The 51394-nt window shown below is 55.7% G+C and carries 32 protein-coding genes and 1 pseudogene (1 of these 33 cut by a window edge); 18 read left to right on the plus strand and 15 right to left on the minus strand.

The window, feature by feature from the left end:
• Positions 1 to 752, minus strand: partial view of a S8 family peptidase gene (locus ACO2Q8_RS14525; RefSeq protein ID WP_423345552.1) — the 5' portion only. Its footprint begins 874 nt before the window's first position; 752 of the gene's 1626 nt are visible here — the first part of the coding sequence; the start codon lies at positions 750 to 752; its stop codon lies beyond the left edge, outside the window.
• Positions 753 to 1174: 422 nt separating this feature from the next.
• Between ACO2Q8_RS14525 and ACO2Q8_RS14530 the strand changes: the two genes are divergently transcribed.
• Complete coding sequence (locus ACO2Q8_RS14530) at positions 1175 to 1366, plus strand: cold shock domain-containing protein (protein ID WP_038120070.1); 192 nt, start codon at positions 1175 to 1177, stop codon at positions 1364 to 1366.
• 306 nt (positions 1367 to 1672) lie between these two features.
• A complete protein-coding gene (locus tag ACO2Q8_RS14535; RefSeq protein ID WP_423345553.1) occupies positions 1673 to 3601 on the plus strand; it encodes a histidinol-phosphatase in 1929 nt (642 codons plus the stop codon).
• Between the two features lie 106 nt (positions 3602 to 3707).
• Here the strand turns inward: ACO2Q8_RS14535 and ACO2Q8_RS14540 are convergent, their stop codons facing one another.
• The gene (locus ACO2Q8_RS14540) at positions 3708 to 4835 is read right to left on the minus strand and encodes a hypothetical protein (RefSeq protein WP_423345554.1); all 1128 of its coding nucleotides are present in this window, start codon (positions 4833 to 4835) and stop codon (positions 3708 to 3710) included.
• A 132-nt stretch (positions 4836 to 4967) separates the two neighbouring features.
• On the opposite strand from ACO2Q8_RS14540, the gene ACO2Q8_RS14545 reads away from it, so the two are divergent.
• From ACO2Q8_RS14545 to ACO2Q8_RS14555, 3 genes are read left to right on the plus strand one after another with little or no spacing between them, the layout of a single operon-like run.
• Positions 4968 to 6440 carry an N-6 DNA methylase gene (locus ACO2Q8_RS14545; protein WP_423345555.1) on the plus strand — a complete coding sequence of 491 codons (1473 nt, stop codon included), beginning with the start codon at positions 4968 to 4970 and terminating at the stop codon, positions 6438 to 6440.
• Positions 6437 to 7987 (plus strand): restriction endonuclease subunit S, encoded by a 1551-nt coding sequence (locus tag ACO2Q8_RS14550; protein WP_423345556.1) that lies wholly within the window; start codon positions 6437 to 6439, stop codon positions 7985 to 7987. Before ACO2Q8_RS14545 ends, ACO2Q8_RS14550 begins: the two co-directional genes overlap by 4 nt.
• Positions 7984 to 9468 carry a restriction system-associated AAA family ATPase gene (locus tag ACO2Q8_RS14555; RefSeq protein ID WP_423345557.1) on the plus strand — a complete coding sequence of 495 codons (1485 nt, stop codon included), beginning with the start codon at positions 7984 to 7986 and terminating at the stop codon, positions 9466 to 9468. Before ACO2Q8_RS14550 ends, ACO2Q8_RS14555 begins: the two co-directional genes overlap by 4 nt.
• A gap of 75 nt (positions 9469 to 9543) precedes the next feature.
• Here ACO2Q8_RS14555 and ACO2Q8_RS14560 read toward each other — a convergent pair whose 3' ends face one another.
• The 3 genes from ACO2Q8_RS14560 to ACO2Q8_RS14570 form a co-directional block, all read right to left on the minus strand.
• Positions 9544 to 10650 carry a hypothetical protein gene (locus tag ACO2Q8_RS14560; protein ID WP_423345558.1) on the minus strand — a complete coding sequence of 369 codons (1107 nt, stop codon included), beginning with the start codon at positions 10648 to 10650 and terminating at the stop codon, positions 9544 to 9546.
• A gap of 260 nt (positions 10651 to 10910) precedes the next feature.
• Positions 10911 to 12839 carry a glycoside hydrolase family 2 protein gene (locus tag ACO2Q8_RS14565; protein ID WP_423345559.1) on the minus strand — a complete coding sequence of 643 codons (1929 nt, stop codon included), beginning with the start codon at positions 12837 to 12839 and terminating at the stop codon, positions 10911 to 10913.
• 115 nt (positions 12840 to 12954) lie between these two features.
• Complete coding sequence (locus tag ACO2Q8_RS14570; RefSeq protein ID WP_423345560.1) at positions 12955 to 15144, minus strand: M28 family peptidase; 2190 nt, start codon at positions 15142 to 15144, stop codon at positions 12955 to 12957.
• A gap of 137 nt (positions 15145 to 15281) precedes the next feature.
• Between ACO2Q8_RS14570 and ACO2Q8_RS14575 the strand changes: the two genes are divergently transcribed.
• From ACO2Q8_RS14575 to ACO2Q8_RS14585, 3 genes are all read left to right on the plus strand, one after another.
• Positions 15282 to 17027, plus strand: coding sequence for a DUF885 family protein (locus tag ACO2Q8_RS14575; RefSeq protein ID WP_423345561.1), 1746 nt, complete (start codon positions 15282 to 15284; stop codon positions 17025 to 17027).
• Between the two features lie 42 nt (positions 17028 to 17069).
• Positions 17070 to 17408: a DUF433 domain-containing protein gene (locus tag ACO2Q8_RS14580; protein ID WP_423345562.1), complete on the plus strand. Its 339-nt coding sequence runs from the start codon at positions 17070 to 17072 to the stop codon at positions 17406 to 17408.
• A 390-nt stretch (positions 17409 to 17798) separates the two neighbouring features.
• Positions 17799 to 20195: a M1 family metallopeptidase gene (locus ACO2Q8_RS14585; RefSeq protein WP_423345563.1), complete on the plus strand. Its 2397-nt coding sequence runs from the start codon at positions 17799 to 17801 to the stop codon at positions 20193 to 20195.
• A 91-nt stretch (positions 20196 to 20286) separates the two neighbouring features.
• On the opposite strand, the gene ACO2Q8_RS14590 is transcribed toward ACO2Q8_RS14585, so the two are convergent.
• Complete coding sequence (locus tag ACO2Q8_RS14590; RefSeq protein ID WP_423345564.1) at positions 20287 to 22071, minus strand: ABC transporter ATP-binding protein; 1785 nt, start codon at positions 22069 to 22071, stop codon at positions 20287 to 20289.
• A 280-nt stretch (positions 22072 to 22351) separates the two neighbouring features.
• Here ACO2Q8_RS14590 and ACO2Q8_RS14595 point away from each other — a divergent pair, with 280 nt between their 5' ends.
• The 3 genes from ACO2Q8_RS14595 (at position 22352) to ACO2Q8_RS14605 (ending at position 25140) form a co-directional block, all read left to right on the plus strand.
• The gene (locus ACO2Q8_RS14595) at positions 22352 to 23335 is read left to right on the plus strand and encodes a helix-turn-helix domain-containing protein (RefSeq protein ID WP_423345565.1); all 984 of its coding nucleotides are present in this window, start codon (positions 22352 to 22354) and stop codon (positions 23333 to 23335) included.
• 72 nt (positions 23336 to 23407) lie between these two features.
• Entirely contained in the window at positions 23408 to 24373 is a 966-nt protein-coding gene (locus ACO2Q8_RS14600) for an NAD-dependent epimerase/dehydratase family protein (protein ID WP_423345566.1), read from the plus strand.
• Positions 24374 to 24516: 143 nt separating this feature from the next.
• The gene (locus tag ACO2Q8_RS14605; protein WP_423345567.1) at positions 24517 to 25140 is read left to right on the plus strand and encodes a response regulator; all 624 of its coding nucleotides are present in this window, start codon (positions 24517 to 24519) and stop codon (positions 25138 to 25140) included.
• Here ACO2Q8_RS14605 and ACO2Q8_RS14610 read toward each other — a convergent pair.
• The gene (locus ACO2Q8_RS14610) at positions 25082 to 27235 is read right to left on the minus strand and encodes a tetratricopeptide repeat-containing sensor histidine kinase (RefSeq protein WP_423345568.1); all 2154 of its coding nucleotides are present in this window, start codon (positions 27233 to 27235) and stop codon (positions 25082 to 25084) included. The two genes, ACO2Q8_RS14605 and ACO2Q8_RS14610, sit on opposite strands and share 59 nt — an antisense overlap.
• 178 nt (positions 27236 to 27413) lie before the next feature.
• Between ACO2Q8_RS14610 and ACO2Q8_RS14615 the strand changes: the two genes are divergently transcribed.
• From ACO2Q8_RS14615 to ACO2Q8_RS14625, 3 genes are all read left to right on the plus strand, one after another.
• Positions 27414 to 27587: a hypothetical protein gene (locus ACO2Q8_RS14615; protein ID WP_423345569.1), complete on the plus strand. Its 174-nt coding sequence runs from the start codon at positions 27414 to 27416 to the stop codon at positions 27585 to 27587.
• Between the two features lie 90 nt (positions 27588 to 27677).
• Positions 27678 to 28100, plus strand: coding sequence for a hypothetical protein (locus ACO2Q8_RS14620; RefSeq protein WP_423345570.1), 423 nt, complete (start codon positions 27678 to 27680; stop codon positions 28098 to 28100).
• A gap of 33 nt (positions 28101 to 28133) precedes the next feature.
• Entirely contained in the window at positions 28134 to 28517 is a 384-nt protein-coding gene (locus ACO2Q8_RS14625; protein WP_423345571.1) for a rhodanese-like domain-containing protein, read from the plus strand.
• A 105-nt stretch (positions 28518 to 28622) separates the two neighbouring features.
• Here the strand turns inward: ACO2Q8_RS14625 and ACO2Q8_RS14630 are convergent, their stop codons facing one another.
• The 3 genes from ACO2Q8_RS14630 to ACO2Q8_RS14640 all read right to left on the minus strand — a co-directional run bounded on the left by ACO2Q8_RS14630 (position 28623) and on the right by ACO2Q8_RS14640 (position 34322).
• The gene (locus ACO2Q8_RS14630) at positions 28623 to 32111 is read right to left on the minus strand and encodes a PVC-type heme-binding CxxCH protein (protein ID WP_423345572.1); all 3489 of its coding nucleotides are present in this window, start codon (positions 32109 to 32111) and stop codon (positions 28623 to 28625) included.
• A 1-nt stretch (position 32112) separates the two neighbouring features.
• Complete coding sequence (locus ACO2Q8_RS14635) at positions 32113 to 33366, minus strand: GDSL-type esterase/lipase family protein (protein ID WP_423345573.1); 1254 nt, start codon at positions 33364 to 33366, stop codon at positions 32113 to 32115.
• Positions 33367 to 33482: 116 nt separating this feature from the next.
• Entirely contained in the window at positions 33483 to 34322 is an 840-nt protein-coding gene (locus ACO2Q8_RS14640; protein WP_423345574.1) for a helix-turn-helix domain-containing protein, read from the minus strand.
• Positions 34323 to 34474: 152 nt separating this feature from the next.
• On the opposite strand from ACO2Q8_RS14640, the gene ACO2Q8_RS14645 reads away from it, so the two are divergent.
• Entirely contained in the window at positions 34475 to 35443 is a 969-nt protein-coding gene (locus ACO2Q8_RS14645) for a phytanoyl-CoA dioxygenase family protein (RefSeq protein WP_423345575.1), read from the plus strand.
• Positions 35444 to 35543: 100 nt separating this feature from the next.
• Here ACO2Q8_RS14645 and ACO2Q8_RS14650 read toward each other — a convergent pair whose 3' ends face one another.
• A complete protein-coding gene (locus tag ACO2Q8_RS14650) occupies positions 35544 to 37910 on the minus strand; it encodes an ABC transporter permease (RefSeq protein ID WP_423345576.1) in 2367 nt (788 codons plus the stop codon).
• Positions 37911 to 38392: 482 nt separating this feature from the next.
• On the opposite strand from ACO2Q8_RS14650, the gene ACO2Q8_RS14655 reads away from it, so the two are divergent.
• The 3 genes from ACO2Q8_RS14655 (at position 38393) to ACO2Q8_RS14665 (ending at position 43029) form a co-directional block, all read left to right on the plus strand.
• Positions 38393 to 40741 carry a mechanosensitive ion channel family protein gene (locus ACO2Q8_RS14655; protein WP_423345577.1) on the plus strand — a complete coding sequence of 783 codons (2349 nt, stop codon included), beginning with the start codon at positions 38393 to 38395 and terminating at the stop codon, positions 40739 to 40741.
• Between the two features lie 165 nt (positions 40742 to 40906).
• Entirely contained in the window at positions 40907 to 42529 is a 1623-nt protein-coding gene (locus ACO2Q8_RS14660; protein WP_423345578.1) for a catalase, read from the plus strand.
• An 8-nt stretch (positions 42530 to 42537) separates the two neighbouring features.
• The gene (locus tag ACO2Q8_RS14665; RefSeq protein ID WP_423345579.1) at positions 42538 to 43029 is read left to right on the plus strand and encodes an ankyrin repeat domain-containing protein; all 492 of its coding nucleotides are present in this window, start codon (positions 42538 to 42540) and stop codon (positions 43027 to 43029) included.
• 30 nt (positions 43030 to 43059) lie between these two features.
• Here ACO2Q8_RS14665 and ACO2Q8_RS14670 read toward each other — a convergent pair whose 3' ends face one another.
• From ACO2Q8_RS14670 to ACO2Q8_RS14685, 4 genes and pseudogenes are all read right to left on the minus strand, one after another.
• On the minus strand, positions 43060 to 45663 hold the full coding sequence (locus ACO2Q8_RS14670) for an ABC transporter permease (RefSeq protein WP_423345580.1): 2604 nt from the start codon (positions 45661 to 45663) through the stop codon (positions 43060 to 43062).
• A gap of 72 nt (positions 45664 to 45735) precedes the next feature.
• Positions 45736 to 48363, minus strand: a complete 2628-nt coding sequence (locus ACO2Q8_RS14675) for an ABC transporter permease (RefSeq protein ID WP_423345581.1) — start codon at positions 48361 to 48363, stop codon at positions 45736 to 45738.
• Positions 48364 to 48522: 159 nt separating this feature from the next.
• Complete coding sequence (locus ACO2Q8_RS14680; RefSeq protein ID WP_423345582.1) at positions 48523 to 51141, minus strand: ABC transporter permease; 2619 nt, start codon at positions 51139 to 51141, stop codon at positions 48523 to 48525.
• Between the two features lie 81 nt (positions 51142 to 51222).
• Positions 51223 to 51394: pseudogene (locus tag ACO2Q8_RS14685) on the minus strand (PadR family transcriptional regulator); the annotation flags it as partial.

The raw sequence follows: 51394 nt of genomic DNA on the forward strand, positions 1-51394 counted from the left end.
TTGGCTTTCAGGTCATCCAGCCCGCGGGTCAGTTCGGTCTGCACGTCGTCGGTACTGCCGTAGCCCTGAGCCGCCACCACTTCGTACAGGGCAGCCGCGCCTTTTTTAACGAAATCGTTGTCGGTTTGCGGGTTTTTCAGGACGTTGGTGTCCAGCTTCGACACGTTCAGGGCCTGTTTCAGCGCGCCCGTAATCGCCTGAAAATTGTCGTTAAAACTGCTGATGGACTTGTACTGCTCCTGGTACTCCGAGCGTTTCTGCTCCATCTCGGTTTTGTACTTCACATACAGATCGTATTCTTTCTGCTGAGCCGGTTTCAGCGACGACCGGTTTTTGCCTTCGTAGAGCGGACGCAGCCGGGCGTATTGCCGGGTTACTTCGGCGGTTTCGTAGCGGACGTTGCGGCCGTCTTTACCACCAATGAAGTTCCAGCCGTGTACGTCGTCCACGTAGCCGTTTTTATCGTCGTCGATGCCGTTGCCGGGAATTTCCTTCGGGTTGGTCCACAACACCCGTTTCAGGTCTTCGTGGGTGGAGTCGATACCGCCGTCGATCACGGCCACCACCACCGGGGTCGGTTTTCGGTTGTTGAGCAATTCGCGGTAGGTTCGGTCGGTGCTGATGCCCCAGACGCTGTCGGCTTTCGAATCCAGGTGAAACCATTGGGTGGATTGGGCCTGACTGAAGGCAGAACCGGAGAGGAGGATTGTATACAGACTAACGAGTCGACATACAAACGTTTTGAACGCCATAAGAAATAGTTAGGTTAACAGTCGGTTAACAACCGAAAACGGATCCGTGTTCACGCACCGTTCAGAGTAGTATAACGACCGAAGGCAAATCAACGTATCTTTTACTGTTTATTGAATTTTACCCTTGAAATTTCCCCCAATTCAGGGGAGAAGTTTGCGGCTACCGACGGGGGACTCTGAAGAATGATTCGGTTTCCGGGGTTTAGCGTGGTTACGAGTTCATCAAAGCCGCTCTGATGAACTCCATCAAAAGCCTGCGAACCGAATAAACGAACGAACCCAAACGCCCCGGACGAACCGCCTTGCCCGTTTCCGATTTTTTGTCGTATCATCCCGTTCCGTAAATATAAGTCGGCGTCGATAGTGCAGTTCTGGTTTATTTAGGCTATCTTTGATGAAATTTTAAAGACAATACAATTATAATGCAAACAGGAACTGTTAAATTTTTCAATGAGCTCAAAGGTTTTGGGTTCATTACCCCCTCGGATTCAGACAAAGACATCTTCGTTCACGTATCCGGTTTGATCGATGAAATTCGCGAGAATGACAAAGTTCAATTCGAAGTAGAACAAGGCAAAAAAGGTCTGAACGCCGTTAACGTTGAAGTTATTTAATCGAAAGATATAATAATGCGAAGCGATGAAGAACATGCCCGACGGCATGTTCTTTTTTTGTGTCCCACCGTTTCCCCCTTCCCTTCGACATTCGTTATTCGACATTCAATATTCGTTATTAAAACCGTGCCTCTTTAAATTCAATAACGAATACTGAATAGCGAACACCGAATAACGAAATACATTGCCGGACAGGGTAACCAACCGAAAACCACCCCGACTGTTATTTTTCGGTTAAACTCACCGCCTTCCCATTAGAAACTGCCCGCCGACCGCTTTTTTTGCTGCATCCTTCTGTTTGCTGTCATGCGCCCCATCGTTCTTTTCGCACTTCTTCTTTTGTCCATTTCGTCGGCAAACGCCCAGAACTGGTACAAAGGCAACCTGCATACGCACTCGCTCTGGAGCGATGGCGACGATTATCCCGAAATGATTATGGACTGGTACAAAGCCAACGGCTACCACTTTGTTGGGTTGTCAGACCACAACACGTTTCAGGAGGGCGAACGCTGGATTAAAGTGCCCCGCGCGCCCGAACGCCGACGGGCCTTCGAGCGGTACCTGCGCACGTTTGGCCCCGACTGGGTCAAGTACCAAACCGGCCCCAACGACTCGCTGAAAGTGCGGCTAAAACCGCTCAACGAATACCGCAGCTATTTTGAAGAACCCGGTAAGTTTCTGATTTTAAAGAGTGAAGAAGTATCGACCGGTTTTCAGGGCAAACCGATTCACATCAACATGACCAACCTGCAAACCCTGCTGCGCCCGCTGCCGGGCAACAGCGTGGCCGAGGTCATGCAGAATAACATCGACGCCCTGGTGGCCCAGCGCCGACGCACCGGCCAACCGATGTTTCCGCACATCAACCACCCGAATTTTTACTATGCCATCACGGCCAGCGACCTCATGCAGCTCCGGCACGAGCGGTTTTTCGAGGTCTTCAACGGCCACCCGCTGGTGAATAATTACGGCGACAGCACCCGCGAAGGCACCGAGTCGATGTGGGACAAAATCAACCTGCATTTTCTCCGGCAGGGTCGCCCGCTGCTATACGGCCTGGCTACCGACGACAGCCACCATTACCAGTTTTTCGGCCCGACGTTCAGTAACTCGGGCCGGGCCTGGGTGATGGTCAACGCGCCCGAACTCAAGCCCCAGACACTTATCGAAGCCCTGGAAGCGGGGCGGTTTTACGCCACAACGGGCGTCACGCTCGAAAGCCTGACGCAAACCGCCACGACGTTGGCGTTCAAGATCAAAGCCGAACCGGATGTCAAATACCGGATTCAGTTTATCGGAATTCGAAAAGGGCGGGAGAACGCCGAAGTGCTGCGCGAACTGACGGGCACCGAAGCCCGTTACGACATCACGGACGAGTGGCTGGTGCGGGCCAAAATCATTTCCAGCAAGCCCAAATTCAACCCGTTCGCACCGGGCGACGTGGAAACCGCCTGGACGCAGCCCATCGCCCGCTTGCAGACTCCGCAGCCACTCACCAACGTCAAACCGCTGCCCAATGCCCACGCACACAACGATTACGAGCAATCGCGGCCGCTCTGGGATGCACTGGATCAGGGCTTTACGAGCATCGAAGCCGATGTGTACGCCCACCGCGACACGCTGTACGTTGCGCACAACCGCCCGGCCTTCTGGAACGCCGACCGCACCCTGGAAGAACTCTACCTGCGTCCGCTGGCCGAACGCATTCGGCAGAACGGCGGCAAAGTGTACGCGAATTACACCGGCCCGGTTTATCTGATGATCGACTTCAAAACCGGCTCCGACAGCACCTATCGGGCTTTAGAGAACGTTTTGCAACGGTATCGTTCTCTACTGACCAACTGCCGGGGAAACCGCTGCCAGCCGGGGGCGGTGACGGTTTTCATTTCCGGAAACCGACCAATCGAAGCCCTCCGAAAAGTGAAGGAACGACTGGCGGGCCTCGACGGCCGACCGGCTGATCTGGGCAAAGGATTCAGTCCGGCGCTGATGCCGGTCGTCAGCGATTCGTACAGCAATCAACTGAGCTGGCGGGGGCAGGGACCGATGCCCGACGAGCAGTTTCAGAAACTCCGCCAACTGGTACAACGGGTTCACGCCGAAGGCAAGAAGCTGCGGCTCTGGGCCTGTCCGGAAGACCCGGCGGTCTGGGCCAAACTCCGCGAAGCCGGTGCCGATTTCCTCAGTACCGACCAACTCGAACTGGTTCGGGAGTTTCTACTGAGCGAGAAGTGACCGTACCCCCGGACTTTAGTCCGGGAGATCTTGATCTTGCTATTTAAGGATGTGAAAACACCTCAATTAGTTGGGCTCCCGGACTAAAGTCCGGGGGTACGTTTTTTTAGGGGATCAGCAGTTTTTTAGTCGCCGAGAAAACGGGCGTCCTTAGCTGCACGATTTTCAGCGAAGGTGCAGCCAAACTGCCAGCCCCAACATGAATCAGGTAGCGATTCGCACCCAGCGTTTCTACCTGGCGTAGCTCCCGCAACCCCCGAAGATCGACAACGTTGAAAACCGGTTCCGGCACGTTCGTCAGCACCTCAATGCGGTTTTTGTCCACCGGCCGCGCTTCGAAATAGTACGACGAGGGATCATAGCCGACTCCGATAATCTTCGAGTACGCAAACCGCCCATCCTGGTCGACCTGCCGCAGCCGGTAATAATTGGTGCCCAACACCGGCGCTTCGTCGGTAAAACCGTATTGCTGCAAGGATTCCGAAAAACCCAACGATACCACCCGGCCCAGCGCTTCGAACGCCTTGGCGTCGGTGCTGCGTTCGACCACAAAGTAGGCGCTGTTGGACTCAAACGTCGTCTGCCAGCCCAGCCGGACCTGGTTCTCGACCCGCTTGCCGCTGAACGACGCCAGCCGAACCGGCAAGGCCGGAGCGTCATCCCAGTTGAAGTTGGTGATGTAGATCAACTGCAGCCTAGGGTCATCCCATTCCGGCCCGGCGCAATACTGAATGGTAATCTCGGTCAACGGTCCGCTGAAACTGATGGTGTTCACCGAATTGTTGACATCCTCATTGATCCCCGTGATGGTGTTGCCACTAATCGTATTGGTAACAGCCGTTCCGATGGCCGGACTGACGGGTGTCCCACCGTTGCTGCCTGTCACGGTCACCTGATCCTGGTACTGGCTGTCGCCATCGATCCGGTCAATGTCCAGCAGGTTAAAGTTCAGATTGTTGACCGGTTGCGAAAAGGTTACTTTCAACGAAATGCAATCCCCGTCGGTCGGAAAGTTAACTCTCAGTTCCAGGCCGTTCGGCATGGGCCGGGGGTAGTCGATGCTTAAAGCGCTCGTCATTCCGAGCACTTCGACCGTTGCGTTCACCGGGATGTTACCAATGTTGGTAAAAGTGTTTGTAAGTTCGCCCTCCGGATAGTTATTCCAATCCAAATCCTGCGCTGAGCCCATAAGCGGGCCTACCAGCAGGGCTGCCAGCAGTACAAATCGTTTCATGTTAACAATATTTATTTGTGTATGTACACGCAATATACTTTTTACTTAAATTAGACACAAACGAAATCAAGGATTTTGGTGGAAGCGTTTATTTCAGGCGAATTGCTACCTTTAAAACCTGTTACTACTCTCTTGTCCCTTGCGAAGGCTTCTGCCAATATGGATAACCTGACCAACGACATCATCGCCAAACTCTGGAACCTGTGCAATGTCCTCAAGGATGATGGCGTGACGTATCATCAGTACGTGACGGAACTGACCTACCTGTTGTTCCTGAAAATGGCTAAAGAAACCGGAACCGAGGATCAGATTCCGGCCGGACACCGCTGGGATAAGCTGGTGGCAACCCCAAAACCAGATCGTCTGGAAGCCTATAAAATCACGCTGATTCATCTGGAAACGCACGGTTCGCCGATTGTTCGGGAAATATTTAGCCAGGCCAGTTCATTTATCCGGAAACCGGCTACGCTTTCCACACTCGTGGAAGGCATCGACAAGCTGGACTGGTACCACGCCCGGCGCGAAAACCTGGGCAGCATCTACGAAGGGCTACTCGAAAAAAACGCCAGCGAAAAGAAGTCGGGCGCGGGGCAGTATTTCACCGTTCGATCGCTCATCGACAGCCTGGTTACTCTTCTGAAACCGTCGCTCGACGACGTTATCCAGGACCCGGCCGCCGGAACAGGCGGTTTTCTGATTGCAGCCAATCAGTACATTCTTGAGCATAATCCGCCCGAAAACTGGTCCCCGGCTCAGCAGGAGAAATACCGCAGCAACACATTTTATGGCATGGAGCATGTCCACGATACGCACCGGCTGGCCCTGATGAACCTGTTCCTGCACGGGATTGCCTACAGTCCCGATGGCGGTGGGGTTCATTACGGGGATACGCTTTCGGCCGCCGGTCAGAAGCTACCAGAAGCCACGCTGATCCTGTCGAACCCGCCCTTTGGCAGCAAAAAAGGCGGAGGGCTTCCCGAACGTACCGACCTGCCCTACCCGACCAGCAACAAGCAGTTCTGCTTTCTGCAACACATTTACCGGGGTCTGGCACCGGGGGGGCGGGCCGCCGTCGTATTACCCGACAACGCCTTGTTTGAGGGCAATGTGGGCCGACAAATCCGAACCGATCTGATGGCGACCTGTAACCTGCACACCATCCTGCGGCTACCCACCGGTATTTTCTACGCGCAGGGTGTCAAAACCTGCGTCCTGTTTTTTACACGAGGGAAAACCGATCTGGATACCACCCGGGAAGTTTGGGTATACGATTTGCGGGCCAACATGCCGCAGTACGGCAAGCGTACCCAACTGACCCGGGCACATTTTGCCGACTTTGAAACCGCTTTTGGCAACAATCCATTCGGAAGCCCGGAGGCACTGGCTCAGCGGCAGGATACCGGCCCAACCGGGCGGTTTCGCCGTTTTTCGCGCGAATGGATTGCCCGCAACAACGATAATCTGAACATTTCCTGGCTGAAAGACGAAGACTCCGAACTGCCCGAACCGCACCTCATCGCGGGTGAACTTATGGAGGAACTAGAGGGCGCTCTGGAGGAATTACGCGGCATGATGGAAGAATTGGGAGAGGAGGTCGACGCATGAGTGACATACCGCCGGGCTGGATGAAAGTCAACGTTGGACTGATCAATGAATTTACCTCGCAGCCGATCGACCCGGCCCGACAACCTGAGGAGGTGTTCGAGGTCTACAGCGTCCCCGCTTTTCCGACCCGGCAACCGGAGTTACTTTCCGGAGCCACCATCGGTTCGATCAAGCAGATTGTGGCCCCCGACGATATTTTGATTTGCAAGATCAATCCGCGCATCAACCGGGTCTGGAAAGTTGCTCCCCGGACCGGCTTCGTGCAGATTGCCTCGTCGGAGTGGATGGTGTTGCGTTCAACGGGTTTGTCGCCTGATTATCTGCGCTATTATTTCAGCAGTCCGGCCTTTCGGGAACTGATCTGCCAGGGCGTCACGGGCGTCGGCGGCTCGCTGACCCGGGCGCAGCCGAAGCGGATAGCGGCTTTTCCGGTGCTGATTGCCCCGCTCAACGAACAGAAACGGATTGCCGCCAAAATCGATCGCCTGTTCGCCCGGATCGACACCTGCCGGGAGCGCCTGGACCGGCTGCTCAGTGGGATCAGGCAACTGCGTCAGTCGGTTCTTTCGGCTGCGGTTTCGGGACGGTTGACCGAAAAATGGCGCGGCAGCGACTCCACCGGCTGGACGCTGGAACGCGCGGCCGATGTGTGCGAAAAAGTCCAGAACGGCGGCACGCCAAGAGACGGTTTTGTCGGACCGGCGGGCATCCCGTTCCTAAAAGTGTATAACCTTGTCAATCAGTCGGTTGACTTCCACTACAAACCGCAGTTTATCTCGTCTGTCGTTCACGAAAAAGAACTAAAGAAGTCGCAGGCCCGGCCGGGCGATGTGCTCATGAATATCGTCGGACCACCCCTCGGCAAGGTTGCCATTGTGCCGGACACCTACCCGGAATGGAATATCAATCAGGCCCTTACTTTGTTTCGACCCGGCAAACGCCTGACGACGGGCTGGCTGTACTACCTGCTGTGCAAGGGTGATAACCTGGCGGCCATTCTGCACGAAACGCGGGGGTCGGCTGGTCAACTGAATATCTCGCTTTCCCAATGCCGGAATTTCCGGTTTTCGATCCCACCGCTGGCCGAACAACGCGAAATTGTCCGCCGGGTCGACACGCTGTTCGCCTATGCCGACGCCCTGGAAAGCCGTTGTCTGGCCGCCCGGGCGCAACTGGACCGGCTTCCGGCCGCAACACTCGACCGGGCCTTTCGGGGCTTGCTAGTTCCGCAGGACCCAGCCGACGAACCCGCCCCGGCGCTGCTCAAACGCCTTCAGGCTGCCAAAGCAAACCCGTCAACCCAACCCAGGCGCAAAAACCGCATGAAAACCAGCCTGACCGAACTTTCACCCGAAACCGTACTGGCGTCGATTCGTCATTTACCCGATGACCAGTTTACCTTCGACGAACTGCGCCGTCAGATCACCGCCGATTACGATTCGCTCCGGGATGTGCTTTTTAAGCTCCTCCTCGACCAGCAACCTGCGCTCAAGCAGGTTTTCGATCCAGAAAGACAGATGATGAACTTTATCCGGGTACGACCATGAAACTACTCCGTGTTCATATCATTTCGGCCGATACCTGCGGGGGCTTGCTCGACGGTCTTGATCTTATGCTGCATTCTCACATGAATGAGCAAACAACTTTCTTACCCATCTGTCTGGTTGGCGCAAACGGAACCGGTAAATCCCAGTTTCTCCAGGTTGTAGCCGAACTGTTTCAGTCGGCCTTTCATGCCACCGCGAGCGGGGAAGAGCGCCTGGAAGGAAATCCGGGCCTCCAGTTTGAAGTAGAGTACCTGATTCGTGCGCACGACGACAGCCCACTGACGCACGTCCGGATCTCGCGCCGGGCGGTAAACAAACGCAAACCGCTGGTTATCATTCAGAAACGCCTGGAAGACACCTGGCTGACCTGCGATCTGAAGGCTCCCGAAACCCGGGCGCTTCTGCCCCGCAAAGTGATTGGGTATACCTCCGGTGCCAACGAAACCCTGAGTCTGCCGTTTCTGCTCAGCCGCAGCGGCTACGCGGAGGAAGTGCGCGAAAGTGCCATCGACCGTAGCAAGAACCAGCCGGTTGCGGACACGCGCCTGATGCTGATCGACTACGGAACTCACCTCGAAGTGCTGGTGGCAAATCTTTTACTGGGCAGCGACGAACAACGGCGGGCGCTGCTGGCCCACGCCCATCTCGACGATCTGCATTCGTTCCGGTGTGTGGTCCAGCTCGCGCACGCAGCCGCCCCCCGGGCACCCGAACGCTCCCGAGCTGCTTCAAAGCGGAAAGGCATTCAGCTCACCGACGAACTGGAGCGGTATCTGGAATACCTGCAAAAATGCGCCACCTGTTATCAGTACGACGACAAAACGGAAACCTACACCTTTGATTTTCTCGTGACTGACGAAACCAAGGCGGCATTCCGTTTTTTCTGGAAAACCGCCTTTGAGCTGTATTCCGCGTTCCATAAACTGGCGATGCTCAATGACCTGGTCATTCCGAAACACGCCCGGGAACGGTTCTCGAAAGAAACCCGCTCCCGTCGGTTTGCCTCCCGACTGCCCGAACCGCAGGAAGAAGACAAGGTTTTCCGGTTTGAGCGCGTCAATTTTTTTGCGCAAAACCGGGCCACGACGGTCGATTACGTCTCGCTGTCCGACGGCGAACACCAATTTGCCCAACTCCTCGGAACGTTCAGCATGCTGTCGTTTGCCAACGTTCTTTTCCTGCTTGATGAGCCCGAATCGCACTTCAATCCGCGCTGGCGGCTTAAGTTTGTGAATCGGTTATGTCAACTTCCCACTCCGGACGGTAACCGCAGCAGCCAATTCGCAGCGACCCGGCAGGACTGCCTGCTGACCACTCATTCGCCGTTTATTCCGGCAGACTTACCGAAAGAGAACGTCTTTATTTTCAACCGGAATCCGCAAACCAGGGCGTTGGAAGTAAAAAAGCCCGGAAGCGAAACCCACGGAGCTAGTTTCGATGCGATTCTTCAGGTTTGTTTTGGGATCATCCCGGCTTCCTAAGAAAACACCCTGCCAGCAACGCCAGCGGGGTGTTTGGTATACACAAATAAACATTAAATTCTCACTTATCGCTTCCTAATCGGTCAGCAGGACTTTCCGGGCGTTCTGATACGTCTGCGCCCGGATCTGAACAATTTTCAGCGCGGGCGAAGCCAGACCCGTCGGGCGAAGCTGAAGTGTATACCGGTTAGACCCCGTTTGAACGACCTGGTGCGAACCGGACACACCCCGGCTGTCCATGATATTGAAAACCGGCTCCGGCACGTTGGTCAGCACCTCAATCTGCCCTTGATCCAACGCCCGTACTTCGAAATAATACTCCGCCGGGTCGTAGCCCACCCCAATGATCTTCGAGTACTCAAACCGCCCGTCCTGGTCGACCTGCCGCAGCCGGTAATAATTGGTACCCAGCACCGGGGCTTCGTCGGTAAAACCGTAGGCTTGCAACGACTCCGAGAAACCCGACGACACCACCCGGCCCAGCGCTTCGAACGCCTTGGCATCCGCGCTGCGTTCGACCACAAAGTAGGCGCTGTTGGACTCAAACGTCGTCTGCCAGCCCAGCCGGACCTGGTTTTCAACCCGCTTGCCGCTGAACGACGCCAGCCGCACCGGTAGCGGTGCGGCCTCCCAGTTGAAATCGCCGATGTAGATTTCCTGCCGCTCCGGCAGCGCAAAGGAAGGCCCGGCGCAATACTGAATGGTAATTTCGGTCACTGCCCCGCTGAACGTTACCAGATTCTGCGCCTGGGCGACGTTGCTGTTAATCCCCGTGACGGTATTGCCGCTCACCGTATTGGTAGCCGCCGACCCGATTGAGGGCGTGACGGATGTTCCGCCGTTACTTCCCGTTACTGTCACGACATCCTCGTACTTGCTGTCACCGGACGTGTAATCGATATCGAGCAGGGGAAAATTCAAATTATACACGGGCTCCGAGAAGGTGATATTCACCGAAACACAAAACCCATTGGCCGGGAAGTCGGCCGAAAGCCGCAGGCCGGCCGGTCGGCCGTTGGGTTCATTGGTGGTAAAATACGAAGTGCCCCCCGTCACCGACACCCCCACGTTGACCGCCGGGGTGCCCACATTCGGGAACGTATGACTCAACGAACCATCCGGATACGTGTTCCAATCCAGGTTCTGGGCAGTTCCTCCTAAACTCACCCAGAGTAATGCCATTAGCAGTAGAAGTTTCCGTTTCATAGAATCCCAATATTTGTAACTACAAGCAAGTAATCGTTTTTTTAATTAATACACAAGTAAAATGAGCAGTTCGGCAAACAAAATGGATTAGGCGGCAACAAAAAGCTTCTTTACGTGCTGATAGTCAAACACATAAAGAAGCTCCAGAAAGAACGAAGAAAAGAAAAAACCGACTTGTAGCCGACGACTCTTAAGTTACCCAACAAAACAGATCAGGCACTTACTACGTGTCCCGTTTACTTATACAAGGGCGCGTGAATGTCCCGCAGCGTCTCGATCGGAATCTTGATCACCTCCCGGTCGTAGGTTAGCAAACCGTTTACCTCGCCTTCCACGTCGGTGGTTTGGGTGTACACGGCCGCCGAAACACCGTTTTTCCGGTACATGTCCACCATCTTGGCGTATTTGGTCCGATAGGCTTTCAAAACCGCATCCTTGTCCTGGTAGGTCTGGTAACCCCAGTTACGCTTGTTGGGGTCCCAGAGGTGGCCGGTGATGGGCCAGCCGATCCCGCCAAATTCTCCGACTACAATCACCCGGTTTTTCTTAGGCTCCGGTACGTTCGGCACTTCCTCGTAGGTATGAATGTCGTAAAAATCGCCCGCGCCCAGGTCCGACCAGCCGCTGGCGGCATTGACCAATCGGCTCGGATCGAGCGCCTTGACCCAATCGGCCAACCGCACGTTGTCGTACTGGCCCCACCCCTCGTTATGCACCACCCAGGTCACGATGCTCGGGTGGTTGTGCAGGCGGTTCATCATCCGGCGCAGTTCCAGTTCAAACTGCTCTTTGCCTTTCGACCGGCGCAGCGGTTCGACCACCTCCTGGCGGCCCATCGCCTGCCCTTCCAGAAAACCGGAGGGCATGTCCTGCCAGACCAGCATGCCCAGCCGGTCGCAGTGGTAGTAATACCGCGCCGGTTCGACCTTGATGTGTTTGCGGAGCATGTTAAACCCGGCTTTTTTCAGAAAATCGATTTCAAATACCATCGCATCGTCCGAAGGCGGGGTCAGCAAACTGCCCGGCCACCAGCCCTGGTCGAGCGGGCCGTTCTGAAACAGCGGTTGATTGTTGAGCAGCAAAACCGGCTGTCCGGCCACGCGGCCCGGCCCCATCGAAATTTTCCGCATGGCAAAATAGCTCGTCACCGCGTCAAGCGGACTCCCCGTCACCTCGGCTTTGGCGTAGGCCGAGCGTTCGGCTTCGTTATGGCGCGGCCGGTTGCGGTTTTCGGTTCCGGCAAACGGGTCTTTCACCGTCAGCAGTTCAACTTTCAGGTTGTACAGAAACGGATTGTCGGGCGACCAGCGCTTCGGATTCCGGATGGGCAGATACGCCACCCGCCCCGACCGGACTTGCAGGCTCGATACGGTTTGCGTGCCGTCCAGCGCCGTCAACCGGATGGCGCTCATCGGGTTGGTGAGGAGACGGTTCAGCAAAACTTCGACGCGGATGCGGCTCGAATCCAGTTCGGGCGTGATCCGGACTTCTTCGATGTAATTCGGGTTTGGCACCGGCTCCAGCCAGACGGTTTGCCAGATGCCCGACACCGGCGTATACCAGATGCCGTTCGGATTAAACACCTGTTTGCCGCGCGGTTGCTCGCCCTCGGTAGTCGGGTCGGTCACGGCCAGAATCAGCTCATTCTGCCCCGATTTCAGGTAATCCGTGATGTCAAACTCAAACGGGTCCGAACCGCCCGTGTGCGATCCGACCAGGCCACCGTTTACCCACAGATTGCATTCGTAATCCACCGCGCCGAAGTGCAGCAACACCCGTTGCCCGTTCCAGGCCGCCGGAATCGTGACGTTCCGGCGGTACCAGAGCCGCTGGTCGGCGTTCAGGGATTTGGTTACTTTCGAGAGCGTCGATTCCACGCAAAACGGCACCAGAATCTGCCCGTCGAACGTCGTGGGCTGGCCTTCGGTTTTCGGCCGGATGGCGTATTCCCACCAGCCGTTGAGGTTTTGCCAGTTGGCCCGCACCAGTTGCGGACGCGGGTACTCACGCCAGGCGTTTTCGGGCGTCACCTGTTTCTCCCAACGGCTCAGAATAGCCGCCGGTTTGGGATCGGCGATGGTGTTTTGCGCCAAAACCGGCTTTATCAGGGCACTTGCCACCAAAATAGTGACAAACGTAACGAAGCGTTGAACAGGGTGTTTCATGGGTTTAGGAGGGTTGCTGTACGAACAGTAACAGTAAAAGCGTCGTACCACAGCCACCTACTACCCTTCGAATTCGAAAACTATCCCAGCGTCCCGGCTTAGTCCCCGATTTCGACTACTTCTTCCCTCCGCCCAGCGTCGCCGGTTTATCGGCTGACATCGCCCGCGTCAGGCTTGCCAACTGATCGCTGAGCGCCTGGATCGCTTTTTTGTAGCGGTTTTCCAGATCGGGCAGGTTGGCGGTGGATTTCAGCGAGGCTTCGTACAGAAAACCGGGCAGCATCCAGGACGCGTAGCCGCTGTAAGGGTCCGACGACGCGTACAACGAGCGGTACCAAGACCCGAACGCCATGCCCTTCGGGTCGATGAACGACTGTTCGAGTTGCCGCAACGTCCGGTTTAGTTCGGCCAGCTTGTCGGTCCGACCGGCCTGTACATACTGCTGACTGGCGGCTTCGGCAGCTTCCGCATTTTTCTTCAGATCGGCCACGGCCGCCAAAACCGGCTCGATGGAATACGTCGGCGCGTAGGCTTTGATGGCTTTCTCGGCGGCTTTCAGGTGCGTCGACAGGTCGTTGGCGTAGCGGCTCAGATCGTACGGCAACAGATCGGCGTTCGCCATGCGCAGCGCGAGCGTACCGGCAACCTGCTCCACCATCGGCCCCATTTTGTAGGTCGGATCGGCAAATTTGTCGTAGAAAAACAGGTCGTCGTTGGCCGAGTGGTACAGCGTTGGACCGCCGGTTCCGGCGTTCAGCGACGGAATGCCGACGTGCATGTACGGGGCAATGTGGTCCGAACCACCGCCGAGGTTACCGATCACGGGTTCGTTGACCGCTGTGGCCGGAGCCGACGACGCAATGCCGACGGTGCTGCCCTGCCGCCGACCACCCTGCTTCAGCCAGTGTTGATACACCGTGATGTTCGAATCCGGATACTGAACGGCCTGGGTTGCTTCGATCAGCAGTTTTTTCATCGAAGGCGACGCGCTGGCCCCAAACATCCGGCCCGACACGGCCGCGTCGTAGTTCATGTAGGCTACGGCTTTCTGCGTCAACTCGTCCCGGAACTGCTCAGCCCATTCGGCCGAACCAATCACACCAAATTCTTCGGCATCCCAATGCGCCACTTTGATCGTGCGCCGGGGCCGCTGCCCGGTTTTTGCCAATTTTCCCAGCGATTCGGTCATACTCAGCAACATGGCGGTTCCGCTGTTGGGGTCAGTGGCTCCAAACGACCAGGCATCGTAATGACAACCCGCAATGATCCATTCATCCGGGAACTCCGCGCCCGTCAGCGTCCCGACCACTTCGTAAATCCGCGTGATGGCTTTTTCCTGTTTTACCATCAAACGAACCTTCAATTCCGGTCCGCCTTCCAGCCGGTACGCGAACGGCAAACCGCCCTGCCAGCCCGCCGGAACGGCCTTGGCACCAGTCATGCGTTTCAGAATGTCGATGGCCGACCCGTACGGAATCGGCGTCACTGGAATCGTGTGCAGGGCCACGTCCTTCGGATCGAGCCGTTTGATTTTCACCTTGCCATCCAGCGGCAAGGCCGGTTCGCCGGGCGTCAGCGGGTCGCCGGTGTAGGGCACCGTCAGCAACGAACCGCGCTGGATGATGCTCTCGCTCGGTTGCGGCCCTTCCGGAAACGTCAGCCCTTTGGTATAGCCGTTGTCGGCCGGGTCGGTGTAAATGAGCAACCCGGCGGCTCCGGCAGCCTGGGCAAACTGCGCCTTGTAGCCCCGAAAGTTCCCGCCGTACCGCGCCATGACGATCTTGCCCTGCACCGAAATCCCCATCGCTTTCAGTTGCTCGAAATCCTCTTTCCGGCCGTAATTGGCGTACACCACCTCGGCGGTCACGTCGCCCGAGCCCGAGTAGGCATTCCAGCCGGGCATAATCCGGGGGTCTTTGCTGTATTTGTCCTCCGGAAACAGGTACTCCCGGATGTTCAGCGGTTGCCGGATGGGTTCGACCAGTTCGACGGCGATCTCGCCCGGCCCTTTGGGCAGGTAAATGTCGTGCGGGTAAATATCGACCTGCCAGCCCGCCTTGCGCATGGTTTCGGCGATGTAATCCCGGACGCGCTCGTTTTCGGGCGTCCCGGCCACGTGCGGCACACTGCTCAGCCATTCGAGGTGTTTTTTGAACGAATCCGCCGATTGGTATTTCCTGAATTCGGCTTCGGTTTTTTCTTCAACAGCCTGGCGGGCGGGCGTGAAACCGGTAAAAGACTGGGCGCGTACGGCGGTGACGGCCACCGCAGCCAGCAGGGCAAAACCGGCGGAGAAATTTCTCATTGAGGAGGAGGTTGTTCAGGTTAAACGGCTTAAAAGGTACAGAATAGTTGGCAAAAATTGATTTTTACCGAATCTTTTCCGGGTTTTGTCCCACGATGACTACCTTCGTGCCTATAAACCGCCGACCCCGTACGCTCATGACCCCCATCTTCCGCCGTTTTCTTGCTCTTTTCCTCATCGGTCCGTTTTTTGCTAACCCGGTTTTAGCTCAGTCTGGCCCGGCCAGCGGTTTGTACCGGCAAACCAGCGACGTGCATCACCTGCTGACCCAATACGAAGCCGACTGGGGTAGCCTGAGCCGGTTTTACACCATCGAGAATTCGCCCGAACGCCGAGAGCGCTTCAAGGCGTTTTACACCGATTATCTGCGCCAGTTGCAGCAACTCGACTTCGACCGGATGAGTACCGACAGCCGCGTCGACTACCTGCTGTTTCAGCGCAACCTGCGGAGCAATCTCCAGAAATTGGCCGACGAAGAACAGGAAGTTAACCAGACAAAACCCTGGTTTCCGTTTGCCGAAAAAATTTACGCCCTTGAAAAGCTCCGTCGGCGCGGAACACCCTTGGTGGCCGAGCAGGTAGCCGCCGACCTGAACGCCATCGGGAAAGAAATCGTGACCGTCCGGAAAGCGGTTGAAAAAACCGATAAGATCGAATCGGCGCTGGCGCGTCGGGCCGAAGGAACCGCCAAAGGCTTGCAGTCAGCTCTGAAAAGCGTGTTCACCTTTTACAATGCCTACGATCCGCAGTTTACGTGGTGGGTGCCCGAGCCTTACCGCAAAACCGATAGCCTGCTGACGGCCTACACGGTTTTGTGGAGCAAAAAAGCGCGGGAAGCGGCTCCGACCCCGGACGACGGCAGCGGCATTGCGGGCATCGCCGTGGGGCGCGACGAACTCGTTAGGCAGTTGCAGTTTGAACTCATTCCGTATTCGCCGGAAGACCTCATCGACATCGCCAACCGGGAGTTTGCCTGGTGCGACCGCGAGTTGCTGAAAGCTACCAAAGAGATGGGGTTTGGCACCGACTGGAAAGCCGCCCAGGAGAAAGTAAAGAACTCGATTGTTCCGGCCGGTCGCCAGCCTGAACTGATCCTGCGGCTTTATAATGAGTCGATTGCCTTTCTCAAGCAGAAAGACCTGATCACAATTCCGCCGATTGCGGAGGAAACCTGGCGGATGCAGATGATGACCCCCGAACGGCAGAAGGTCAGCCCGTTTTTTCTGGGTGGTGAAACCATCCTGATTTCCTACCCGACGAACACGATGGCGCACGAAGACAAGCTGATGAGTATGCGCGGCAACAACCCGCACTTCTCGCGCTCGACGGTTCACCACGAACTGATTGCCGGACACCATTTACAGGGGTTTATGAACAACCGCTACAAAACCTACCGGCATTTCGGCACGCCATTCTGGACGGAAGGCTGGGCGTTGTACTGGGAGATGATTCTGTGGGATCTGGGTTTCCCGCAGTCGCCGGAAGACCGCATTGGGATGCTGTTCTGGCGGATGCACCGCTGCGCCCGGATTATTTTCTCGCTGAACTACCACCTCGGCAAATGGTCTCCGCAGCAGTGCATCGACTTTCTGGTGGACCGCGTCGGGCACGAGCGCGCCAACGCGGAAGGTGAAGTGCGCCGGTCGTTCGTGGGCGGCTACCCTCCGCTCTACCAACTGGCCTACATGACGGGCGGTTTTCAGTTTTACGCCCTGAAAAAAGAACTGGTCGATAGCAAGAAGATGACCTACAAGCAGTTCCACGACGCGATTATGCAACTGAATGCGATGCCCGTCGAGCTGATCCGCGCCATCCTGACCGACCAGAAACTCAGCAAGGATTTCAAAACGTCTTGGCGGTTTTATGACAAAGGGGGCAAGTGACCGGTTTGGTCAGATAAGCACTTCGCTGTAACTTTACGTACTATGAGTCTAGCCGTTGAAGAAACTGAAAAGCTGCTGAGCCGAATGTCCCGGGCCGAAAAAGCCGAAGTCTTGCGGTGGATCATTCAGGATTTGAGCGATGCCTTTCCCGGCATTGAAAGCAAACCGGATGTGGCCGGGGGAGTCGCCTGCATTGTCCGAACCCGAATACCGGTTTGGGTACTGGAGCAGGCCCGTCGGCTGGGCACCTCTGAAGCCGACCTGTTGCGGGCCTATCCCGTCCTACGAGCCGATGACCTGACAAATGCCCGGGCCTATGTCCGGGCACACCGGGAAGAGATTGAACGACAGATTGCGGAAAATCAGGAGGTAGTATTTTAACACGAACGATTCGTTTTTTGACCCCATCGGGGTCGAATGATTGTAGAAAATCTGGCTTTATATACGCTCCACGCGTGCCGTAGGTACGTAACCCAGGGTGAATGGCGTACCTACGGCACGCTGATGGGCAAGACAATGGCGTTTTCACTACAAACATGCAGTGCCGCTGGCACTGAAACGACTTGTAAGTCAGGCAAATAATCTCATCGTTCGTGTTATTTTAAATCAACAAACCTCGGTTATCGCGAGTGATAACCGGAGACCGAATTGATACTGACGCCCTTTGCCTGCACAAAACCGTTGATTCGCCACCAACATTTGGCTCCCTTCCGCATTCGCGCTATCTTTAGCGTTACGTTTTACTCGTTTAACCCAAGCTTCCATCAGCAAATGATCAGGAAATTTTCCGCCCTGGTTGCGGTCTTCCTCAGCCTGTCCGTTCAACTTCGGGCCCAGGCACCGGCGTCTCCGAATTACAAGGCCAACGACCGGTTTGAACAACTGGGGCCCCAGTTGCCCACGCCCAATACCTTCCGCACGGCCGCCGGAGCCCCGGGCCGGGACTTTTTCCAGAACCGGGCCGATTACGACATCAAGGTAGAACTCGACGACGCCAACCAGAAAATCATCGGTTCGGAAACCGTCACGTACTTCAACAACTCGCCCGACGAACTAAAGTACCTCTGGCTGCAACTGGATCAGAATTTATTTGAGAAGAACTCAACGGCGAACCTGACCACCCAATCGGCCGTCAACGGCAACGGAACCAGCCTGGCCCGGCTGCACAACCTGAACAATGCCGAACCCGGTGCCCAGACCGACCCAAAAAAAGAGTACGGTTACAAACTAACCGCCGTTCGGGATGCCGCCGGAAAACCGCTGAAGTATACCGTCAACGGAACCATGATGCGGATCGACCTGCCCGCGCCCCTCAAACCGGGTCAGCGCTATTCGTTCGGCATCGACTGGAATTACAACATCACGGCCTATTACGGCCGGAGCGGTTTCGAGTACTTCCCCGAAGACGGCAACCGGAATTACTTCATCGCCCACTGGTTCCCGCGTCTGTGCGCCTACGACGACGTGAACGGCTGGCAAAACAAGCAGTTTCTGGGCCAGGGCGAGTTTACGCTCATCTTCGGGAATTACAAAGTCGCCATCACCGTACCCAACGACCACGTCGTGGGCGCCACCGGCGAGTGCCTGAATTACAAGCAGGTACTGACGGCAACCCAGCAACAGCGGATGCAGAAAGCTGCCAATTCCAAAACGCCGATTAAAATTGTCACTCAAGACGAAGCCGTAGCCGCCGAGAAGGCTAAACCGACCGGCAAGAAAACCTGGGTTTACAAAGCCGACAATGTGCGGGACTTTGCCTTTGCTTCCTCGCGCAAATTCATCTGGGACGCCATGCAAACCGATGTCTACGGCGATGGGCGCAAAATCTGGAGCATGTCGTTCTATTCCAAGGAAGGCAATCCGCTGTGGGAGCAGTATTCGACCCGGGCGGTGGAGCACACCCTGCGCTCGTACGGAAACCGCACCTTCAAATACCCGTATCCGGTCGCCATCTCTTGCCACGCCACGCGCTACGGCGGCATGGAATACCCGATGATCAGCTTCAACGGCGGTCGGCCCGAACCAGACGGGACGTATTCTGAAAGCAACAAAGCCGGGATGATCGGGGTGATTATTCACGAAGTGGGCCACAACTTTTTCCCGATGATCGTCAACTCCGACGAGCGGCAGTGGACCTGGATGGACGAAGGACTGAACAGTTTTTGCCAGTATCTGGCTGAAAAAGAGTGGGATTATAACTTTCCGAGCGGTTACGGCGAACCGCAGCGGATTGTTCCGTACATGAAATCCGACCCGGCGCTGCTCTCGCCGATCATGACTTCGTCGGACAACATCCTGCAATTTGGCCCGAATGCCTACGACAAACCGGCGGCCGCGCTGAACATCCTGCGCGAAACCGTCATGGGCCGTGAGCTGTTCGACTATGCTTTCAAGGAATACGCCAACCGCTGGAAGTTCAAGAACCCCACGCCCGCCGACTTCTTCCGCACGATGGAAGATGCGTCCGGCGTCGACTTGGACTGGTTCTGGAAAGGCTGGTTCTACGGCGTTGAAGCCGTCGATCAGGATTTGGTCGAAGTCGACTGGTTCACGATCAACACCCAGAATCCCGAGGTGGAGAAAGCCTTGGCCCGCGCCGAGGCTCAGCAGAAGGCCAACACCATGAGCAAGATCCGGGATGCGGCTACCAAAGACCAATCCGTAGTAGCGCAGGATTCGACCATGAAGGACTTCTACAACACGTACGACCCGTATGCGGTGACGGATGCCGACCGTAAGCGGTACCAGGACTATCTGGCGACGCTCAGCGACGAAGAACGCAAGACGCTGGAGTCGAAGAACAACTTCTACACCTTGACGCTAAAGAACAAAGGCGGTTTGCCCATGCCGGTGATCATTCGGATGCAGTTTGAGGACGGCACGGATTCGGTGGCGCGGTTTCCGGCAGAGATCTGGCGGTTCAACGATGCACAGATCAACAAGGTGATTGCGACCTCGAAGAAAGTGACGCAGTGGACGCTGGACCCCTTCCAGGAGATTGCCGATATCGACACCGAAAACAACGCGTTCCCACGCCAACCGCAGCAGCCGACGCGCTTCCAGTTGTTCAAAAACCGGGGGGTAACCCGACCGCTCAATCCGATGCAGGAACAACGGCAATCGGCGCCCCAACGACCGGCGACGCAGGGGGGAGCGGGAAAGAATTAAAAAGAAATATCGAATATTGAATAACGAATGTAAAAGTGGTTGGCGCGTCCCAAATTTCAATATTCGTTATTCAATATTCAGTATTCGATATTCATTTTTCAATCAACGCTCCATCAGTCGCTGGCTCCGGTTCCTGCCGCCGTTCCCCAATCTGTTGCCGCCACATGGCGTAATACAAGCCTTTTTGGTCGAGGAGTTCGGCGTGGGTGCCGGTTTCGGCAATCCGGCCTTTTTCCAGGACAATAATCCGGTCGGCGTGCAGGATGGTCGACAGGCGGTGGGCAATCAGAATCGTGATCTGCTCGCGCCGGGCCGAAATGCTGCGAATGGTGTCCGAAATCACCTCTTCGGTCAGCGAGTCGAGCGCGGAGGTGGCTTCGTCGAAAATCAATAGCCTCGGGTGCCGGATCAGGGCGCGGGCGATGGAAATCCGCTGCTTTTCGCCCCCCGACAGCTTCATGCCGCCTTCGCCCAGCACCGTATCGATGCCTTTGTCGGAGCGCGCAATGAGCTGGTCGCAGGAGGCTTTGTGCAGGGCTTCGCGAATTTCGGCCTCGGTCGCATCCGGTTTGACAAACAGCAGGTTCTCTTTGATGGTCCCGGCGAAAAGCTGCGTATCCTGCGTCACAAACCCGATCTGCCGACGCATGGGGTTGTACCGGATCTGGCTGGCGGGCACGTCGTTGAAATAAATTTCGCCCGAAACCGGTTTGTACAGGCCCAGCAAAAGTTTCACCAACGTCGATTTGCCCGAACCCGACGGCCCCACAAAGGCCACGGTTTCGCCCATCGTGACGCGGAACGAGATGCCGTCCATCGCGTTTTGCCGGGCCGTCTGGTGCCGAAACACCACGTTCTCGAACCGCAGGTGTTCCAGCACGCCGAAGTCGATGGAATCGTCGGGGCGTTGTTCGATGGGTTTGTGCATCAGCGAATCGAACGAATGCAGCGAGGCTTCGGCTTCGCGGTAAAACAGGATGATGTTGCCCAAATCCTGCAAGGGCGCGAAGATGGCCGTCGAGATAAACTGCATCGAAATCAGTTCGCCCGTACTCAGAATATCCCGAAAAATGAGCCACAGCAGGGCAAACAGAATCGATTGTTTCAGGATGTTCAGCGTGGTTCCCTGCAAAAACGACAACCGGCGCACCTGCCGGGTTTTCTCCATTTCGAGTTCGTAAATCCGTTGGGTGTATTGCTTCAGCCGCCGGATTTCCGGAAACGTCAGGCCCAGGCTCCGCACCAGTTCGATGTTCCGCAGCGATTCGGTAATGGCACCCGACAGCTTCACGGTTTGCCGGTTGACGGCCCGCTGCACAGTTTTGATCTGTTTGCTTAGCAGTCCGGTCAGGCTGCCCAGCACCAGAATCCCGACGACGAAAATGGGAATCAGCGCCCAGTGTTTGGTGATAGCATACCAGATCAGAAAACCCATGCCGACGATGGACGAAAACAGGATGTTGATGAACGCATTGATGAACTTCTCGGTATCGGTCCGCACCTTTTGCAGCAGCGCAACGGTTTCGCCACTGCGCTGTTCCTCAAACTCCTGGAACGTCAGCCGCAGCGTCTGTTTCAGCCCATCGTTAAACACCTGCGTTCCGAACCGCTGCACCACCAGCCGCATGAAATACTCCTGAAACGACTTCGCCAACCGCGCCAGCGTGGCAATCGCGACGGCCACCAGCAGCCAGAAAAGCACCCCGCGCACCAGTTCGGTTTCGGGGCGCGTCGCCGGTTTGGTCGCGTACTCGTCGATGATCTTCCCGAAAATCAGCGGATCAATCATCGTCAGAATCTGGCTGACGCCCGCCAGCAGCAGGGCCAGCGCCACCAGCCAGCGGTGCGGTTTCAGGTAGGTCCACAGAATCTGCATCGTTGCGGTTTTCGATATACAGTTTACGGTTTTCCGTTTAGAACTTCGCTATTCGGTGTTCGTTATTCACTATTCGATATTTAAACCCCAAACACTGAATACCGACTCCTGTAAACCGTAACCTATACGACTCCCAAACGACCGGTTTTGTTCTCTGAACCGGCCCCTTTCCATCTCCTTTGGCAGCGGCAAAAGCCGTTATCAGCTTTTCCGGAAATGGGTTAACTTTGAAAAAAGCACCGGATCAACTGCCAACCCTCCGCCCTTGCTGGTTAATGATATGCATTTAATCCTGCCGATCTCTTCCCAAAACAACCAACTGGAAAGCTTAAGTCAACAGCTTAACGTACCCGTTCAGGACAATCAATTGAATTTTCGAATGGCCCTGGGGCAAGGCCATATCCATCACATTGCCCTTCCGGGAAACCTGCATGTATACCGTTACGAGACAACGGTCCATCAGCCGGTAACCTTAGAAACCATCAATGATACCGATAGCGACACCTATTGCCTGTTTGTCAATTTATCGGCCGAGGAACTGGAAAAGCAGATTGAGAATAAAGTAGTTGCGGTGGCGCCCCAGTCGCCTTACGGTATTTTTTACTACGGTCCCGGCGTTCGAATACAGCAACAAATTCCACTCCACCGGACCATTACAGCCCTGGTGATCACCTTCCGGCCCGGTTCGTTTGACGACATGCTGCCCGCTGATGTAGCGATTCAGGTCTTTCCCCCGAAAGGTGGCTTTGTCTTTCTGGATATTGACCGCCAGATAAACCGCTTATTAGATACGCTTAGTCGACCTCCACAGGCTGATCCATTCACTCCTTTTCAGAAGTATGCCCCGACCTTAGCACTGATAACACATGTATTCGAATTGATGCGGCAGCGAAGCCTTCAGCCTTCGGCCAGGGGCTTGCGTCCTGCCGATGTGGAGCGGCTCTTTCAGGCGCGGGCCTTGTTGATTGAGGATCTACGTCAAACGATAACCGTTGGGCAACTGGCCCGTCACATTGGTTTCAGTGAAGCCAAATTGCGGACGCACTTCCCCCGCCTGTTTGGCAACAGCATTTATCAGTACCTCCAGCAAACCCGGGTAGAACGAGCCTGCGATTTGCTGCAATCACGACGCTACAGCGTTTCGGAAGTGGGCTTCCTGGTGGGCTACAGCAGCCTTTCCCATTTTACCAAAGCCTTCAGGAAGCATACTGGTGTGATGCCCAGCCATTGGATGGAAACTCGCGAAAATAGCAAAATGGATTAATGCTTTAGCAGAACGGATTACTCACAGCCATCGGTAGATACTTGTTTTGTAGCGTATTAAACGCGCAAAACAATGACACAATGCTTTGTTACGGGCGGCTCAGGCTTTGTGGGCCGCAATTTGATTCCTCAATTGGTTGAGCAAGGCTACCGGGTGCGGGCACTGGCCCGTTCGTCACAAACAGCCTCGTTACTGAAAAGCCTGGGGGCTGAACCGATCCGGGGTGATCTGGCCCAGCCCCAGGCACTCCGTCTGGGACTGAACGGATGTCAGACTGTTTTTCACCTGGCGGCTTCGGTTGACTTCTGGGCCGACGAAAAAAACCTCTGGGCTGACCACGTCACCGGTACCGAAACGCTACTCAGCGAGGCCCGTTCAGCCGGAGTCCATCGGTTCATTTATCTGAGCGCAGCTTCGGTCATTATGAACGGCAAACCGATCCTGAATGCCGACGAAACGACCCAATCCAATCACCTGATCGATGGGTATTCACGCACCAAGCTCCTGGCTGAGAAGCGGGTACTGGCCAGCAATTCGCCTGCGTTTACAACAATTGCGATCCGGCCACCGCTCATCTGGGGGAAAGGCGACAGCTCAGCCCTACCCCAGATGATTGAAGCGGCCGACAAAGGGCAATTTGCCTTTATCAATGGTGGAGCGCATCAGATTGTTACGTGTCATGTCCTGAATGTATGCCACGCACTGGTCCTGGCCGCCCGGAGTCCGGTAGGAGGTGAAGCTTTTTTCGTGACCGACGGCGAACCACAAGGATTTAAATCGTTCATTACGGCCCTGTTGCAGACTCAGAACGTAGACCCCGGAAATCGTTCGGTACCTCTGGCCATAGCGCGCTTTCTGGGCAGCGCAATGGCGGGTATTTGGCGCACCTTCCGGCTGAAAGGCCATCCTCCCCTGTATCCGGGGATGATCAACACCTTAGGCTTATCCTTCATTGTCTCCGACGCGAAAATTCGGCAGCGCTTAGGCTATCAACCCGTCATCAGCGTTAGTCAGGGGCTTAGCGAGATGCGCCTGTAAGCAAAATGGGCATTGAAAAAATAAACGAAACATCGTAACCGCATTCGGAAGGAACTCCTGTTCTTTCCTTTCCCTCAAAAACCTGCGGTATTTCTTCGAAAAAAACCGACTATTGCACCGAACTTGCTTATCCTGTGCTCGTTATGTGTCGAATTGTTCTGCTGGACGATCACCGGGTCGTCATGGAAAGCTTTGCCAATTTGCTGGCGACCTCCGGCGAGTTTGAGGTCGTTGGCATGGCTACGGATCGGCTTTCGCTGGAAGATATGCTGAAAACCCGGGCTGTCGACCTGCTCGTGACGGATCTGGTCATGCCTTCGGTGAACAGCACCGACCTCATCCGGATGTTGAAAGGGCAGTATCCGACCCTGGCTATTCTGGTGCTGTCCGGCTCCGACGACCCAGCCCAAATCCGGCAGGCGATGCAGGCCGGAGCCAACGGCTTCGTGACCAAAACCGCCGACAAAACTGAGCTTTTCGACGCCCTCCGGGCCGTGGCCACCGGTCGCCGGTATATGGACACCCGGGTAATTCTACTGGATGAAAAACCGGCTGCGACGGTTGTCGAAACCCCGCTGACCGAGCGGGAAGCCGAGGTGGCCCGGCTGATTCTGGACGAATTATCCAGCAACCAGATCGCCGAGCGGCTGTTTATCTCGTTCAACACCGTCGAGACGCACCGCAAACGGATTTACCAGAAACTCGGCATCACGACGGCACTGGGCTTGATGAAGTACGCCCTCCAACGGGGAGCCATCCGGTTGTAAGCGGTAGCCACACCCGCGCCGTGGTTCCGCTTCCCGGAACCGCTTCGAGGCTGAATTGCGCTCCGATGGCTTCGGCCCGCTCCCGGATGCTGCCCAGCCCAATCCCGCCTGTCGCCGGGTTTTCCATCCCGATCCCGTCATCGCTGACTTCCAGCATCAGCCCGTTCGCTTGCCCCGCCAGCCGAATCCGGGCCTGACCGGCGCGGGCGTGCCGCAGGATGTTGGTGCTCAGTTCGAGGCAGATTACGTAGAGGTTGAATTTGACCTCGGGTGGCATCGGGAGCGTTTCGGCGGTTTCCAGATTCAACGAAAACCGTGTTTTCTCCGCTCCGTTCAACTTCCGAATCAGGCTTTTCAACGAAACCGTCAGATCCTGTTGGAGCACCTCTTCCGGAAGCAGATTGCGCGACAATTGCCGAACCTGTGTGGCGGCATCGGTGAGCAGGTTCAGGCTGTTTTCGTACAATTGCCGGTCGCGCGGGGAAAGAATGTCGGCGTCGATGGTCTGGAACGTCATCTTAGTCGCGCCGAGCAGGCTGCTCACCCGGTCGTGGAGTTCGGTCGCTACCCGTTTCCGCTCGATCGACTGCCCCCGGACCAGCGCAAGTTCAATCTCCCGGTTTTTGGCCCGCAAAGCCACATTCGTGCGCCGGAGCCGCAGGCTGTAATACAGGAGCAACAATCCGAGTAAACTCACCACCGCAATCCCGGTCAATAGCAGATTTCGAAACCGCTTTTGTGCCGATAGGCCGGAATGCAACTGATCGATTTTCAGTTGTTTGATCATCGCCTGCTGCCCGGCCTGTTTCTGAGCTGCCGTCGCCCGCAATTGCTGGGTTTCCAGTTCGTGCCGAAGCGCACGGGTCTGCGTCAGCCGCCGGAGCTCATTCAGCTTGACGGTATGGTTCAACCGGTCGATCTCGGCCTGCTTTGCCAGCGTCTGGTACCGCTGCTGCTGCAATAACTCCGCCTGCCGGTGCGCGGCTTCGAGTCGTTCCCGCTCTACTTTTACTTTTGTCCGCAGGGTTTCGGTCTGGTTAATGGCCTCCTGCTCTTCCCACTTTTTCGCGTGGTACAATTGCTGGTATTCGAACGCACGCTGCCAATCGCGCTGGGTCTCAAACGCCTTGGCCAGTACCGAATACGCCGTCAGCATCGGTGCATATACTTTCTGGTTTTTTGCCAGCGCTTCGCGTGCGCAGGCAATGGCTTCCGGCAATTGGTTAAGCCCCAGGTAGGCCACAGCCAGATCGGCGAGCGCATCCGCCTGCGGAAGCGGAGCCTTGAGCTGCGTCCAGAAAGTCACCGACTGCCGGAGGTACGGAACCGCCTGAGCAAACTTCCGCTGGCTGTTGTATATCTGCCCGATATCGTTGCTCAGATAGGCTTTATTCGACATCGATACTTGCGGTTGACGGTTCAGAAGTTCCCAGGCTAGTAGATACTGTTTCTCGGCCTGCGCCCATTGCTGTTGCCCTTTGTACGAATTTGCCAGGATACGGTGAAGATCCGACCGGTGAACCGGGTCAATTTTCTGGTCCTTCTCAAACCAGGCCAGACTTTTCTGCAAATAACCGGCAGCTTCGTCGTACTCGCCCAGCGCAATGCTGATCTGACCCAGATTTCGGTAAACGCGCCAGTAATACATGGCATACACGGCCGGGGCGGTTTCAATGAGCGACAACAAGCGGTAATTGTGTTGAATGGCCTGCGCATAGTGCGTCCGGGCAACCCGCTCGCAGCGTTCTAGCATCAACAAACCCTTGATCTGATACTTGACATTTTTCCGGCGCTCGGCCCATCGGACCAACTCCTGGGCAGTTTGCAACGAACTGTCGCGGTAAACGACGCTACTGTATTGCACCTGCGCCATAAAGTGCTGGTATTCCATGCGGGCTGTATCGACCCGGGGCGTCGGTCGGTAGCGGTCGAGGCCCTTCAGCCGAAGGCGGGTCGCCTGCAACAGACTATCGACATAGACCCGGTCGGTACTGCGGTCAAAATTAAACGGTGGGGTATCATAACTCTGGGCCTGAACCCAACCAGGAACGTTCAGCCCAAGCCCGAGCAAAAGCACATAGTAAAGCAGTTTCATCGGCACATAAGCATGTTTCATCTCCTCTCATTGTCCCTGCCAGCACCTGTTTTCCGCCAAAATCACCGAATTCAGTGACCCAAAATCACCGATTCCGGTGGTTTTTCGCAGGAGCGAAAAGGAGACCTTTGCAGAGGTAATTACCTGATCTACAATACAAAGTAACCACACTTAACTTTTGAAACGAATTGCTTTGATCACGATTTACTTAACGGTGATCGGATTCCTGACGTTAGCGTACATCCCGGCGGCTGCATTCCTCCGCTGGTCTGACCGCTTGCCCACGCCCGATTTCACCGACACCCCACAAGACATCTCCTGGGAGGAGATTACGGAGGACCTGTGGCCCTGATTCGGGGCAAAACCGACGGTTTGAAAACCGGTTTTATGCTTTTACGTACTGATTGTCTACACCATTTCTGAACACAAAACAACAAAAACAATGAACACGCGAATTACACTATTTGCCAAAGTCTTATTGATGAGTCTGGCGCTGTTTATGCCTCTGTCTAGCACCCAGGCTACGGATACCAAACCCGGTAAATCCGGCGATGCGCCCACGGAAACGCAATCTTTTGCGACCGGTATGTACATGGGAGCCAATAAGAAGCTGCTGCTGATGTTGGACATCCGGCAACCCAAGTGGGTTACCGTGACCCTGAAAGATGCTAAAAACAGTATCCTTCACCGGACGTATCTGAAAAGATCCCCGAAAACGTACCGCATGAAATTCAATTTTGAAGAATCCGATCCCGGTCTTTATCGCATCGAAATCAGCGATGGGCAACAAACTGTCGTTCGTCAGGTCAAGGTAGTCGATTTTCCGACGGTCGAGTCATACCGGTACGTGACGATCAACCAATAAGGCTATTCACACCATTTCTTAGTCGTATTTCTCATGACAACAAAATCCGCCACTGATTTGGTACGAGAAGCCAAGCAGCACATCGAAAACCTAACGCCCGAACAGGTCAGCCGGGAACTTAATGCAGGAAAAGCGGCCCTCATCGACCTCCGCGAACCGGACGAACTGGCCCAGACCGGTACAATTCCCGGTGCCGTTCATGCTCCGCGCGGTATGCTGGAATTCTATGCCGATCCGACATTGCCTTACCACAAGCCAGCCTTCGACCGCGCAAAACGCCTGATTTTGCATTGTGCTTCGGGCGGCCGGTCGGCGCTCGCTGTGGCTACCCTCAAACAGATGGGCTACGAAAACGTTGCGCACCTGGACGGCGGCATCAAGGCCTGGAAAGAAGCCGGATTACCGGTTTCCGCCTGAAACGGTTTCAACGAACACTTACCCCGCGTCCGCAGCGGGCACCCGACTCATGAATGAGGAAACGTTGAACACCAGACCCGGTTTTTGCGGGTCTGGTGTTTTGTGTTAACGGCCCATCACCAGCCGGGTTTGCGCGGGCAACTGGTCGGCATCGAGTAGCTCAACGCTCAGCGAGCTGTCTTTGAAAACCGCCCGATCGATCGCCAGCGTGACGGTTTGAATGCCCTGCGGCAACTCGGCCACCGCGCCCTGGGCCGTCAGTTTGAGCGGTTTTGCGCCCACCCAGGCCGTGATTCCCGCCGTGTTGCCAAGCATCAGGTTGACATTGCCTTTGCTAACGACTTCGATCTCGAACCGGACGAACGAAAACCGTTTGCCCGCACTGGCTTCCACCACGGGCAGTTCGTCGACCGGAAACTCGCCGGAAACCTTGCTGTAGGCGGGTTGCCAGAATACTTTCGCATTGTCTTTTACAACATACCCCGGTCCTTCTGCAGCAATTTTCCTGGCGACTTCTTTGTTGCTAAAAACCGTATTCCAGCGCCGGACAAACCGGGCCGTCGGCACCCGAAACGGGCCGGATTCGCCCATTTTGGACAGAAAACCGATCAGATTGATAAACTCCTGCTTGTCCAGGCTGGCCGTCAAACCGGCGGGCATCAGCGAACCCGGCACTTTTTCAAGCGCGTTGATCTGGCTTTTCGGTACCGACACTTCCTGTCCGCTAATGTCGCGCAGCACGATTTCAGCCGTTCCGTTGCTGACAATATAACCCATCAGCTCGGTGCCCTCTTTTTTCACCAGCCGCTGCAATTCGTAGCCTTCCTTGATCGACTGGTTCGGGTACAGGATGGAACGGATGATGGTTTCGACCGGCGAACTGGTTCCCAAACTGCTCAAATCCGGGCCGATGCGCCCTCCGGCCCCACCAATCGCGTGGCAGGTCTGGCAGGTTAGGGCGGTTTTTCGGAACACCAGCTCGCCTTTCGCCGGGTCGGCCGTCTCCCGGACCAGCTGCGCCAACCGGTTGATTTCCTGCGGGTTCAGCTCCTGCGGCATTTTTTCGGGTGGCAACACGCCACCCGACGCTTCGAGCGCCTGCGTCAGGAGCTTCACTTCGTCGCTATTCCGGCGGTTGTATGGCACCCGGTTTTGCAGCGTTTGCCGCCCCACTTTGGCGACGGTGGCCGGGATTTTGCGGGTGGTTAGTTCGTCGGCCAGCGCGCGCGTACCCTGCCGGTTTACGACAAAAGCCTGGAACAATTCGGTGGCATCGGTTTGGGGCGGCAGATTTCGCAACAACTCGCCCCCGATTCGGGCGGCTTCGGCGGCATTCACCGACACCAGTTGGGCCGTAGCCGCCAGCCGCAGATCGGCCGGATGTTTAGCGCTCGTCAGATCCATCAATGCCTGACGGGCGGGGTCGGTATCCATCACGGCCAGCGCACCGAGGGCGGCTTTCCTGACATTTTTATCCCCTTTCTGCGCCAGACCGACCAGTCGGCTGGTCTGGTCGCTGAGTTTCCACAAGCCCATCAGCCGGATGGCGCTGGTTACCACGGCTTCGTCTTCATTTTCGGCAAAACCGGTAATCCGGTTCAGGTCGCGTTCGGGCCGGACGTTTCGACGGGCGGCTTCTTCGAGCGTCATCAGTTGAGCCACCGTGTTGTTTTTCGAACCGCTTGCCTGAACGGTTTTCTCGAACAGAATGCTCGCGTCGGCCGGTCGGCCAAACCGGGCGATGGTTCCCAGGACATCCTTTTCATACTCATCCGGCACCTGCCCGGCCTGATACATCGTTGCCAGTTGTGAAACCGCTTCGGGCGTGCTCACCGATTTGAGCGCGTAGGCGGTATTCCGGACATTCCTGAAAAAATTCGGCTCGGTTTTCAGGCGCTGGGCCCACTGCGGCTCCAGTTCCCGAACGGTTTGCCAGAGCGCATAATCCAGAAACTCGTCCATCGGTTTTTCCAGAACCGACAAGGCGGTGCGGGCCGCATCGGCGGTCGGCAGCTTGCGGAGCGCAATGACGGCTTCCAGCCGAACCTGCGGGTGCGGGTCGGCGACGGCTTTGGTCAGAATGGCTGCTCCGTTCGGGATTTTGGTGTGCCAAAGCTGGTAGGCCCGCAAGGCAGCCGCCCGCGCCCGGGGGTTTTGCGCCGTGAGCAACGTTTGCAACAGCGGCTCGTTCACGACTTCCAGCGTCTGATACGTCCAGAGGGCTTCGAGCAGGTGGTGTTCGTAATCGGCCTGGGTTTTGTCCAGCTTCTGCACCCATTTCTGAAGAATCGGCAACACCTCTTTCGCGCCCCGGGCCTTGAGCACCTGCTTGGCCTGTAACCGGGTCCAGTCTTCGGGTTGCTTCAGAGCGTCGAGCAGTTCATCAACCGAAGCTTTTGTCAACAGCGGCTTTTTGACGAGTGGTCGGTTTTTCGCCACAATCCGCCAGATGCGGCCGTGTTCCTGGTCCCGGCGCGGATCGTGAAAATCCACTTCGCCGTGCTGAATGATCGGGTTGTACCAATCGGCCACGTAAATGGCTCCATCCGGCCCCACCGAAATATCTACCGGCCGAAACGCGACGTTGTCTGTCCACAGCAAATCCTCTACCTGCTTCGACGCGTAGCCGCTGCCTTGTTCTTCCAGCGTAAACCGGTTGATGCGGTTAGCCCGAAAATCGTTGGTAATCAGACTACCCTGCCAGTCTTCGGGCAGGTGTCGCCCCGAAACCACATCCAGGCCGCTGTGTTTGGGCTGTCCCGGATTCAGTCCGCGCAGGATGCGGGCCGCGCCCGGTGCCGTCACGAAAGTAGCCCCCGGAAACGCGTAATTGATGCCTTCGCCCCCCGCACCGTCGGTCAGGAACGACTGGCCCCAGCGGTCGAACTGAAGCCCCCAGGGATTGATCAGCCCCCGGGCGTAGATGTCCAGATCGAGGTCTTTCGGGTTCAATTGCCAGACACCGCCCCCTTCCAGCCGCCGGATGCCCTTCGGGGTTTCGACGTGGCTGTAAATGTAAATCGACTGGTTGAAGTAAAACCGCCCTTCCGGTCCCCAGCGGAAGGTATGAATCAGGTGGTGAGTGTCGCCGGTTCCAAACCCGTTCAGAATCCGGCGTCGCTTGTCGGCTTTGCCATCGCCGTCGGTATCGGCAAAGTGCAGCAGTTCGGTCGAGTTAGCGACGTACACCCCGCCGTCGCCCGGCAGAATACCCGTGGGCGTGATTAGCCCTTCGGCAAAGAGGGTCGATTTGTCGGCCTTGCCGTCGCCGTCGGTGTCTTCAAGCACAAACACCTTGTCGTTGGCTTCCTCGCCGGTTTTCAGGTGCGGATAGGCCGTGCTGCTCACGACCCACAGACGACCGTCGGCGTCCCAGTTCATCTGGATCGGTTTCGCCACCAGCGGTTCGGCGGCAAACAGGGTAACTTCAAAACCGTCGGCAACCTTGAACGATTCGAGTTCGCGCTGCACGTCCGGGTTCGGATTGTCCTTCCGGTCGTCGGGATTGATCGACGACGTAATCAACAGCACCGCCGGAATCAGCAGAAGCTGGCGGAAACGGGACAGGAGTTGGCGTAGGGTCAGGACGTTCATGCTACTTCAGCGGAATAAGTTGGTACACGCTGGTTTTGGGTTTGCAGGACAGCGCAATCTGCCCTTCCAGCCATTTGATGAGAATGTTTTGCTCCTCCAGCCCTTTGACGTGCCGCCCCTGTTCGTAGGAGCGAAAACCGAGGATGTACGTCTGGTTGAGAGGGCGGTATTGGAAAAAGAACAGTTCGTTCTTCTTGAGCATGAGGTAGCGCAGGTGCCGGGCCTGCTCGAACACGGGGCCTTGCCGGATCGGCACACCCTCGGCCCACTGCTGCGCCGAAGCCATCACCACCGTCGCGTCGTCGGCCGTGAGCGTGTAAAAGCCTTTCTTTAAACCGCTTATTTTCAGCGTCCGAACGCCCTCAGCGACTTCCGGGTTCGACGCGGGCGGGGGCAACGGCAGATAAGGCTCGTCCATCGTAAACCTCAAAACCGGGTTTTCCGGGCCGGTGGTTTGCATTTTCACGGGAGCCGACGCTTCAGCCCCGTTTTTCGTGATCGTAATCTGTGCGGTTTCGCCCGATGGAGTCAGTCCGAGACTTTGCTCCAGCAGTTTCGCCAGTTCGTAATACCCGGTTTCGTTCAGGTGAATACCATTTTCAGTAATGGTTACTTTTTTGCCCAGTTCCGCAACCGGTTTGAACAGGTCGATGTACCGCTTGCCCCGCGCCGAAGCCGTTTCCGCGAGGACCGAGGCATAGACTTCCAGCATGGCGTTGCGTTTGGCGATGTGCTGCGCCGAATCCCCGGCCAGCATCGGAATCGGCGACAGCAAAACCGACCGGGCACCCAGCCGATCGAGCGTGTCAAGCAGTTTCGTTAAGCCTTCCCGAAACCGGGGCAGGCCCGCTTCGCCCCACTCGGCTTCTACCCCGCCATAGGCCAGAAAAACCACCGTCGGTTTTGCCTGGGTGATCTGGTTCATGAGGTGTTGGTAGGGCGTGGGCGGGTTGGTAAACGTACTCCGGGCTTCGCCAAACACGTTGTCGCCCGACCAGCCCAGGTTCCGGAACGTCACGTCGCGGTCGGCCCAGCGGGTTGTCAGGGCATACTCCAGGTAATTGTACTGAAAGTCGTTCTCAAACAGCGAGTTGCCGAGAAAAACCACCCGGTCGCCATTGCGGAGTTCAAAGGGGGCGTTGGGAGAATCGGCGACAGTCTGGGGCGGTTTTTGCGCCAGAACCCGGTCGTCGGGGAGAAGCCAAAAGCCAGCCAACAGGCCAACCAGCGCGGCCAGCGCGTTTCTTGTTTTCATGCACAGTCAGAAGCCTTTACGTGAATGGGTTAGGAAGTGTAAAGGCCTTCAGAGGTTAAAATTGGTGAAGTTTTGGGAGAAAAGGGAAGGATCAGGCCGGTTTTCAATCCGCGTTCCTATCCAACTTTCTTAAACGCCATCGGATTCTGACCGGTTAGCCGCTTGAAAATCCGGTTGAAGTACGACAGACTCTCGAAACCGCTGGCAAAACAGGCTTCCGTCACCGACTGGTCGGCCAGCAACAGCCGTTTGGCTTCGCGCACCCGGTGCTGGTTGACAAACTCGGTGAAGGTCGTGCGGGTCATCTTTTTGAAATACCGGCAAAAAGCCGCCACCGTCAAATTCGTCAGATCGGCCAGTTCGGCCATCTCGATTTTTCGGGCGTAGTTTTCCTCGATAAACCGGTACACCCGCTGCAACCGCTGCTGCTCCCGGGCGTTGAATGGCGAATCGACCGGGCGGCTGTTGAGCAGGGTATATTCCGACGACGTCGCCAGGAGTTGGAAGATTTCGAGCAGTTCGATCCATTGCCGAAAATGCGACAACTGGTGAAACCGCATCAGCCGTCGGCCCACGACCTGCTTCGTTCGGCCGTGAAACGCGATGCCTCGACGCGATTGCTCAAACAGACGCGCAATCGCGGCCAGTTCCGGCATTTTCTGCAAATCGGCCTGCAAAAAATCTTCCCGTAGCTGAATCACCACCTTGCGGTAGTCGGTTCGCACGCCGTAGTCGAAGTTTAAATGTGGAATGTACGACCCAATGAACACCAGATCGCTGCCCTCGTAGCGGGACAGATGATCGCCGACGTGACGCGGCCCATCGGCCCCCTCAATGAACACCAGCTCGTATTCGGGGTGGAAATGCCAGAGGAAAAAATCGTTCAGGTGGGGCGTCAGCAGCAGCCGAAATGAGCTGTCGGTATCAGTCCGGATTTCTTCCAGATACGCTTTCATGGGCAAAGACATTTGTATAAAACTATACAAAAACCGGTTTCTAGTTCACAAAAAAGATCAATAGAGTTCAAAAACCAGCGATTCGGCGTGTAGCAACCGGCTACTAAACCAAACTACCTTTGTCCTATTCAATCTTAAACCGATGCTATTTTATGGAAACGATGACACTAACCTTACTTCCGGACAACGCGCATACCGACATTCCGGGCAACCCCTCGACGGCCATCAGCAGCCCAATCAAACTCAACGACCGCTCGAACGGCCAGCCGCTGCGGGTGCTGTCGGAAGACGACTGGCGGTTTTGGGTCGAAAACGGCTACATCGTCGTCAAAAAGGCCGTCCCGAAAGAACAGGCCGAGCGACTGGCGCACTTTCTCTGGGAATTTGAGGAAAAAGACCCGAACGATCCGGAAACCTGGTACGCACCGCCCCGCGCCGAAATGAAGATGAAGGAGTTGACCAACAGCGGCATGGTGGAAGTCTACAATCATCAATATTTGTGGAATAACCGGCAAACGCAGCGAGTGTACGATGCGTTCGTCGACATCTGGGGTACCGAAAAGCTCTGGGTAACCATCGATCGGGCCAACCTGAACCTGCCCGCCCGACCCGGTTTTGAGTTTAAAGGGTTTATTCACTGGGATTACGACCCCGAAACCCGGCCGCAGAACGTGCAGGGTGTATTGGCACTGGCCGACCAGACCGACGAAAACATGGGCGGTTTTCAGTGCATCCCGGAGCTATACCGAACCTATGACACCTGGAAGCTGACCCAACCCGCCGACCGTGACCATTTCAAACCCGACACGACCGGTTTCGAGCTAACGAAAGTGAAACTGGAGGCTGGCGACCTGCTGATTTTCAACAGCACCCAGCCCCACGGCATTCGGCCGAATCTGTCGAAAGATAAAGTTCGGATTGCTCAGTACATTTCGATGATGCCCGCTCAGGAAGAGAACGAAGCCCTGCGGCAGTGGCGCATCACCTCCTGGCGCGACCGCAAAGCGCCCGAGGGCTACGCTTTCCCCGGCGACCCGCGCGGCTGGGAGCAAACCCACTACCCCACCGCCGAACTAAGCGAACTGGGCAAAAAGCTGCTGGGGCTGGAGCGGTGGACCTAAAGGAAATATCGAATGTTGAATAACGAATGTCGAAGTGGCTCCCCTCTTTTCGATATTCGTTATTCAGTATTCATTATTCGATATTGTCACTTGTTATTCTTCACTCGCTTCGCAGGCTTTTCACCGGATTTGTCAAAGCGGCCCGAATGCTCTGGAAACTAACGGTCAGCAGTGCAATGCCGACGGAGAGAAAGCCCGCCAGTGCGAAAACCCACCAGCCAATGTCGATTTTGTAGGCGAAACCCTGAAGCCACTCATGCATGACGTACCAGGCCACCGGCGAGGCAATGATGATGGCAATGACAACCAGTTTCAGGAAATCGGTTGAGAGCAACGCGACCACATTGCCCACCGACGCGCCCAGTACCTTCCGGACGCCAATTTCCTTCGTGCGCTGTTCGGCCATGAAAGCCGCCAGGCCAAACAGCCCCAGACAGGCGATGAAAATGGCTAATCCGGCAAAGAGGGTAGCCAGTTTCCCGACGACGGTTTCGCTTCTGTACAGCTTCTGGTATTCGGCGTCCACGAATGAGTAGGTAAACGGAAAATTCGGATTCAGTTTCCGGCAAAGCGTTTTGATGCTGGTCAAAGCCTCCTCGGTTTGGCCGGGTTGCGTCCGAATCAGGATGTTACCATAATGGTGATCCGCCAGCCGGACGATCAGCGGTCGGATGGGTTCATGGAGCGAATTGAAGTGAAAATCTTCGAGTAGTCCGATGATTTTTCCGGGTTTGCTCCAGAAGGTAAGCGGTTTGCCAACGGGGTTCTGGTAGCCAATGCGTTTGGCTGCGGCTTCGTTGATGAGGTAATTAGCTGAATCGGTTCCGAACTCGGGCGAGAAATCCCGCCCCTGCCGAAATTTCACGTTCATCACCCGGGCAAAATCGTACCCGACGGCGGTGTTGTTGAACGAAATGGCCGCATTGGGGTCTTTTCCGGGCCAGGAGACGCTTTCCGTGGTATTTCCGTTAGACAATGGAGTGGTTTGCATGTTGGAAACGGCCTGAATACCCGGTTTTTGCTGTAACTCCTGTTTAAATAAGGCAAACTTTTCAGCGATAGCCCCTTCGCTCGGAATGGTGATTAGGTTTTCGCGGTTATAACCCAGATTTTTAGTTTGAATGTAGTTCAGTTGTTGATAAATGACCACCGTACCCACCATCAGCAGCATCGACAGCATAAATTGAAACACCACCAGGCCCCGCCGGAACAACTGCGCCCCGGCCCCAAACCGCAGTGTTCCTTTCAGGACGCGCACGGGGTTAAGCGCCGACAGAAACAGCGCCGGGTAGCTTCCGGCCAGAAAACCCATCGCCAGCCACAGGCCCAGCAGTGTAAGCCCAAAACCGGGTTCGGTCACCGGCATGCTAAGCTGCTTGCCGGTTAACTGGTTGAAAAGGGGCAAGACGGCGCTTACCAGACCCAGCGCCAGCCCAAGAGCTAGCGTGGTCAGCAGCAGGGCTTCTCCCATAAATTGCCCGATTAACGTGGACCGTTCGGCCCCGACCACTTTCCGAACGCCCACCTCCTTCGCCCGTTTGACCGACCGGGCCGTCGCCAGATTCATAAAGTTAACGCTCGCAATCAACAGCAGAAAAACCGCGACGATGCCCAGTAACTGCACGTATTCGATCCGCCCCCCGTCGAGGTAGCCCTCTTTGAAATTGGAATACAGGTAGGCATCCTTTTCGGCGTGGAGAAACAGGTTGATGTAAAACGTAGGGCCAAAGTCGGTATTCCGTCCTTTCAGAAACCATTTCAGTTTGGCATCAACTTGGGCCACGTCAGCGTCGGGACGGAGTTGGATTCGGGTAGCCGGTCCGCCGTTGGTCCACTCTTTCAGCCAGGGTTCCCGCGCCAGAAAAGCCGGCCAGCTTAGCAGAAAATCGTAGTGGTCAGGCGAGGTAGCGGGCAGGTTTTCAAAAACCGCCGTCACCTGATAATCCGTCTGGTTGTCAAACCGGATCGGTTGCCCCAGGGCTTTTTGCGGACTCCCGAAATAGAGTCCGGCCAGTTTTCGCGAGATTGCCAGGCTATTGGGAGCGTCGAGGGCCGTTGCGGGCGCTCCGGCCAGCAGCGGAATGCTGTAGATGCTGAACCAGTCGGCCCCGGCAAAACCGCCGGTATGGCGCATTACCTTCGTACCAACGGATAGCACATGCCCTTCCTGCCACGAAAAACCGGCGGCATGAACCACTTCCGGGAACTGTTTTTTGAGTTCATCGGCCAACAAACCGGGTGTGTCGTCATCGGCCACCACTTTGCCATCGGTATATTCCCGCTCCATAATGCGGTAGAGGTGCGCACCGTTTTTGTACTGCGTCCCGATGCTCAGTTCGTCCCGAATCCAGAGGAAAATGAGCAGGCTGGCGGCCATTCCCAGGGCCAGCCCCAGGATGTTGATGATGGTAAACGCTTTGTTGCTAATCAGGTTTCGCCAGGCAACCGTGAGGTAGTTCCGGATCATAACGATAGTCGGAAAGAGGAAAAAACGAATTTCCGTTGACGTGCACAACCTGAGTCGCACAAATGCGATGCCAGGCCGGCCAATCCAGCCTCAAGGTGGCTTACATACGGTTTTGCCGGAAGCGATCCAATCATCCTGTCCGATACTGGACAGCTCCTGTCCGGTTTACGGACAGCCGAATCTGTTCGAAAAACCGTTCCCGAAAGGGTTGGGAAAGCAGCGACTTCCCAGCAAACTTATAACAATTCAGCCGCTCAGCAGTATTTAAAGATAACGAACAGAACCCATGAACAGCGAGACGTTGAAACGAAGATTGCCTGATGATTGTAACCAAAAACCGTATCACTTTTTTCCTCTTTGTAAAAAACCGACTGGTTTTCAGAAAGTATCCAAAAGTGGTATACTCTCTTGTTGAGAATTACCCCCAACCCCCTAAAGGGGGCTTTGGACTTCTGTTTAAAGCCCCCTTTAGGGGGTTGGGGGTGAAATCTAGCCTGGTTTTCAATAGCTTACTTTGGATTTTTTTTCTCGTAAGCGCTCCGCTTTTCGCCCAGAACAACGCCGAGGGCGACAGCCTGCCCATCATTCCGCAGCCCGGTATTCCGGTCGACAGCGTCATTGCCCGGATGGAAAAAGGCCATACGGTGTTGAACGAAATCGGGAACCGCAACCGCCGGGGATTCAGCACCTGGCAACTGGAAGACCGGCTCCCGGAAGTACAATCGTACCTCAAAACCATCCGGACCAACCTGCTGCTGTATGAAAAAGTGCATGACATGAAGAACATGCTCATGTTTCAGGTGCTGCTCAACGACCTGCAGACGCAACTGAAAGCCTGGCGGGAAACGCTTTCGGGTTACGAAAAAGAGTTGTCGGCCATGAACGGCCAACTGATCTCCCTGGCCCGCGACTCGACGCTCGTGCTGCCCGCCGACAGTAGTTACCGAAAGCTCTATTTTGGTGCGCTCAAGGATTTGCGGCAACAATGGATTGCGGCCAGTAAAGCGACCAACCAGAACCTGACCCGCATCAACAAATTGCAGGCTACGGTTTCGGACGGTTTTTTTGCCACGGCCGAATTGACCAATATCGTCAACGAGCGCATCCGGGAGTTTAACGTCAAAATAGCCGGGAAGGAAAGTGACTTCATCTGGGCCATTCCGCCCAAAACCGGGGCCGACGACCATCTGAACAACCTCGTCGGCCGCTCTTATGAAGGGCAGCGCGACATGCTCGCGTATTACCTCAACCGCAGTTCCGGCAACTGGCTGTACATGCTCCTGATCGGCGCGGCTTTCTTTGCGTGGGTGTATCAGAGCTTCTTTATCATCGACCGGCACGGCCAGCGCGAAACCGTCCGGAACGATCTCAAACTCCGCTACCTGCACTCCATCCCGGTTTTCTCGGTGCTGGTGGTGGTCTTCAATTTTGCGCCGTTTTTTGACCTGCGCCCTCCGGCGGTGTACGTCGAATTGACGCAGTTTATCCTACTGCTGGCGCTGACCGGCCTTTTCTACCGAAGCTGGCCCCGACAGTTATTTGTCTACTGGCTGGCAATTGTCACGCTGTACATCCTGGTGGTCATCACCCGCTCGTCGATCATCGACCCCGGCATCTGGTTCCGGCTCTGGTTACTTCTTTTGAACGGTGTCTCGGTTCTTTTCGGTTTCCTTTTCCTGTTCCGAATCCGGAAAGTACTGGCCCTCACTGGTTTCATCAAACAGGTTTCCATTGTCTACATCGTTCTAAATGTCCTGGCGATTATCTGCAATATCTTCGGCCGGATGAGTCTGGCCAAAATTTGCTCCACAGCGTCGATTTATGGTTTGACGCAGGCCGTTGGCCTGTTTACGATGGTGCAGATCATCAAGGAAGCCTTTGCGCTTCAGGTCGTTAGCGGGAAATTGACGAAGGGCGTTGCCTCGCGGTTCAATTATCCGAAACTGGAAGCAGGCTTGCACCGGTTGCTGAGTTTTGTGGCCGTCATCGCCTGGCTGATTATCTTCACCAACAACCTGTACGTCTACAACACGGTTTACAGCGTCGCCGAACAGTTTCTGACCACCGAACGAACCTTCGGCAGCACCAAATTTACCTGGGGCAACATCGTTTTGTTTTTCATTGTCCTGTACCTATCGAATGCGCTGCGGAAATACATCGGGTATTTCTTCGGCGAAACCGACGACGAGATCACGGGCACCATCAACACGGTCGACTCCCGGCTGGTCATCATCCGGCTGTTCATGCTCATCGGCGGTTTTCTGTTCGCCATTGTCGCGTCCGGCATTGGGCTGGATAAAGTCACAGTCATTGTCGGGGCGCTGGGCGTCGGGATCGGCCTGGGGCTGCAAACCATCGTCAACAACCTGGTTTCGGGCATCATTCTCATCTTCGACAAACCGTTCCAGATCGGCGATTTCATCGAGATTGCCAACAAAAAAGGACGCGTCAAAAACATCGGCATCCGGTCAAGCCGCCTGCTCACCACCGAAGGGTCCGAAGTGATCATCCCGAACGGCGATTTGCTTTCCGGGCAGGTCATCAACTGGACGATCAACCACAAAGCCAAACGCATTGAACTGACCATCAAGGCCGATACCGAGCATGAACTGAGCGAGTTGAAGAAGCTCCTTAAAGAAGAAATTACCAAACATCCGAACACCGTCAAGCGCCAGCCGCCCGAAATTTTCGTCTCCACCATTACGACCGACGCCATTGAACTGAAAGCGCGCGTCTGGATCAACTCGATCAACAAGGAAGACCAGTTTCGGAGCGAGGTGCTGCTCAACATCTACCGGCGGTTTAAGGAAGCGGGAATTAAGATGATGTAGCAGAGGGCATGGGGTTAGGAGCAGAGGGTGTCCTCCCTCTGTCATTCATTGACCGGAAAGAAATATCTTCGGAATAAGCAGACGCCGTGGGCCGGGGTATAACAAAGAAGGGCGGTTTTTAAACCAACACCGGGGTGGGTTGTTGCTTTCGAAAACAGAACTGCCATGATCGAGCCAACGGACAACAACCACAACACCTCCGAAAACAATAAGTTACCGGAGCAGGAATCGGCGGGGGGCGGCACCACCATCCTGACCACCCGACAGGGCCACCCCGTTTACGACAACCAGAACACCCGCACGGTGGGAAACCGGGGACCGGCCACGCTGGAAAACTACCAGTTGCTGGAAAAAATGTCGCACTTCGACCGGGAGCGCGTGCCCGAACGGGTTGTCCACGCGCGCGGGGCCGGTGCCCACGGCATTTTTGAAGCCTACGGCACGTTGGGCGACGAGCCGATTTCGAAATATACCCGCGCCAAGGTGTTTCAGGAAAAAGGAAAAACGACGCCCCTGTTTGTCCGGTTTTCGACGGTGATTCACGGCGGCCACTCGCCCGAGACCCTGCGCGATCCGCGCGGTTTTGCCGTCAAGATGTACACCGAAGATGGCAACTGGGATTTGGTCGGCAACAACCTGAAAATCTTTTTCATCCGGGATGCCCTGAAATTTCCCGACTTTATCCACGCCTTCAAGCCCGACCCGGTCACGAACCGGCAGGACCCGAACCGGCAGTTTGACTTTATCAGTCATACGCCCGAGGCCCTGCACATGATCACTTTTTTGTTTTCGCCCTGGGGCATTCCGGCCAACTACCGGCACATGCAGGGGTCGGGCGTGAACACCTACAAATGGGTCAATAGTGAGGGCGAGGCCGTTTTGGTGAAATATCATTGGGAACCGTTACAGGGCATCAAAAACCTGACGCAGCAGCAGGCCGAAGAAATTCAGGCCAAAAATTTCAACCACGCGACCCAGGATTTGTACGAAGCCATCGAGCGCGGGGAGTTTCCGGAATGGGAGCTCTGCGTCCAGATCATGAGCGACGACGAACACCCGGAACTCGATTTTGACCCGCTGGATGATACCAAACTCTGGCCCAAAGAGCAATTTCCGTGGCACCCGATTGGAAAAATGACCCTGAACCGGAATCCGGTCAACTACTTTGCGGAGGTCGAACAGTCGGCGTTCGGAACCGGGGTGCTGGTCGACGGACTCGATTTTTCGGACGATAAAATGTTGCAGGGCCGCACGTTCTCGTATTCGGATACGCAGCGGTACCGGGTCGGGACGAACTACCTGCAATTACCGATCAACTCGCCCCGCAAACACGCAGCGACGAACCAGCGGGATGGGCAAATGGCTTACCATCAGGACATTGCGCCGGGCACCAATCCGCACGTCAATTACGAACCGTCGAGCCTGGGGGGCCTGAAAGAAGCACCCAAACCCGGAAAAGATTATACACCCTATTACCAGGCCAAGCTGGTTCGGGAGAAAATCAGTCGGCAAAACGACTTCAAACAGGCCGGAGAAACGTACCGAAATTTTGAAGACTGGGAACGCGACGAGCTGATTTCCAACCTAGTTGGCGCGCTGTCGGCGGCTGAAAAGCACATCCAGGACCGGATGATCGAGCTGTTTACGCAGTGCGATGAGGATTACGGTCGGCGGGTGGCCGAGGGTTTGAAAGCCGCAGTTGGTTCCAACGGTCACTCCCAAACCGGAATGGAAGCGCAGGCCGTCCAGCAAGCCGAACAGGCGTCAACCGAATCAAAACCGTATTGATCGTCAGGATGGAAAGCCAGGCTAACGCCCTTTTTCAGGCCGCCCGAACCGGCGACCTGCCGCTGCTGCACGAGCTGATTGCCGAGGGCGCAGACCTCGACAGCCAGGATGCGCGGGGGTATACTCCGCTCATCCTGGCAGCTTACAACGAACAGTTGGAGGCCGTTCGGGTGCTGCTCGAAGCCGGTGCGAATGTGAACGCCAGCGATGCGGGCGGCAACACGGCGCTGATGGGCGTCTGTTTCAAGGGGTATGCGCCCATTGCCGAACTGCTCATTGCCCACGGTGCCGACATCAACCAGCAGCACGGCAACGGGGGAACGGCTTTGATGTTTGCCACGCTATTCGGCCGGAACCAACTCGTCAGGCTGGTGATGGAGCACGGTGCCAACGCCCACCTACGCGAAAGCCGGGGCCTGACCGCCATCGATCTGGCCGTTCAGCAGGGCAATGTGGAAGCGATTGAAATTATGGAAGGAGGCATGGGGCAGAGGGCGTAGGGTAACCCTCTGTCCCATGCCCAATGCCCTTCACTCACTCCGCAGACTTTTCACCGGATTCATCAGCGCGGCTTTGATGCTCTGGAAACTGACTGTCAGCAGCGTGATCACCAGCGCGCCAACACCGGCTGCGGCAAAGATCCACCAGGAAAGCTCCGTGCGGTATTGGTAATTTTGCAGCCAGTCCGACAGCACGTAATACGCCAGCGGGGCACCCAGGCAGAAGGCAATCGCCAGCAACACCACAAACTCCCTGGAGAGCAGCCCCCAGATGGTAAAAACCGATGCACCCAGCACTTTCCGGATGCCAATCTCCTTCGTGCGCTGCTCGGCCATGAACGACGCCAGACCGAACAAACCCAGGCAACTGATCAACACCGCCAGGCTGGCAAATACGCCCGCGATCTTACCGATCCGTTCTTCGGCACCAAACTTCTGGGCGTATTCTTCGTCCACAAATTTGTAATCGAACGGGGCCGCCGGACTGTACGTCCGAAACACTTGTTCTACTTTGCTCAACGCGTCGCTGACAGGAACTTGTGGAGACAATTTGATATTGATCACATTCACATCCCGGTAGCTCAGCGCAAAAAACGAGGGGTTGACTGGTTTGAACGGATCTTCCTTGATCATGTCCCGAATGACCCCGACGACGGTATAATCGCGCCCGCTCCGCCGGACGGTTTCGCCGATCGGTTTTTGAAAGCCCATCAGTTTCACGGCTGCTTCATTCAGAATGATGGCCGACGAATCGGTCGAAAATTCGCGGGAGAAATCGCGGCCCTCCTTCAACTGCCAGCCGACGGTTTTTCCGTAGTCGTGCGTGACAAAATTCGACATCACCAGCGGGGACGTGTTCGGCTCCTTGCCTTTCCAGGTAAAATCCGTCGTTCCGCCGTATTGCACCGTTACGGACCCCGACGACTCGGACATCTCTTCGACCGCGCCGGTCGCCCGTAAATCGTCGCGCAGGGTTCTGTAGCGACCGTACAGCTCGGGCGTATTCATGCTGATTTCAATCAGCCCGGAGCGATTGTAGCCCACCGAGCGGTTTTTCGCGTGCTCGATCTGCCGAAATACAATGATGGTGCCAATCATCAGCGTAACCGAAACCGTGAACTGAAAGGCAACCAGCACTTTGCGCGGAATCGTGGCAAACCGGTTGGCCCGGAGCGTCCCCTTCAGCACTTTGACGGGTTGAAACGACGACAGATACAAGGCCGGATAACTGCCTGCGATCAGTCCGGTAAACAGACTAAAACCGAGTCCGGCCAGCCAGAACCAGGGATTGGCCCACAATATGGCCAGTTTTTTCTCGGACACCTGATTGAAAAACGGCAACGCCAGTTGCACGAACACAAACGCCAGCCCAAACGCCAGTAGCGCCATCAGCAGCGATTCGCTAAAAAACTGGTAAATCAACTGGCCCCGAACGGACCCAATGGCTTTCCGAATGCCGACTTCCTTCGCCCGTTTTTCGGAACGCGCCGTGCTCAGGTTCATGAAATTGATGCAGGCCAGTAGCAGCACAATGATGCCAATAGCGCCAAATAACCATACATAAATGATGATACCACCAGTGTTGACGCCATCTTTAAAATCCCGGTACAAATGCCACTTGCTCATCGGGTGCAGAAAAAACTCGGGTTTGTAACGCGGAGGGTTGTCGCGTTTCATCCGAATGTCCTTGATTTTGGCCGAAACCGCACCGAAATCTGCCCCCGGTTTGAGCTGGACATACACCTGGTACGAATTGGAATCCCACTCGTTCCGATCCCGTTTAGCCCCGTCATCGATAGCCGAAAACAACTTCCAGGGGGCCAGAAAAAGGACATCCCTGAACGCACTGTTGCTCGGAAAATCTTCGTAAACACCGACGACCCTGGCTGACTGCTTGTTATCCAGCTTCAGCAGTTTATTGATTGGATCGGCCGACCCAAAAATGGCGTCAGCGACGGATTTGGAAAGCAGAATCGCATTGATATCGTCTGCGCCAAACCGGCTGCCCGCCAGCAGGTTGATGGTGAAAATGTCGGCAAAATCCGGTTCGACGTAGTTGCCGGTTCGGGCAAATGTCTGGTCGCCCGACCCCAGAATCGCTTTCCGGAAAACCGATAAGCTGACCGACTCGAAATCCGGGTATTTGTTCCGCAGTTCGGCCGCCAGCGGAATCGGCAGGACATCGTACGACGATTTTTCGGGCTCGAACGACACAAACTGCCAGAGCATGCCAATGCGGTCGTAATTTTTGTTGTGTTTGTCATACGACAGTTCGTCGTACACCCACAGGCCAATCAGCATCGCGACGGACATGCCCGACGCCAGCCCAAAGATGTTGATGAACGAATACACCCGGTTTTTGACCAGGTTTCGGAAAGCGACTTTGAAATAGTTTTGAAGCATGTCCGTATTTGTTGGTTGAGGAAATTCAGAAGGTTTTCGTCGGATAAAAGTCGGTCGCAGGTAGGCCAGCATATCGCGCCAATACCGACGTCGGGCCCGGGCCTCGCCCACCTGCTCGACCTGCCGGAAAAACCGTTCGTGCCGGTCGCCCAGCACCTCTTCGCGCAGGTGCGGAGCCACCAGCCAGGTGAGGATGCGGTCGGGAATGCGGGGCGGGGTCATCTCTTGCATAGGGGTAAGGGTTTGGGGCAGAGGGCATAGGGTGGGAAGCAAAAGGCCCTCTGCCCCATGCCCTAAGCTAGTCTATTCCGAGCGCAGTGAGGTCACCGGATTCATCAGCGCGGCTTTGATGCTTTGAAAACTGACCGTCAGCAACGTGATCAGCAAGGCTCCGGCACCCGACGCAGCAAAAATCCACCACGAAATGTCGGTGCGGTAGTCGTATTTCTGGAGCCAGTTGGTCAGAAAATACCAGGCAATGGGCGTGGCAATCCCGAAGGCGATAACGACCAGCACTACGAATTCTTTAGAGAGCAATCCCCACAGGTTGAGCACCGACGCGCCCAGCACTTTGCGCACGCCGATTTCCTTGGTGCGCTGCTCGGCCACGAACGAGGCCAGCCCGAACAGCCCCAGGCAACTGATGAAAATGGCCAGAATGGCAAAGAAGAAAGCCAGCTTGCCTACCCGTTCTTCGTCACCGAATTTTTTCGCATATTCCTGATCGACAAATCGGTAGGTGAACGGATTGTCGGCATCGTATTTCTTATACACCGACTCGATTTTATCCAGCGCATCGTGGGCATTGGCGGCCGGATTTATTTTCAGCGTCAGCAGCGAAACCCGCTTGTAGTTGAGGACAAAAATGGTCTGCTTCACGGGATTATACGGCGACTGCGTGATAAGATCTTTGACCACGCCGATAACTTTGTAGGAATCGTCGCCCCACTTGATGGTTTCGCCCACCGGATTTCTCAGGCCCATGTACGCAACAGCCGCTTCGTTTAAGATAAAACCGGTCGAGTCGGTCGTGAACGCTTTGGAAAAATCCCGGCCTTCTTTGAGTTGCCAGTCAATCATTTTCCCGAATTCGTGCGTTACCCGCATGGTGACGAATTCATCGGCCATGTCGGGCGCTTTGCCTTTCCAGTGAAACCCGCTATTGGTAACGCCCGTCGCCGTGATGGGGACATCGGTGGCAGCTACTTCCTCCACCAATCCGGTGTTGCGTAGCTCATCGCGAACGGTTGGGAAATGGGTAATCAGCGCGTCGTTCCGGATCGGAACCGTAACCAGGTTGGCCCGGCTGTAGCCGATGGGGCGGTTTTTGGCAAATTGAATCTGCCGGAACACGACAATGGTGCCGATGATCAGCGTGACCGAAACCGTAAACTGAACGACCACCAGCGTCTGCCGGGGAATGGCCGCAAACCGCCCAACCCGGAAGGTGCCTTTCAGGACTTTCACGGGCTGAAACGCCGACAGATAAAACGCCGGATAACTGCCCGCGACGAGGCTGGTAAACAGACAGAACCCCAGGCTTGCCAGCCAGAACCAGGGCCGGGCGGCCGGGCTGTTCGCGCCCAGAAGGCTGATTTCTTTGCCGGTGACCTCGTTAAACAACGGCAAACTTAGCTGCGCCAGCACCAGGGCAATCACGAACGCCAGGAACACGACCAGCAACGATTCGCTGAAAAACTGGGCGATCAACTGCTGCCGGACCGAGCCAATCGCCTTCCGGATGCCGACTTCTTTGGCGCGTTTTTCGGAGCGGGCAGTACTGAGGTTCATGAAGTTGATGCAGGCCAGCAGTAACACAAACAGCCCGATGATGCCAAACAGCCAGACGATCTGAATTTGGCCACCGACGTTGACGCCGTTTTTGAAGTCGGAATACAAATGCCAGCGCGGCATCGGCAACAGAAAAAGTTCCGGCTTAAACCGCCGGTCGTCGTCCCCTTTTACCCGGTTCCATTTGGCCAGTTTAATCTTCCCGGAAACCGCGTTCATATCGGTTTTATCCGCGATCTGAACAAACGTCTGAAACCAGCTATTGCCCCAGCTTACCCATTCGGGCAAATCGCGCTTCTGCAAGTCGAACGGGGCAATAAACGCCAGGTTGCCAAACGACGAATTATCCGGAATGTCTTCGTAAACGCCCGTTACTTTGACGTTGTACTTGTTGCTAATCCTGACGGTCTTGTGGAGTGGATCGGTTGTTCCGAAAAGCGCTTCGGCGGCTGAAGCCGACAGCAAAATGGAGTTCGGGTCCTGCAAGCCGGAGCGGGTTCCTTTCCGCATGGTCAGTGCCAGCATGTCGGTAATGCCGGGTTCCATGTAATTACCGGTTTGGGTGATTTTCCTGTCGCCAACCGCTAGCCGGTAGTCGCCCGGAAAACCGGCCGTCACCACATGCTTAAAATAACTGCCGTAGCTGGTTCGCAGTTCGGGGGCCAACTGCATCGCCTGACTGCCCCAGGTTTCGACTTTCCCGTTAAAGGTCTGATTCTGCATCACTTTCGCAATGCGGTCGTAATTTTTATGGCCCGTATTGAATGACAGCTCTCCGTAAATCCACAGGCCGATCAGCATGGCCACGGCCATGCCCGACGCCAGCCCGAAAATGTTGATGAACGAATACACCCGGTTTTTAGCCAGGTTCCGAAAAGCAATTTTAAAGTAGTTCTGTAGCATGTCCGTAGTTGTTGGTTGAGGATAGTCCCGGTACGCCGGACCGGAAGGTTTTCGCCGGATAAAAGTCGGTCGCACGTACGCCAGCATATCGCGCCAATAACGCCTTCGAGCCTTGGCTTCACCCACTTGCTCGACCTGCCGGAAAAACCGCTCGTGCCGATCGCCCAGCACCTCCTCCCGCAGGTGCGGTGCCACCAGCCAGGTCAGGATGCGGTCGGGGAAGCGGGGCGGAGTCATGGTCTTGAACTTGGATTACACCGATTAAAAGATTAACTGGGATGGCTACCGGTGTTTAATTCACCGTTTGTTTTTTAGATCAAGTCAATTCCTTTTACTAATCGTTAGAAATCTTTTATCTCCTCTTAATCCTTCAATCTGTGTAATCCAAGTTCAAGACTATTCCGAGCGTAGCGATTTAACCGGGTTCATCAGCGCGGCTCGGATAGTATGAAAACTGACGGTGAGCAGGGCAATGAACAACGCCAAACCACCCGCCAACACAAAAACCCACCACGAAATTCCAATGCGGTACGTAAACGCCTGGAGCCATTGGTTCATACTATGCCAGGTAATCGGGATGGCAATCAGAAAGGCGATTAGCACCAGTTTCAGGAAGTCTTTCGACAAATAGGTAATGAGCTGACCGACAGTAGCCCCCAGCACCTTCCGGATGCCGATTTCTTTCCGCGCCTGTTCGACGGCAAAGGACGTCAGCCCAAACAATCCCAGGCAGGAAATCACGACGGCGAAAGCGGCAAACAGCCCGGCCAGCGTTTTAGTCCGTTGCTCACTATCAAATTTTTGGGCATACTCTTGGTCGACAAACCGGTAGTCGAACGGATAAGCCGGGTTGTATTTCCGGAAGAGCTCTTCGGTTTTGTCTAGATTGTCGGCCATCGCCTGCGCCGGATTGAGTTTAATGTGCAGGGTGTTGAACCAGGCGCCGGGCCCTTCAATCACCACCGGCGGTATGTTGTCGTACGGAGAGCCAACGACGTAATCTTTGACGACACCGACCACCCGCCAGGTCCGGTTTGCATGCGGTTGCGTGATCAGTTGCCCAATGGGATTCTGAAAGCCCATGAGCTTGACGGCGGTTTCGTTCAGGAGTACCGAAAAACTATCGGCGGGGTAACGGTAAATGTCGATGTCCCGGCCTGCCAGCAGCTTCAGGCCCGCCGTTTTGACCAAATCGGCATCCGTGCTAAAGAGCGTCAGCGCCGTGTTGGTATCTTTCGGCGCTTCTCCCGTCCACCGCAGCCCCCAGGTGCGCGCGCCCTCGTCCGTGATGCTGCTCATGGTTTTGGTCACCGATGTAGCCGTTCCCGACGCAATCAGCGCCTGTTTGATGGTCTCGTAGTTTTTTTCGATGTCGCCGATAAAATCCACCCGAATCAACTGTGTGTTTGTATACCCTTTATCCCGCTCCTGAGCGTAAACAACCTGATCGCGAACGATCATCGTAGCAATCACCAGAACGATGGCGAACGTAAATTGCAAAACCACCAGCGCCTTGCGGGGCGACAGTCCCATCGGGGTTTTTCGGAACTGTTTTGTAAAAATACCGGTGGCTTGGAAAGAGGAAAGATAGAAAGCCGGGTAACTACCCGCCAGCAGTCCGGTGATGCCGATAAACCCGAGGGCGCAAAGCCAGAAAGAAAAAATACCGTACGGGATGGCAAGCTGCGTACCGATCAGCCTGTTGAACGACGGAAGCGCCAGTTGGACGATCAGCAAAGCCAAGCCCCCCGCCAGGCTGGCCGTTAGCAGGGCTTCGGCCATAAATTGCCCGATCAGCAGGCCCCGCCCCGCCCCCGCAACTTTGCGAATTCCGATTTCTTTAGCCCGTTTTTCGCTTCGGGCCGTACTCAAATTCATGAAATTGATGCAGGCAATCAACAGTATGAAAGCCGCGATCAGCCCAAATACCCGCACGGTTTCGATGCGCCCGCCAACCGGTTTTCCGTTTTCAAACTCGGCGTATAAATGCCATTGATGCAGCGGAAAGAGAAAATGTGTCCAGACATCGTTCCGCCCGGCATACCGGCGGGTTAGATCCCTGATTTTTTCGCTGAATAGCGCATCATCGACATTGGGCCTGATCAGGACAAACGTCGGCGTATTATTGCTTAACCACTCGTCATTGCTCCAACCAGCCCCTAAGTTTTTCAAATGATCCCAGGGCAGCAGGTACTCAAAGGTAAACCGCGTATTGGGCGGCAAATCTTTCAGAACGCCCGTGACCGTGACGTGACCACTCGCATCGAGCCGGATGACTTTGCCCAGCGGGTCCTCCTCGCCAAACAGTTTCGTCGCCAGTTTTTCGGTAATCACAATGGAAGAAGCCGCCGTAAGCGGCTCCTGGTTCACCCCCGCGACCAGCGGGAAACTGAACATTTTCAGAAAAGCCGGATCGACGAAAGCACCGGAAATACCGGTAAAGCTTTTATCCTGCGCCGTCATCAGAAACCGGTCAACATCTTTGACGCGCGCAACGGCTTCCACTTCCGGATAATCCTTTTGCAAGGCGGGTCCCAGCGGCTGCGAGGTGACCGGAATGGCCACCGACGCGCCATTGGGGTTGTGGGCCAGGCCATAGACCTGAAAAAGGCGGTCTTGATGGGCATGAAATCGATCGAAGCTCACCTCGTTCTGTAGCCACAGCAGAATCAGCACGGCACCGGCCATCCCAAGGGCAAGGCCCGCTATGTTGAGCGCGGAGTAGATTTTTCCCCCGATCAGATTTCGAAAAGCGATTTTAAAATGGTTTTGCAACATGTCCGTATGGGTTGGTTGAGAATAGTCCCGGTACGCCGGACCGGAAGGTTTTCGCCGGATGAAAGCCGGTCTGAGGTACGCCAGCATATCGCGCCAGTAGCGTCGTCGGGCCCGCGCTTCGCCCACCTGCTCGCCCTGCCGGAAAAACCGCTCGTGCATATCGCCCAGCACCTCCTCCCGCAGGTGCGGAGCCACCAGCCAGTTGAGGAGTCGGTCGGGGAAGCGGGGCGGAGTCATAGAGTTAAGAGTTGAATGGTACAGTCGGAGCGGGCAGTCATGGCGAACGGTTTTTAACTCTTAATTCTTAACTCATAACTCTTAACTCCACATCGTCTGCGGGATGATGCGGTCCCAGAGCCGGTTGCGGACCGAACGAACTTCCTGCAACACCCGTCCGCCCAGGGCCGTGACGGTAAACAGCCGCTTCCGGCGACCACCGCGCTCGGCCGTGGCGTCGCCCAGCACCGAACTGACGTAGCCTTTCTGCTCC

Origin of the sequence: Larkinella sp. VNQ87, from assembly GCF_049445795.1 — a bacterium.
In the GTDB taxonomy this organism is placed as follows: Bacteria; Bacteroidota; Bacteroidia; order Cytophagales; family Spirosomataceae; genus Larkinella.

Coding starts and splice junctions, on each gene's coding strand:
- ACO2Q8_RS14530 (WP_038120070.1), top strand. CDS start 1,175: ATGCAAACAGGAACTGTTAAATTTTTCAATGAGCTCAAAGGTTTTGGG.
- ACO2Q8_RS14535 (WP_423345553.1), top strand. CDS start 1,673: ATGCGCCCCATCGTTCTTTTCGCACTTCTTCTTTTGTCCATTTCGTCG.
- ACO2Q8_RS14540 (WP_423345554.1), bottom strand. CDS start 4,835: ATGAAACGATTTGTACTGCTGGCAGCCCTGCTGGTAGGCCCGCTTATG.
- ACO2Q8_RS14550 (WP_423345556.1), top strand. CDS start 6,437: ATGAGTGACATACCGCCGGGCTGGATGAAAGTCAACGTTGGACTGATC.
- ACO2Q8_RS14555 (WP_423345557.1), top strand. CDS start 7,984: ATGAAACTACTCCGTGTTCATATCATTTCGGCCGATACCTGCGGGGGC.
- ACO2Q8_RS14560 (WP_423345558.1), bottom strand. CDS start 10,650: ATGGCATTACTCTGGGTGAGTTTAGGAGGAACTGCCCAGAACCTGGAT.
- ACO2Q8_RS14565 (WP_423345559.1), bottom strand. CDS start 12,839: ATGAAACACCCTGTTCAACGCTTCGTTACGTTTGTCACTATTTTGGTG.
- ACO2Q8_RS14570 (WP_423345560.1), bottom strand. CDS start 15,144: ATGAGAAATTTCTCCGCCGGTTTTGCCCTGCTGGCTGCGGTGGCCGTC.
- ACO2Q8_RS14575 (WP_423345561.1), top strand. CDS start 15,282: ATGACCCCCATCTTCCGCCGTTTTCTTGCTCTTTTCCTCATCGGTCCG.
- ACO2Q8_RS14580 (WP_423345562.1), top strand. CDS start 17,070: ATGAGTCTAGCCGTTGAAGAAACTGAAAAGCTGCTGAGCCGAATGTCC.
- ACO2Q8_RS14585 (WP_423345563.1), top strand. CDS start 17,799: ATGATCAGGAAATTTTCCGCCCTGGTTGCGGTCTTCCTCAGCCTGTCC.
- ACO2Q8_RS14590 (WP_423345564.1), bottom strand. CDS start 22,071: ATGCAGATTCTGTGGACCTACCTGAAACCGCACCGCTGGCTGGTGGCG.
- ACO2Q8_RS14595 (WP_423345565.1), top strand. CDS start 22,352: ATGCATTTAATCCTGCCGATCTCTTCCCAAAACAACCAACTGGAAAGC.
- ACO2Q8_RS14600 (WP_423345566.1), top strand. CDS start 23,408: ATGACACAATGCTTTGTTACGGGCGGCTCAGGCTTTGTGGGCCGCAAT.
- ACO2Q8_RS14605 (WP_423345567.1), top strand. CDS start 24,517: ATGTGTCGAATTGTTCTGCTGGACGATCACCGGGTCGTCATGGAAAGC.
- ACO2Q8_RS14610 (WP_423345568.1), bottom strand. CDS start 27,235: ATGAAACTGCTTTACTATGTGCTTTTGCTCGGGCTTGGGCTGAACGTT.
- ACO2Q8_RS14620 (WP_423345570.1), top strand. CDS start 27,678: ATGAACACGCGAATTACACTATTTGCCAAAGTCTTATTGATGAGTCTG.
- ACO2Q8_RS14625 (WP_423345571.1), top strand. CDS start 28,134: ATGACAACAAAATCCGCCACTGATTTGGTACGAGAAGCCAAGCAGCAC.
- ACO2Q8_RS14630 (WP_423345572.1), bottom strand. CDS start 32,111: ATGAACGTCCTGACCCTACGCCAACTCCTGTCCCGTTTCCGCCAGCTT.
- ACO2Q8_RS14635 (WP_423345573.1), bottom strand. CDS start 33,366: ATGAAAACAAGAAACGCGCTGGCCGCGCTGGTTGGCCTGTTGGCTGGC.
- ACO2Q8_RS14640 (WP_423345574.1), bottom strand. CDS start 34,322: ATGAAAGCGTATCTGGAAGAAATCCGGACTGATACCGACAGCTCATTT.
- ACO2Q8_RS14645 (WP_423345575.1), top strand. CDS start 34,475: ATGGAAACGATGACACTAACCTTACTTCCGGACAACGCGCATACCGAC.
- ACO2Q8_RS14650 (WP_423345576.1), bottom strand. CDS start 37,910: ATGATCCGGAACTACCTCACGGTTGCCTGGCGAAACCTGATTAGCAAC.
- ACO2Q8_RS14660 (WP_423345578.1), top strand. CDS start 40,907: ATGATCGAGCCAACGGACAACAACCACAACACCTCCGAAAACAATAAG.
- ACO2Q8_RS14665 (WP_423345579.1), top strand. CDS start 42,538: ATGGAAAGCCAGGCTAACGCCCTTTTTCAGGCCGCCCGAACCGGCGAC.
- ACO2Q8_RS14670 (WP_423345580.1), bottom strand. CDS start 45,663: ATGCAAGAGATGACCCCGCCCCGCATTCCCGACCGCATCCTCACCTGG.
- ACO2Q8_RS14675 (WP_423345581.1), bottom strand. CDS start 48,363: ATGACTCCGCCCCGCTTCCCCGACCGCATCCTGACCTGGCTGGTGGCA.
- ACO2Q8_RS14680 (WP_423345582.1), bottom strand. CDS start 51,141: ATGACTCCGCCCCGCTTCCCCGACCGACTCCTCAACTGGCTGGTGGCT.